The following is a 56,751-nucleotide window of genomic DNA, read 5'->3' as shown; positions in this document are numbered from 1 at the left end:
GGCCGACCGGGCCGACCTGGTGCGGTTGGCGGCCTGGTGGCACGACGCGGTCTACGACCCCCGGGCCGCGGGTGACGCCAACGAGCAGGACAGCGCCGCGCTGGCCGAGAGTGTGCTCACCGGGCTCGGGGTGCCGGTGTCCACGGCGGCCGAGATACGCCGGCTGGTGCTGCTCACCGCCGGACACGCCGTGGGCCCGGACGACCGGGACGGTGCCCTGCTGTGCGACGCGGACCTGGCCGTGTTGGCCGCGCCCCCGGCCGTCTACGACAGGTACGCGGCGGCGATCCGACGGGAGTACGCGCACGTGCCGGAGCCTGCGTTCCGGGCTGGACGGGCCGCCGTGCTGGGCGGACTGCTGGCGCTGCCCGCGCTGTTCCGGCTGGCGCCGCTGGCCGACCGGTGGGAGGAGCCCGCCCGGGGCAACGTGCGCCGCGAACTGGCCACCCTCACCGCTGCGGTGCCACCGGCGGGCGCGGGCTGACCAGGTGTTTCGGGCGGCGCAGACCGGCGGCGCGGAGCAACTGGACCAGCTCCCGGCTCGGCACCACCTGCGCGCCGAGCCACACCGCCGCCGCGAACCGGTCGGCCGGGATGTCGTAGTGGTCCCGGTCGAAGCCGCGTCGGGGCGCGCCGAGTGCCTCGGCGAAGGCGTGCAGCTCGGCGTACGAGACGTCGCTGATCAGGTGCGACCAGAGCCGACCGCGCCACGGCCAGGCCGGCCGGTCCAGGTAGAGCATGGTGCCCAAGCTAGCCCGCGTTGATGATCGCCGGCCGGCGACCTAGCCTCGGCTGCATGGCCCCCACCACACTCCTCGACGACCTGCGCGCCGCGCTCGGTGCCGACGCGGTGCTCACCGACCCGGACCTGCTGCGCACGCACCAGCGGGACGAGGCCGACCTGTGCCCGGCCGGCACCCCGCTGGTGGTGACCCGCCCGCGCAGCACCGAACAGGTGGTCGCGGTGGTCCGGGCGGCGGCCCGACACGGCGTACCGGTGGTTCCGCAGGGCGCGCGGACCGGGCTGGCCGGCGCGGCGAACGCGGTGGACGGCGCGGTGGTGCTCAGCACCGTCGCGATGACCGAGATCCGGGAGATCGACCCGGTGAGCCGGATCGCGGTGGTCCAGCCGGGGGTGGTCAACGCGGCGCTGGCCGGAGCGGTGGCCAAGCAGGGGTTGTGGTATCCGCCGGACCCCGGCTCCTGGGAGTCGTCCACGATCGGCGGCAACGTGGCCACCAACGCCGGCGGCATGTGCTGCGTGAAGTACGGCGTGACCACCGAGTACGTGCTCGGCCTGGAGGTGGTGCTCGCCTCGGGTGAGGTGCTGCGCACCGGCCGGCGTACCGCCAAGGGGGTGGCCGGCTACGACCTGACCCGGCTGTTCGTCGGCTCGGAGGGCACCCTCGGCGTGATCACCGAGGTGACCGTGGCGCTGCGGCCCGCACCGGCCGACTCGCTGACCATGGTGGCGGTCTTTCCGTCCACGGCGGCGGCCGGCGCGGCGGTGGCCGACATCGCGGCGCGTGGGCTCACCCCCAGCCTGCTGGAACTGCTCGACCAGACGCACCTGCGGGCGATCGAGGCGTACCAGCCGATGGGGCTGCGGACCGACGCGCAGGCTCTGCTGCTGGCCGCCACGGACACCGGCACCCGGGCCGCCGACGACCTGGCCGACCTGGCCGAGGTGTGCACGGCCGCCGGCGCCGACGAGGTGTACGCGGCCACCGACGCGGTGGAGGCGGCGGCGCTGTTGCAGGCGCGGCGGCTGGCCCACCCGGCGATGGAGAAGTTCGCGGCCGACACCTATCCGGGCGGCAACGGCGGTCTGGTGATCGACGATGTGGCGGTGCCGCGTGGTTCGCTCGCCGCGCTGCTGGACGGCGTGGCCCGGATCGCGGCGGAGTGCGAGGTGCCGATCGGCGTGGTGGGGCACGCCGGGGACGGCAACATGCACCCGAACATCGTGGTCGACCGGGCCGACCCGGCGAGCGTGCAGCGCGGCCGGCGGGCGTTCGACGAGATCATGCGGCTCGGCCTGGACCTCGGCGGCACCTGCACCGGAGAGCACGGGGTGGGGCTGCTCAAGCGGGACTGGCTGGCCCGGGAGATCGGGCCGGTCGGCGTCCGGGTGCACCAGGCGATCAAGTCGGCGTTGGACCCGGCTGGTCTGCTCAACCCGGGCAAGGTGCTCTGAGCTGGCCCGGGGTCAGCCCTTGATCTCGGCCGGGGTCGCCTGCGTGAGCAGCAGCAGGATCTCCCCGGCGACCGGAGTGCGCTCCTCACCGGGGCAGTCCTGGGAGGTGATCAGCCCGGTGGAGGTCAGGAGGCTGGACGTCAGCGCGTCGATGCAGGTGGTCCGGTACCGCCGGGCCTGATCTGTCTCGTCGGCCAGCGCCGGGGTCGCGAGCAGCACCTGGAGCCGTTCGGTCAGCTCCGGGGCGAGAGTGCCCCGGGAGGTGACCCCGTCGCCGGCGCAGTCGACGCACTGCCACGCCCCGTTGCGCTCGACGCTCAGGGTGCGCAGTGGGCCGTCCTCGCCGAGCCGCTGAATCAGGCTGACCTGGCCGGCGGCGACCGTGGTGGGGATCTCCAGCTGCGCGCCGCCACCGGCCGAGGCGGACGACTGTGCCTGCGGTGTGCCCGGCTCGTCCCGGTCGAAGAACGAACACCCGGTCAGGGCACCGCCGAGCGCAACGGCGAGAAGGGGTACGAGCAGACGAGGGTGCGCGCGGGGTAGCACGCGCGGAAACCTACCCCACCGTAGGTAGCGTTCGAAACCACCATCCGGGCCGGTATCGCCGGTTACCCTTCGGTAACGTCGCAATTCGTCACAGAGCGGACGGACGCAGCCCAACCTGGTCGTCGCCACCCCGATCGGCCGCGTAACCCCGGACGTCCGGAGCGCCCAACCGGGCCGCGTCCGCCGCGGCGTCGTCCGGCATCAACTGCGACTGCCGCTCCGCCTCCACCCGGGCGCGGTAGTGCTCGACCTCCCGGGCCCGCGTCGCCGCGTCCCAGCCGAGCACCGCACCCATCAGCTCGGCGGTGTGCTCCGCCGACTCCAACCCCCGGTGGCTGGTCTCGAAGGAGATCCGGGTCCGCCGGGTCAGCACGTCCTCCAGGTGCAGCGCACCCTCGGCCCGCGTCGCGTAGGCGACCTCCGCGGCCAGGTATTCCGGGGCACCGGCCAGCGGGGAGGCGAGCAGCGGATCGGTGTCGATGAGCGCCAACAGGTCCAGGGTGAGGGTGCCGTACCGCTCCAGCAGGTGCTCCACCACGCCCACCGGCACGCCGTGCCGGCGGGCCAGGTCGGCCCGGTCCCGCCACATCGCCGGGAAGCCATCCGCACCCAGCAGAGGCAGATCGGCGGTACGCGACGAGCGCCCGCCGCCGAGCCGGCGGACGGCGCGGTCGACCACGTCGGACGCCATCACCCGGTAGGTCGTGTACTTGCCACCGGCCACCAACAGCAGCCCGAGCATCGGCTCGAAGACCGCGTGCTCGCGGGAGAGTTTCGAGGTCGAGTCGGCCTCGCCGGCCAGCAGTGGTCGCAGCCCGGCGTACACCCCCTCGATGTCGGCGGTGGTCAACGGGCGGTCCAGCACGGTGTTGACCTGCTGCAACAGGTAGTCGATGTCACGGGCCGAGGCGGCCGGGTGGGACCGGTCCAGTCGCCAGTCGGTGTCCGTCGTGCCGATGATCCAGTGCCCGCCCCACGGGATGACGAAGAGCACCGACTTCGCCGTCCGCAGGATGAGCCCCGTCTCGCCGGTGATCGCCGAACGGGGCACCACCAGGTGCACCCCCTTGGAGGCGCGCACCCGGACGCCGGGCCGCAGGCCCACGTCGTTGAGCATCCGGGACATGTCGTCGCTCCACACACCGGTGGCGGCGATGACGGTACGGGCCTGCACCTCGAACTCCGCGTCCGGTGAGCCCGCCGGCGCCTCCAGGTCCCGGACGCGTACGCCGGTCACCTCACGCGCCTGCCGGATCAGCCCCACTGCTCGGGCGCTGCTCACCACCGTGGCGCCGAGGCTGGCCGCGGTGCGGGCCAGCGTGACGACCAGCCGGGCGTCGTCGACCTGACCGTCGTAGTAGCGGATCGCCCCGGCCACCGCGTCGGCCCGCAGGCTCGGAAAGATCCGCCGGGCGCCCTCCCGGGTCAGGTGCCGGTGCAGGGGCATGCCCCGGCCAGCGCCGAAGACGCCAGCGAAGGCGTCGTAGGCGGCCACGCCGGCGCCGTAGTAGGAGCGGCGGAAGATCCGCGCCGGCAGGTCCCGCAGGCCCCGCCCAGCGGGCAGCGGCACCAGGAACGGCACCGGGCGCACCAGGTGCGGGGCGAGTCGGGTGGCCAGCAGCCCGCGCTCGGTGAGCGCCTCGTGGACCAGGTGGAACTCCAACTGCTCCAGGTAGCGCAGGCCACCGTGGATGAGCTTGCTGGACCGGCTGGACGTGCCCGCGGCGAGATCGCGCGCCTCGACCAGAGCCACCTTCAGGCCCCGGGACGCCGCGTCCAGGGCGGCACCCGCACCGGTCACCCCGCCTCCGATGACCAACACGTCGAAGCGCTCGGCGCGCAGTCGACGCAGGTCGGACGCACGGCGGATCGGCGAGAGCTGACCGGCGACGGATCGGGAGATATTGGGGTCACGCACCAGTCCACCGTAACCGCAGCGGCGGCATGTCGACATTCGCCGCCGCTGGTCCTGCACCCACCGCACGCGGCACGCCCGCTGCCCCCACCCACTCACCCGCCGCCGCGGCGAGCCCGACCCAATCGAAGATCTTGGACACTTTCCGTCCGGCGCGGACGGAAACCGTCCAAGATCTCACGCTCGGCCATGCGCCACTCTCGGGCGACGCACCGCGCGACCGTCGGGTCCGAAACCCTCCGTCGTGGTCGTAAGGTTCTCGGATGCACGCTGAGCCTGCGTACCCCGGAACCAGCGACCACAGTTCTCCGTGGCCGGTGGTCGCGGCCGTGTTCGTCGGCTGTTGGACGGTCGCGGTCACCGTCGCGGCGCAGGCCGGTGGCTGGCTCACCGATCAGGTGCTGCTCAGCTTCGGACGCGACCGGGTCGGCTGGCTCTGGCCGGTGCTCGGCTTGGCCACCGTCGTGCTGGTGGGCACACCCGCCCTGCTGTTGGCCGTGCTGCCCCGGTCGACGACGGTCCGGGCCACCGGGCGGGTCTGGCTGGCCGCCACACTCGCCCTCGGCGTGCTGACCCTGCTGCGAGTCGTACCGCCGGTGCACCACGAGGCGCACCTCGCCGCGCTGGCCGGCGGCGCGTTGCTCGGCGCGCTCGCCGTGCGCCTGTCGGCGCGCCGCCGGGCGTACCCCGGGCTGGTTGCCTCGGTCGGCGGCCCGGCAGCCGCCGGAAACGGCGACGCCATCCGGCCCGAGACCACCGGACACGCCGACCCCACCCGGCCCGGGACCACCGGACACGACTACGCCACCCGGCCCGAGACCACCGGGAACGCGGAGCCGGCCCGGCGCGGGCCCGGTGCGGTGCCGCTACTCGCGGTCGCCGCCGGGTTGGCGCTGCTGCTGCCGTGGGCCTGGCTGGGCGCGCTCGGCGGGCTCCTGGAGACCGCGCTCGCGCTCCTGGCCGCCGCCGCGCTCGGTGTGCTGGCCGCGACGCTGCTGGACGACACCTTCTGGTCCCGGTTCGCGACCGGCCGACCGCCCCGGCCGGCTCGGCTGGTGCTGGTCGGAGGTCTGGTCGCCGGGGTGGCGCTGCTGCTGCTCGCGGCCGGCACCGGCCAGTCCGGCGCACAGTTGCCCGCGCTGCTGATCCTGCCGCCGGTGGGTTTCGCGCTGGCCGCGCTGTGGGCGGCGGCCTGGCGGCCCGCCGTCGACCCGGCCGACGCCACCCGGGCCGGCCGATCGGCGACCGGCTGGCTGGTGGGCCTGGCCGCACTCGGGCCGCTGGCCTTCACCGACCCGGAAGAGATCACCCTGCTGCTGGTCGGCACCCGGGACGTCCCGTTCTGGGTGGCGGCCGCCGCCGGCGCCGGGCTCGCCGTCGCGGTCCTGCTCGCCATCGGGTACGCGGTGCTGCTCGCCCGGCCCACGGCACGTACCCCGAGCCGGCGGGTCGCCGCGGTGGCAGCCGTGGTGCTGCTCGTGGCGTTCGGCGTGGTCGACCTCGGCCCCGGCCAGCCGGGCCTGTACGGCGAGCGGCTGTTCGTGGTGCTGCGCGCGCAGGCCGACCTGAGCGATCTTCCGGCGGGCCAGCCCGGTCGGGCCGGGCGGGACGCCCGCGCGGCGGAGGTCTACCGGCGGTTGGTGACGACCGCCGAGCAGAGTCAGGGTGACCTGCTGCGGGGGTTGCACCGGCTGCGTCTCGACCCGGTGTCGTACTACCTGGTCAACGCGGTCGAGGTGGACGGCGGCCCGGCGGTACGGGCCTGGCTCGCCCGCCGGCCGGAGGTGGCCCGGGTGCTGGTCAGCCAGCGCCTGCGCCCGCTGCCGGCCCCGGCCGGGCAGAGCCGGGGCACCGCGCCCAGGCCCACCGGCCCGGAGTGGAACATCCGCCAGATCGGCGCCGACCGGGTGTGGTCCCAGCTCGGGGTCACCGGCACGGGCATCGTGGTCGGCAGCTCCGACTCGGGCGTGGACGGCACCCATCCGGCGCTGCGAGCCGGGTTCCGGGGTGGGGACGACTCCTGGTACGACCCGTGGGACGGCAGCCGCAGCCCGACCGACACGGGCGGGCACGGCACCCACACGGTGGGCAGCGCGGTCGGGCGCGACGGCATCGGGGTGGCACCGGACGCGCAGTGGGTGGGCTGCGTCAACCTGGACCGCAACCTGGGCAGCCCCGCGCACTACCTGGACTGCCTCCAGTTCATGCTGGCGCCCTTCCCGGCCGGCGGCGACCCGTTCACCGACGGCCGCCCGGAGCGCGCCCCGCAGGTGCTCACCAACTCGTGGGGCTGCCCGCCCATCGAGGGGTGCGACAACCGCGTGCTGCGGCCGGCCACCGCCGCGCTGGACGCCGCCGGGATCTTCGTGGTCGCCGCGGCCGGCAACACCGGCCCCTGGTGTGCGTCGATCGACGACCCGCCCGCACCGTATGCGGACGTGTTGACCGTGGGGGCGGTGGACGCGCAGCGGCGGGTCGCCGAGTTCTCCTCGCGCGGGCCGGTGGCGGGCGGCACGGGTAAGCCGGACGTGTTGGCACCGGGGGTGGGTGTGGTGTCGGCGATGCCAGGGGGCACGTACGCGGCGCTGGACGGCACCTCGATGGCGACCCCGCAGGTGGCGGGGGTGGTCGCGCTGATGTGGTCGGCGAACCCGGCGCTGGTCGGCGACGTGGACCGCACCCGGCAGATCCTGCGGGACACCGCCACCGCGGCGACACCCACGTACCGCTCCGACGACCCGTCCGACGCCTGCGGTGCTCCGGCGAACGTCACAGGCGCCGGCCAGGTCGACGCCTTTGCCGCCGTCCGCGGCGCCCAACAATAGGCAGGTTTCCTTCCTGATCCGACGGGCGGGAGCGCGGGCCGGCACGCGGTCATCTATGGTCGGCGACCATGGACGCCGAGATCACCGTCACCGAGCTGACCGCCGACCTGGCCCCCACCGTGGTGCGGCTCTGCGAGCAGGCCCTCGACCTGCCCGAGGACGCCGCCGAGGCCGCGTGCATCGTGGACGTGCTCTGGCCCCGAGCCAGCGCGGACCGGTCCGTGGTCGGGCTGGGCGCGTACCGGGGCGTGGAGCTGGTCGGGGTGCTGTTCTGCTCGGTGTCGTCGACCGAGCCGGACAGCGGGCACGTGGACCTGGTCGCGGTCCTGCCGGAGCACCGCCGCCGGGGCGTCGGCCGGGCACTGCTGGGGCAGGCCGAACGGGTGCTGGCCGAGCGCGGGGTGACCGAGGTGCTGCTGGCCGGGAACCCGCCGTACTACGCGTGGCCGGGCATCGACGTCCGCTACACCCCGGCGGTCTGCGCGGCCCTCGCGCTCGGCTACCAGCAGGACCGGACCGCCTGGAACATGACCGCCGACCTGTCGTACGACGGGTCGCCGGCGCTGCGGTCCACCGAGACCGCCGAGCGGCGGCTGGCCGATCAGGGCGTCACCGTACGCCGGGCGGAGCCGACGGACCTGCCGGCACTCACCGCGTTCGCCCGGTCCACCTTCGGCGGCACCTGGGACGGCGAGCTGGCCGGTTCGGTGGGACGGGACGGCGCCGGTTGTCACCTCGCGGAGCGGGGCGGCGAGGTGCTCGGCTTCGCCGCGTACGGGTCGTCCCGGCCGAGCTGGTTCGGGCCGATGGGCACCGCGCCGGCCGCCGAGGGGCTGGGCATCGGTGGTGTGCTGCTGCGACGCTGCCTGGCCGACCAGCGGGCGGCGGGGCTGACCAGGGCGGAGATCGGCTGGGTGGGGCCGGTGCCGTTCTACTCGGGCAGCGCGGGTGCGCGAATCGAGCGGGTCTTCTTCCTGTACCGACGGACGCTGTCCGGATAACCAGGGCAAACAGGACATAGATCCATTCGCCCGCATCGGCCTTCGACGCCCCCTACCGTCTTGGTAGAGGAGGCAGCCATGACCACGGATGACGACCAGACCGAGGACGGCCCGCCGATCACCTGGAAACCGGTCGGCGAACTCCCCGGCCAACTGCCGTTCGACCGGCTCGACTACGGCGACGCCGAACAACTGGCCGAGATGACCACCGACGGCGAATCGTCGGTGGTCGAGCAGCCGCAGGAGATGGTGGACGCGCCGATCCAACTGCTCCCGCCGTACGACCGGGCGCACAAACGGCGCAACCAGCGCCGACTGCCGACCTGACGACGAACGGGGCGGACCGCGTCAGCGGCCCGCCCCGTTCGGTGTGTCGGAACTGGACTCAGAAGTCCATGTCCCCGCCACCCGGGCCAGCCGGGGCAGCCGGGGTCTTCTCCGGCTTGTCCGCGACGACGGCCTCGGTGGTGAGGAAGAGCGCCGCGATCGAGGCGGCGTTCTGCAGCGCCGAGCGCGTCACCTTGGCCGGGTCGATGATGCCCGCGGCCAGCAGGTCGACGTACTCGCCGTTGGCGGCGTTGAGGCCGTGACCCGCTTCGAGGTTACGGACCTTCTCCACCACGACGCCGCCCTCGAGGCCGGCGTTGACGGCGATCTGCCGCAGCGGGGCGTCCAGCGCGACCTTGACGATGTTCGCACCGGTCGCCTCGTCGCCGACCAGGTCGAGCTTGTCGAAGGCGGTCTTGCCGGCCTGGACCAGCGCGACGCCACCACCCGGGACGATGCCCTCCTCGACGGCGGCCTTCGCGTTGCGAACGGCGTCCTCGATGCGGTGCTTGCGCTCCTTGAGCTCGACCTCGGTGGCCGCGCCGACCTTGATGACCGCAACGCCGCCGGCCAGCTTGGCCAGCCGCTCCTGCAGCTTCTCCCGGTCGTAGTCGGAGTCGCTCTTGTCGATCTCGGCCCGGATCTGGTTGACCCGGCCCTGGATCTGCTCGGCGTCACCGGCACCGTCGACGATGGTGGTCTCGTCCTTGGTCACCACGACCTTGCGGGCGCGGCCCAGCATGTCGAGGCTGGCGGCGTCGAGCTTGAGGCCGACCTCCTCGCTGATGACCTGGCCACCGGCGAGGATCGCGATGTCGGTCAGCATGGCCTTGCGGCGGTCACCGAAGCCCGGCGCCTTGACGGCGACCGACTTGAAGGTGCCACGGACCTTGTTGACCACCAGGGTGGCGAGGGCCTCGCCCTCCAGGTCCTCGGCGATGATCAGCAGCGGCTTGCCCGACTGCATGACCTTCTCCAGGATCGGGAGCAGGTCCTTCACCGACGAGATCTTGCTGTTGGCGATCAGGATGTACGGGTCGTCGAAGACGGCCTCCATACGCTCCGGGTCGGTCATGAAGTAGGCCGAGATGTAGCCCTTGTCGAAGCGCATACCCTCGGTGAGCTCCAGCTCCAGCCCGAAGGTGTTGCTCTCCTCGACGGTGATGACGCCTTCCTTGCCGACCTTGTCCATCGCCTCGGCGATGATCTCGCCGACGGTGCTGTCGCCAGCGGAGATGGAGGCGGTGGAGGCGATCTGCTCCTTGGTCTCGACGTCCTTGGCGAGCTTGGACAGCTCCTCCGAGACGCTCGCGACCGCGGCCTCGATGCCCCGCTTCAGGGCCATCGGGTTGGCGCCGGCGGCCACGTTGCGCAGGCCCTCGCGAACCAGGGCCTGGGCCAGGACGGTCGCCGTCGTCGTGCCGTCACCGGCAACGTCGTCGGTCTTCTTGGCGACCTCCTTGACCAGCTCAGCGCCGATCTTCTCGTACGGGTCCTCGAGCTCGATCTCCTTGGCGATGCTCACACCATCGTTGGTGATGGTGGGGGCACCCCACTTCTTCTCGAGCACGACGTTGCGGCCCTTGGGGCCGAGGGTCACCTTTACGGCGTCGGCGAGCTGGTTCATGCCCCGCTCGAGGCCGCGGCGCGCCTCTTCGTCGAACGCGATCATCTTGGCCATACGGCGTTGTCCTCCTGGACACTCACGGGCCACCCGAGATGTGTGCCCCGGATGGGCCGCCTGGTGTACGCACCTTGGGACGTCGCCACCTGGCGACGACGACGTCCTTCGGCCGGGCCGGATAGCCCGCGACGACCGGCCATGTGCCGCCCCGGCGTCTCCACGCCGGTGCAACCTGGCCCCACCGTCCCGACCATTGGCACTCACGGTATGCGAGTGCCAATGACTTGTTTAGCACTCTCCCCTGCCGAGTGCAAGCACGATGGGGCCGCTCAGCCGAGTTCCGTCGCCAGTCCGGCAGTGTTCACCGGCTCCTCATGGGCGCGCTGCTCGGCGTACGTCACCAGCAGACCGACCTGGCTGGGCGAGGTAGGCCGGCAGGACCAGCACGGCGGTGACCCCGATCACCACCACCGCCCCGATCGCGGTGCCCGGCGACGAGAGGGGATCCGTGCCGAACGCGGCCGTGCCCGCCTCCTCCAGGCCACCGGAGATCACGTTGACGACGATGACCGCCGGGGCCACCAGGGCAACCCGACCGAGCAGGAGGTCGGGCCGGTCGTGGAACATCCGAGACGAGCGGCCGATCGGGTTGCGGCGTTCGAAGAGGTGGACCGGGCCGGCCAAACGGGCCCGATCTTCCCGGTTGCGCGCCCCTGCCGCCAGCCCCGACGCGCGGGGCCGATCGAGGAGGAAAACTCAGGCGACGACGCGGACGTGCTCGGCCTGCGGGCCCTTCTGACCCTGGGCGATCTCGAACTCCACCCGCTGGCCGTCGTCCAGCGCCTTGTAGCCGTCCATCTCGATCGCGGAGAAGTGGACGAACACGTCCTGACCGCCGTCGACGGCGATGAAGCCGTAGCCCTTTTCGGCGTTGAACCACTTCACGGTGCCCTGTGCCACGGTGCACTTCCCTCACTCTGCGCGGTGTTGCCTGACCTGGCGCTCGGCACGGCCGGACGCCCACCGGCCACCACCTCGGCAATCGATGGCGACCATTGAATAAGGTGACCGAAATCGCACGCTACACGAGGAGTGACGGCCGCGCACGGCCACAAATCTGACACCTTCCGGGGCGGTCAGACCGGCTTGGTTTTTCGATCCACCGGATCCACGTCGATGACTGCCCGGCGCAGCTCGACCGTGCCGGGCACCGACCCTGTGGTAGGCATGCGGGCATGACCACCGATACGGGCGCCACCGCCCTACGGCGGGCGGAGATCCGCCGGGTCCGGCCGCAGGACGCCGCCCGGATGCGGGCACTGCGTCTGGAGATGCTCGCCGACGCACCGTTGGCCTTCCTGGAGACCCTGGCGGACGCGGCGGCCCGACCGCACGCCGAGTTCGCCGCCCGGGTCGCGTACACCTCGGCCGGCCCCGGCAACGCGCAGTTCGTCGCCGACCCGGGTGGCCGGCTGGTCGGGCACGCCGGTGGCACGGTCGCCCCGAACGAACCCGGGCTCACCGTGGTCTACGCCGTGTACGTCACGCCGGCCTGGCGGGGCAGCGGCCTGCTCGGCGAGCTGATCGACGGGGTGGCCGCCTGGTCACGGGCCTGCGGCCGGCCGAAGCTGCTGCTGGAGGTGGTGGTCGGCAACGACCGCGCCTACCGCGCCTACCAACGGCTGGGCTTCAACGACACCGGCGAACGCGTCCCCCACCCCACCATCCCAGCCCTGACCGAGCTACAAATGCGCCGAACTGCATAACCCGAGAACCATCCTCCCAAGGCAAAACCACTCTGATGCCCCTAAAAAAGCCGGCACCGAAGCCACCACCGTGCCCACGAAGGGTTTCCGGGGCAGCCCGCCCCGCGCAGGGATCAAGCCTGACCGCCCGGAGCGGGGCGGGCTGCCCCGGAAACCCGAACCGCAACCAAAGACTCAGACGTGACGCCGAGACTGCACGATCCGGAACCGGTTGGCCACGTACGCCCCGTCGGTCAACGCCGAGTTCGCCGCCGCGTTGGCGCCACTGCCGTGGAAGTCGGAGAACGCCGCCGACTGGTTCACGAAGACCCCGCCGGTGAGGTTGCAGGACAGGTGCACACCGACCTCGACCGCCACCGCCTCGGTGGCGTCCAGCACCGCCTCGTCGGTGGAGTAGACCCCCGCCGTCAGCGCGCCCTTCTCGCCGACCGTCCGGCGCAGCAACTCCAGGCTGTGCGCGGTGGAGTCGGTCGCGATGGCGAACGAGATCGGCCCGAACCACTCCCGGCCGTACGTGTCCGCGTCGTCCGCGGCCAGCTTCACGATCGTCGGGGTACGCACCACCGCGTCGGCGTACGCCGGGTGGGTCACGGCCCGTGACTCCAGCACCGGCTCGCCCACCTTGGTGACCTCGGCCAGCCGATCCAGCACCCCGTCGTTGACGATGGCGCCGGTCAGCTCGACGCCCCGCGCCGGGTCGGCGGTCAGCTTGCCGACGGCGGCGGCGATCCCGCCGGCCACCTCGTCGAAGCTCTTGTGCCCCTGGTCGGTCTCGATGCCACCGGCCGGAATGAGGATGTTCTGCGAGGTGGTGCACATCTGACCGCTGTAGAGGGTCAGCGTGAAACCGAGGTTGCGACACATGCCGGCGAAGTCGTCGGTGGAGTCGATGACGACGGTGTTCAGGCCGGCCTTCTCGGTGTAGACCGACGCCTGCCGGGCGTGCGTCTCCAGCCAGTCGCCGTACTCGGTGGAGCCGGTGAAGTCGACGATCTTCACGGCGCGGTGCAGGGCCAGGTCGCTGGCGAGCTTCTCACCGGGCGCCTCGGCCGCCAACATGATCAGGTTCGGATCGAAGCCGGCCTCGGCGAGCACCTCCCGGGCGTACTTCACGGTGATGGCCAGCGGCAGCACCGCGCGCGGGTGCGGCTTGACGAGCACCGGGTTGCCGGTGACCAGCGAGGCGAACAGCCCGGGGTACGAGTTCCAGGTCGGGAAGGTGTTGCAGCCGATCACCAGCGCCACCCCACGCGGCACCACGTGGAACGTCTTGGTCATCCGCAGCGGGTCACCCTTGCCGGCGGCCTTCTCCCAGCCAGCCGTGCCCGGGTGCCGGGTCATCTCGGCGTACGCGTACGCCAGCGCCTCCAGCGCCCGGTCCAGCGCGTGCGCACCGCCGGCCTGGAAGGCCATCACGAACGCCTGCCCGCTGGTGAACTGCACCGCGTTGGCCAGCTCGAAGATGTGCTTGTGCAGCCGGTCGAGGATCTCCAGGCAGACTCCCACCCGGGCCTGCGGGCCGGCATCACGCCACGCCGGCAGCGCGGCGGAGGCGGCGTCGACCAGCTCGCCGGGGCCGGCATGCGGGTAACGCACCGCCAGCTCTACCCCGAACGGGCTCGTCTCGGTGGCGACCCGATCGCCGGTGCCCGGCTGGTCGAGCGGAAAGTCACCACCGAGGTACGCCTCGAAGGCGGCCTTGCCGTCGGCGGCGGCGGTCTCGCCGTACACCCGGGGGCTGGGAGATTCGGGATAGGCGGACCAGTAGCCCCGCTCCGTGATCGCGGTCAGCGCACGGGTGAGGGTGTCGGCGTGCCTGTCGTACAGGGGATGCGGGGTCTCCGTCATGCCCGCCATCATGCCTGAGTACGGCCCGCGAGCAGTAGCGCGAATGCCGGTCAGAGCGTGAGCTGCCAGTCGGTCCAGGCGTCCACCGGACGGAAGCCGAGCTGCTCGTTGATCGCCACCATGTAGCTGTTGCTGGCCGCGTTCCAGGTGTCGATCACGCGGACGGCAGGCTCGTGGGTGAGCAGGTGGTGCAGGTTCTCGGCCTTGGCGATGAGGCCGAGCCGGTGCCCACGGTGATCCGGGTCGACGATGGTGATCTGCTGGAACGCGTGCCAGTTGGCGGAGGCGCCCACGTCCAGCATGGTCCAGGCGACCAGCCGACCGGTCGCCTCGTGCCGCATCCCGAGGTGGTAGCACCGCCGGCCCTGGGCGTCCAGCGCCCGTTCGTTGCCACGGATGCGCTCGGCGTCCACCCGCTCCGGTTCCCACTGCACGTCACCCATGGGCGCGTCCGTGAGCAGCCGGCCATCCAGGTAGGCGATGTCCGCGACGTACTCCTGCGGGGTTGCCCCCTGCCAGCAGACCGACCGGTAGCCCTCGGCCCGCGGTCGAGCCTCGGCCAGCGCCGCACGCAGCGCGACCCGGTCGATCTCCTCGACCTCGAGCCGGCGCCGCACCTCGGCGAGGGCGGGCTCGGCACCGGTGGCGGCGGCGAACGCGTCGCCCGCCCCGCTGCGGGCTGGCCCGTCGGGCAGCGCGGAGACGGCCATCGCGACCACCCGCTTGCGGCCGTGCTCCCGCAGCAGGCGCACGCCGTACTCGTGCAGCGCCCGGCCGACGCCCCGCCGCCGCAGCTCGGGATGCACCGTCAGCTCGGCGCCGGCGTTGTCGGGGTTGTCGAGGTACGGCAGGTCCAGCTGGAGAAAACCGGCCGCCACCCCGTCGAGCCGGGCCAGCGCCCAGAGCGACCTGGTGCCGGGCCTCGGCGTGTGGAAGTACGCGTCGAAGCGTCGCCGGCAGAAGGGCGGCAGATCCGGCAGATCGGCGTCTTTGGCCGCCGCGCCGATCCGGTACGCCTCGTCGACGGCTGCTCGGTCGGTGCCGTCGAACGACGCGATCGTGATGCTCATGCGGTGAGCGTGCGCCTCGGGAAAGCGATCGGGCCAGCGAATTATTCGCTGGCCCGATCGGACGTGGTCGGGAGGGACACTCGCACAACGCCTCCGGCGTTGGGTCGCAAGAACTTCAAAAGTCTTCGGCGAAATGCCCTCCCGCACGGAGCATCTTGCGCCGTCCGGTTCCTGCCGTCAAGTCCGCAGGGGCGGGTTTTCCATACTCACAGCGAAAGCCCAGTTACACGAATGATCAACCCGGTCCCCCGTTCGGGCGATCCCCCACCCCCCGCCAAGCCAGCACGACCTGCCGTGCCCCGGCACGGCACGGCACGGCACGGCACTTGATCCACTCGGGTCCCGAAAAACGGGGTGTCCGGGCCCGCCGGATACCGCGCTTTCAGGAACCCGAGTGGATCAACCTGACCGACAGCGGCCGGCGAGCCACGGCCGAGCGGCGAGGCGGCCAAACAGCGAGGCGGCGAAGCGGATCAGCCGAGGAGGCCGGCGTCGCGGGCGGCGCGCAGCGAGGGCTTGATGTGGTGGGTCGGCCCGACCTGGCCGGCGACGGCGTCGATGGTCTTCAGACCTTCGCCGGTGTTGAACACGACGGTCTCCACGGTCGGGTCGAGCCGACCGGACTCGACAAGCTTGCGAAGCACCGCCACGGTCACCCCGCCAGCGGTTTCGGCGAAGACCCCTGTGGTGCGGGCCAGATCGCGGATGCCGGCGCGGATCTCGTCGTCGTCGGCGTACTCCATCCAGCCGCCGGTGCGGCGGACCGCCTCCAGGGCGTAGAGGCCGGCGGCCGGGTCGCCGATGTTGAGCGACTTGGCGATGCCGGTGGGCTTGACCGGGATGATCGTGTCGGTGTCGGCGTGCAGCGCGGTGGCGATCGGGTTGCAGCCGGCGGACTGGGCGCCGAACACCTTCCAACCGCCGGCCGGCGCCTCGACCAGGCCGATCTCGACCAGCTCGGAGAACGCCTTGTCAATCTTGGTGAGCAGCTCGCCGCTGGCCATCGGGATGACCACCTGCGCCGGGATACGCCAGCCGAGCTGCTCGGCCACCTCGTAGCCGAGGGTCTTGGAGCCCTCCGCGTAGTACGGCCGGACGTTCACGTTGACGAACGCGGTGTCCTCGAATTCGTCGGTCTCCACCAGCTCGCCGCAGAGCCGGTTGACGTCGTCGTACGAGCCGTCGATGGCGACCAGCTCGCCGCCGTAGACAGCGGTGGTGATGACCTTGCCCTGTTCCAGGTCGCTGGGGATGAAGACCACCGAGGGCACCCCGGCGCGGGCGGCGTGCGCGGCCACCGAGTTGGCCAGGTTGCCGGTCGACGCGCAGGCGAACCGGGTGAAGCCGAGCGCCTTCGCGGCGGTGAGCGCCACCGAGACGACCCGGTCCTTGAACGAGTGGGTCGGGTTGGCGCTGTCGTCCTTGACCCACAGCGGCGCGGAGATGCCCAGCTCGGCGGCGAGGTGCGGGGCCGCGACCAGCGGGGTCAGCCCCGGGTCGAGGGTGACCCGACCGGCCGGGTCCTGACCGGCCGGGAGCAGCGCGGCGTACCGCCAGATGTTCTTCGGACCGGCCTCGATCTGCTGGCGGGTGACGGTGGCCAGCGCGGCAGTGTCGTAGTCGACCTCCAGTGGGCCGAAACACTCATAGCAGGCGTGCTGGGCGGCGAGCGGATAGCGGGCCGAACAGGCACGACAGACCAGGGCGCGGGCGGGGCTGGCGGAGGTGTCGATGCCGGAGGCGGCGAGCGTCGACGTCATGTCGAGAAGTCCTCTCATCTTTCCCCACATCGCACCGTGCGGCGGGGACGGAATTGGCACCTGCCCCGCGGGTCGCTCAGCGGTGAGCGCGCGGGGTGGTTGCCGGGGCGTCGTCGGGCCGTATCCCTCAGCCCCTCTGGATGAGGTATGCAGTTGTGCTGCCGAGTCTAGGCAACTCTGCCCGCCGCTTCCACCGCGGATCCCACGCTGTGAGCCGACCGACTCAGCCAGTTACCGGCAGGTGGGGTCAGTGGGCGCTCACCGCCACCGGGTCGATCACCGCGATCCGGTCCGTGGTCGCGGTCGACTGCGGCGGAGCCGAAGGCCGGGTCCGTGGCCTGGTGGCGAGGTTCGCGGCGACCAGCGCACCGATCGTGATGGCGGCACCGACCAGCTCGATGGGCTCCGGGCGGTAGCCGCGGGCGATCTGCACCGCGAACGTCACGACCGGGACCAGGTTCATGAACAGCGCGGCGTTGGCGGCACCGAGCCGCTGCACACCGGTGTTCCAGGCCAGGACGGCGATCACCGCGCCGATGACCACGGCGTACGCCAACTGTGGGGTGACCGCCGCGAGGTCGGCGGCGGACGGCGCGTGCTGCCAGCCGACGGCGTCGGCGGCGATGCTCGCGGCCAGCATGGCCGCCGTGCCGGCGAGCGCGGTCAGGGTGGTGAAGCGCAGCGGTGACCAGGCACCGAACCGGCTGGCGCCGTGCGTGTAGATGCCCCAGCCGAGCACCGCGCCGACCATCATCAGCCCACCGAGACCGAACTGGCCGAGCCCGGCCAGGCTCCCGCGGGTGATCACCAGGCCGACTCCGAGGAGCGCCACCAGGGAGAGGACCAGCAAGAGCGGCTTCGGCCGTACGCCGTCACGGGCCCAACGGACCAGTTGGGTGATCAGCGGGGTGGTGGCCACAAAGAGAGCGATCTGCTGCGGGGCGGCGTGTTCGAGCGCCAGGTTGGTGAGCACGTTGAAGCCGGCGAAGCCGACCACGCCGAGCACCACGATCTCGCCTGTGCGGTGCCGCAGCGCACCGGTGCCTTCGCGGAGCAGTAGGACGGCGACCAGGATGGCGGCGGCGAGCAGGTAGCGGGCGGTGGTCAGGTTGAGCGGGTCGACCCGGGTCAGCGCACTGGCCAGGACCGGAAACATCACGCCCCAACCGAGCACGGCGAGCAGCGGATAGGCGGCGGCGCGGGATCGCATCGTCAGCTCCAATGTTCGAGTATCGTCGAACCAATGACACCGACCATAGGGCGTTGTTCGATTCTTGTCGAACAAGGGTTACACTGGTCACATGGAGCCGCACGAACCCGACCTGACCGACATTCCGGTCACCGCTGTGCTGGCCGCACTCGCCGACGACGTGCGGCTACAGATCGTTCGGGCGCTCGTCGAGAATGGCGAGGCCGCCTGTGGCAGCTTCGACTTCGGCGTCTCCAAGGCGACCCGCAGCCACCACCTCAAGGTGCTGCGCGAGGCTGGCCTGACCCGCACCCGAGCCGCCGGCACCAGCCGCCTGGTCCGGCTACGCCGCGACGAGGTGGACCGCCTCTACCCCGGCCTCCTGGACGCGGTGCTCAGCACGCGCTCTTCGGCCTGACACTCCCGCCCCCCCTGTCGTCGCTCCAACCCCGGACCGGGCGCGTCGCCGGACCTGCCTCGTCGAGGCCCGGCGACGCGCGGTAGCAAGTGCGGTCAGATGACCATCGAGCTGGGCTCGGTCATCGGTGCCGCCGGCGCGGGCCGAATGTCGCGGCGACGGGCGAGCAGCGTGTCGAGCGCCCAGGAACCCGGACCGAGGGCCGCCACCAGCAGGAACGACCAGCAGAAGAGCGCCGACAGTTCACCGCCGTTGTGCAGTGGCAGCAGATCGTCCGGCTGGTGCACCACGAAGTAGGCGTATGCCATCGAGCCGGAGGCGAGCAGAGCGGCGGGTCGGGTGAGGAGCCCGGCCAGCACCAGTGCGCCGCAGGCCAGTTGGATCAGCGCGGCCCACCAGCCCGGCCAGGTGCCGAGGGGTATCGCCGCACCGGTCACCGGGTTGCCGCCGAACAACCCGAAGACCGAGGTCAGGCCATGCAACGTGAACAGCAGGCCGATCACGATGCGGAACAGGGACAGGGTCGGTCCGCCGAGCCGAGAAACGTCCATGGGAACCTCCATCGAAGGAATCTGATCTCTTCAATGTGAGGCATGAAACTATCGAAGCTCATAAATTCCTTGCTGGTGGGAAATTCCCCGGTCGGAATGTACCGGTGTCCACGGTCCCACGTCGAGCGTCGGTAGCGCCGCAGGCCGGCCGCCAGGGCCCCTGAGCTGCAGATAGCACGAATTCGAAGGCACGCCAACCAGCGTGGGCACGCTCCCATACTGTGGGTACGACCTGCCCGACGGGTGACCTTGGGGCCAGTTCGACTCGATCGCGGATGCCCAGCGTCGATCGCGGATGCCCAGCGTCGATCATGAGGTTATTGTCACGACACGCCGAGAAGGACGGCAATAACCTCATGATCGACGGGCCGGGGGGCGGGGGGCGGGGGCGGGCGATGGCGGCGCGCCCAGGTGGGCGAGGATCAGGCAATGGTCTCCCGCGACACGGCAGCACGGCGGCGCATCAGCGCGACGGTCGCGATGGCTCTCGCACTCGGCGGCTGTGCTTTCGACGACCACCACGGCCAGGGCGGGGACCCGCCGAGCCGGCCGCGGACCGCGCCGAGCCCGTCGGCGAGCACCGATCCGCCGCCCGACTGCCCGGCCTCCGGTGTCCGGATCCGGTCGACCGGCGGGGACGCCGCGATGGGGCTCCGCGCCCTCGGGCTGGAGCTGGTCAACTGCGGTGACCAGCCGTACCAGCTCAACGGGTACCCGGTGCTGCACGTGTTCGACGACCAGCGCGAGCCGATCATGTTGCGGGTGGTCAACGGCGGCAAGGAGATCACGTCGGGCTTCGACCAACCGCCCCGGACGGTCACCCTCGCGCACGGCGAGCGGGCCACGGCCGTGGTGCTCTGGCGCAACCTGGTCACCGATTCGACGGTGGTGGCCACCAACGGCGAGTACCTGACGGTGGCACCCGCGGCCGGGCAGCCGGGCGAAGAGGTCGACCCGGACGGGCCGATCGACCTGGGCAACACCGGCCGGATCGGCGTCAGCGCCTGGAAGAAGGCCGACACGTCCGCGCCGGTGCCGACCCGTCCGGCCCCGCCGCCGGCGCCGAGCGCGGTGCCGTCCTCGGTGAGCCCACCCGACAGCCGGCTGTGAACCCCGCCGCTACGACGTGATGTCCTTGCGGGTGAAGCGCCAGAACGCCAGCCCCCAGAACAGCGTCGCGTAACCGATCGCCGAGATGCAGCCGCGCACCACGTCGTCGGTCTGCACCGGGGTCGAGAGCAGCCCCAACCAGGCGGTGCTGAAATGGGTGGGCAGGAAGTCGCGCAGCGCGCCCAGGGCGGTGATCTGGTCCAGGATGCTGGACAGGATCCAGAGCAGCACCGCACCGCCGACCGCGCCGAGCGCGGCGTCCGTGGTCACCGACAGCAGAAATGCCAACCCGGCCACCACCAGCAGTACGACAGCCAGGTAGCCGAGCACGGCCAGCAGCCGGAGCAGCCCCTCGGTGGGTTCCAGCTCGGCGGCGACCGTGCTGCGCAGCGGCGACCAGCCGTAGCGCAGGGTGCCGGCCAGCAGCGCGGTGCCCGCCAACAGGACCAGAGCCAGTCCGGAGTACGCGAGTGCGACCACCAGCTTCACCGTCAACAGCCGTGCCCGGGGCACCGGGATCGCCAGCAGGTAGCGCAGGCTGCCCCAGCTCGCCTCGCTGGCCACCGTGTCGCCACAGAACAGCGCGACGACAACCACCAGCAGGAACGACGCCGACACGAAGATCGAGAAGAGGGTGAAGTTGAGCCCGCCGGAGGTGGCCAGGTCGACCAGACTGGCGAACTCGTTGTTGCCGTTGTCGTCGTCGCCACCGGAGTTGAACTGGAACGCGATCAGGATGATCAGCGGCAGCAGCACCATGAACCCGAGCGCCAACTGGGTGCGCCGCCGGGACGCCTGCCGACGGAACTCCGCCGCGAACGGCATGGTGGCCGACGGCCGGTAGCCGCGGGCCGCACCCGCGTCAGAAACAACCATCACCGGTCACCGCTTCCCCGAGAGTTGTCGCCCACCAGGGCGAGGAACGCGTCCTCCAGGCGGCGCCGGGGCACCACCCGGTCCACCCCGATGCCGGCGCGCACCAGCTCGGCCACCACCTCGCTGCGGGCCGTGCCGTTGGTGTCGACCACCAGCTGACCATCGCTCTCCGGCAGCACCCGTACGCCGTGCAGGCGGTCCAGCACCACCCGCGCCGCCGCCGGGTCGCTGACGTCGAAGAGCACACTCGGCGACTCGCCCACGATCTCCTCCACCGGCCCGGACGCCACGATCCGGCCCTTGTTCACCACCACGGCGTGCGTGCAGGTCTGTTCCACCTCGGCCAGCAGGTGGCTGGAGACCAGCACCGCCCGACCGTCGGTGGCGTAGCGCTGGAGCACCCGGCGCATCTCGGCGATCTGCGGCGGGTCGAGCCCGTCGGTCGGCTCGTCCAACACCAGCAGCTCGGGCAGGCCCAGCATGGCCTGGGCGATGGCGAGGCGCTGGCGCATACCGTGGCTGTAGTTCTTGATCCTCCGCTGCACGGAGTCACCCAACCCGGCGATCTCCAGGGCCGCGTCGAACTGGGCGTCCTCCCACGGCCGGCCGGTGGCTCGCCAGTACGCCTTCAGGTTGTCCAGACCCGACAGGTGCGGCAGGAAGCCGGGCCCCTCGACAAGCGCGCCGATCCGGGACAGCACCGGTGAGCCGGGCACCAGCCGACGACCGAAGACGTAGATCTCCCCGGCGGTCGGCTGGGTCAACCCCATCAGCACCCGCAGGGTGGTGGTTTTACCGGCGCCGTTGGGCCCGAGCAGACCCACGACCTGACCGGGGTGCACCTCGAAGTCCACGTTCGACACCGCCACGAAGCCGTCCGCGTACTCCTTGCGCAGTGCGCGCACGGCCAGCGGCGTGTCCGCGTACTCCGGATGCACCGACCGGTCCTGGCGGCGATGCCGGCGGCGGAGCACGGCGACGACCACGACGAGCCCGATCACGATGGCGGCGAGCAGGCCGGCGAGCACCCAGCGCCAGATCGTCGCCGCGGTGGGGATCGGCTCGCCGCTGACCGTGGGCAGGCTGACCGCGCCGTCCGCGGCCACCGTGTAGACGGTCGGTTCGGCGGGCGTGGTGTACGCCTGGTCGGAGGTGGCCACCACCAGGCGCAGCCGGTGCCCGGCCTCCACCCGGCGGACGATCCCGGGCAGCGTCACGGTGACCGGGCGGGCGTCCTGCACCTGTTGCGGCAGGCCGGTGAGCCGGATCGGGGCGACCAGCCCGTTCGGCAGGGTCGCCGTGCCGTCCTTGTCGACGTCGTAGAGCTTGACGAAGAGCACCGCCGAACCGGTCGGCGAGGCGGCCCGCAGGGTGATGGTGGGCGCACCTGCCACGTCCACCGCCTCGGCCAGCGGCGTCGACTCGAACCGGGCGTGTTGGCCGGGCACGTCGCCGGCCACGCCGTCCAGCAGCGAGGTGAGCCCGCCGGCGAACGGGATCGAGGAGATCGCGGCCGGGTTGCCGTTCGGTGGGTTCGCGATCGGCTGGGCGGGACCGGCGACCGTGACCTCCCGGCGGGCGTTGCCGGTCAGGCCCGGATAGTCGGCGCGGCGGAAGCCGGTGGCGACCAGTCCCCGGTCGAGCGCGTCGAAGCCGGCGATCCGCGACCAGGTGAAGTCGTCGCCGGGCACTTTGCCCTCGCCTTTGACGTAGTGGTCGAGCCACTGGACGGTCAGGAACTTCACCCGGTCCTCGTCCGAGCGGGGTCCACTGCCACCGTCGTGCCCGCCGGTGAACCAGGCGACCCGGACCGGGGTGCCGGTGGCGGCGATGCCCTTCGCGTTCGCGTCCGCCTCGCCGAGAGGAAAGAGCGTGTCCGCCTCGCCCTGCACCAGCAGGGTGGGCGCCTTGATCCGGTCCAGCACCCCGGCCGGGCTGGAGCGGCGCAGCAGGTCCACGGCCGCCTGGTCGGCCCGCCCGGTGGTGGCGATCCGCAGGTAGGCGGCGCACACGTCGGCGGCGAAGCGCCCGCAGGACGGGTCGGCCGCACCGGCCGGGGCACCACCGGGGCCGCTGCCCGGGCCGGCACCCGGTGCCGGGCTGGGTGGGCCGGCCGACGCGGGCGCGCCCTGCGGTTGGGCTGCGGTCTGGCCGGACAGGCCGGCCGGGCCGGAGCCCACGTTGCCGCCACCGCCGAAGAAGAGACCGGCCCAGCCCTTCTTGAACACGCCCTCGGTCGGCGCCCCACCGGTGCTCTCCGGCAGGAAGGCACGGGACAGGTCGTTCCAGGTGATCATGGGAACGATCGCGTCGACCCGACGGTCCTGGGCGGCCAGCAGCAGCGCGAGACCACCGCCGTACGAGCCGCCGACCACGCCGACCTTCGGGTCACCGGCGGCGTCGGTGCGGACCTCCGGTCGCGCGGCCAGCCAGTCCAGCAGCCGTTGCGCGTCGCGTACCTCGTAGTCCGGGCTGTCCAGGTGGATCTCGCCGCCGCTGCGGCCGAAGCCCCGCGCGGTCCAGGTGAGCACCGCGTAGCCGCGCCCGGCGAACTCCTCCGCGTCGGAGCGCACCGACTCCTTGGTGCCGCCGAACCCGTGTGCCAACAGCACCGCCGGGACCTGCCGACCGGACGACGCGTCGTCGGGCAGGTAGAAGGTCGTGTCCAGGTCCACCGGCTGGTCGTCGGACGGTCCGGAGCGGACGGTGAGCATCGCGCTCTCGGTGCGGACGCCCGGCCCCTGCGGCCACACCGCCCAGGTCACGGCGGCGGCCAGCAGCACGATGACCGCCGTTGCGGCGATCGCGCGACGGCGGGTGGGCAGGGCACGCCGGAACCACGCGGCCGGCGACGGCGATGTCATGCGGCACACGGTACGGCTCACAGCCTGAGCGTTGGCTGAGATCCGCCGTACGTCCGTCCGGTTGCCCCGATCGGTGCCCGGCCGGCTGCGAGCGCGCCTTGTCCGACGCGGCCCAGTGAGTTGAGTTCGGATCCCGTGAATTCCGATCTTTCACAGATTCCCCCTCAATCCCCACATGTCACACCCACTGACGAAACAGAGCGTGTCGGGAACGCGCGCAAATGGTGACGTTGCTCGAACTGACGCGAACCTGACTCGTCGACCGAGGTCAGAGCAGCGAGGGGTCGGTTAGTTTTCCGGTCCGGTGCACGGGACTTGTCGGGCCACCCGACACCGCGCCGATCCGCGCCCCCATGCCGGAGGAGACACACATGACAGTCCCCGCGCCGCGGGCCCGACGACGTCCGTCCACCCTGGGCCGACTGCTGCCGCTGCTCCTCATCGGGGCACTCCTGGCCCCGGTGGGTCTGCTCGGCACGTCCGCCTGGCGGCAGACCACCGCCGACCGGGACCTGGCCGTTCGGGAACGGCTCGGCGTGCGGTACCTCACCGCTCTGGGCTCGGTCACCGACGCCCTGGTCGAGGCCCAGTCCGCCGCGGTCAACAACCGACAGGTGTCCGGCGACGCGCTGAACCGGGCGGTCGAGGAGGCCGCAGCGGTGGACGCCCGCATCGGCACCGAGCTGCTCAGCCAGGAACGCTGGGCCGGGGTGCGAGCCAAGCTGGAGGCACTGCGCGGGCGCAGCCCCGCCGACCCAGAGTCCGCCTACACCGCGTACGGGGAGGTGTCGGACCTGCTGCTGGCGCTGCACCGCAAGGTCCGGGAGAGCTCCGGGCTGGTCCGCGATCCCGTCGCCGACTCCTACTTCCTGCAGGACAGCGCCGGCCAGGAGCTGCCCGAGGCGGTGGTGGCCGCCGGCCGGCTCGCCGATCTGGGCACGCTTGTCGCCCGCCGGCCAGCCGCCGAACAACCACGCGGCCTGCTGGAGCTGACCGGTCTGCGGGTGGCCGCCCTGGCACCCGCCGGTAACGCCGTCGACAACCTGCGTTCCGCCGTGGACGGCTCGGAGAGCACCGATCTCGGCGCCAACGTGCTGACCCCGCTGGACACCTACCAACGCTCGGTGGAGGCGCTGGCCGCGTACTCGGCCCCGGCCCGGGGCACGAGCGTGGTGGACCCCGGCCAGCTGAGCGCCGCCGGGCTCAACACGCACCGCGCGGCCCGCCAACTTCAGCCGGTCATCCTCGCCGAGCTGGACGCCCTGCTCGTCGAGCGCATCGATGAACTCGACCGGGACCGCTGGCAGACCGCCGCGGCGACAGCGCTCGCCGTGCTGTTGCTGGGCTGGCTCGCCGCGCTGCTGTTCGCCGCCCGCGGTCGGGCCCGACGCCGGGCCACCATGGCCGCGACCCACGCGGAGACCGCCGACACCCCGCCACCGGCGGATGCCTGGCAACCAGTGCCGGGCGACCTGCGCGGGCTGCAACCCGCCGGTACGGCCCGTGACCCGGAGCCCGCACAGTGGGGGGCCTTCGATGCTGCTCGGTAGGCTCCGGATCCGCGGCAAGCTCGCGCTGCTCGTGGTGATCCCGCTGCTCAGCATGGTCGGCCTGGCCGTGCCCGTGGTGCTCGACCGGGTGGCCGCGGCACAGCGGGCCAGCGACACCGCCGAGCGGGTACGGCTCGCCAGCCGGGTCGGCAGCCTGGTCCAGGACCTCCAGCAGGAACGCATCCTCTCGGTCGGTTTCCTGCTCGGCCGGGTCGAGCGCAGCGAGGTGGTCCGCAAGTCCGCCGACGTGGACGACCGGGTGGCCGACCTGCGGGCCGGCGGGAGCGACGCGCTGACCGACCAGGTCGACAACGCCCTGGACGGGGTGTCCAGCCTCATCGACCTGCGCACGTCCGTGCTGGCCCGGGTCGCCAACCCGGGCCAGGTGATGGAGGCCTTCGGCCCGGTGAACGTGGGGCTGATCGAGTCGCTGCGGCTGGCCTTCGGTGTGAACACCGAGACGTTGCCGGGTCGTCAGGTGCTCGCCCTCGACGGGCTGCTGCGCGTCGACGAGGGCCTGGGCGCCTGCGCCACCCTGAGCCTGCTGGTCAAGGCGATCGGCAGCTCGGACACCATCACCGGGTACGTGGCGTGCATCGCCGCGCTCATGGTCGACAACTCGCGCTTCCGTAGCCTGATCACGCCCGAGCAGCTCAAGGTGGCCCAGCTCAACGACGCGGCAGTGGCCGCGCGTACCAGCTCGGACTTCCTGGTCACCAGCGCCCGGGACCCGGCCGCAGCGGTCCGCGACGTGCCGCTGGAGGCGCTCTTCCCGGCCGTCCGCACGATGATCCGGCTCGGTCAGTTCGTGGAGAAGAAGCTGGTCGCCGACGTGCTCACCGAGGTGACCGCCGACCAGCGGCGCGCGCTGACGGCCGCGTACCTGGTCGGTGCCGCGGCGGCACTGATCCTGGCGTTGGTGGTGCTGCTCAGCGCGGCGGTCGCGCGGACGGTGGCCCGACCGCTGACCCGCCTCACCCACTCGGCCGACCGGGTCGCCCGGGTCGCCGAGGCCGAGCTGGTCCGGGTCACCGACGACGAGGGGGAGAGCCCACAGCCCATCCGGCTGGAGCCGGTGGACATCCGGGCCAACGACGAGATCGGCGACCTGGCGCGGGCCTTCGACCGGGTGCAGAGCACCGCCGCGCGGCTGGTCGAGCGGCAGGTCGCCGGCCGACGCAACGTGGCGCAGATGTTCGGCCACGTCGGGCGGCGCACCCAGAACCTGGTGGGCCGGCAGATCGCACTCATCGACCGGCTGGAGCAGCAGGAGGCCGACCCGGGTCGGCTGGAGCACCTGTACCGGCTCGACCACATCTCCAGCCGGTTGCGGCGCAACGCCGGCAGCCTCGTGGTGCTCTCCGGCTCGGCCGGTGCCGACGCCCACACCGCACCGGTGCCGCTGGCCGACGTGGTCCGGTTGGCGCTCGGCGAGATCGAGGACTACACCCGCGTGGAGGTGCGGGTGCCGGCGGGCATCTCGGCCGCGCCGGCCGTGGTCGGTGACCTCATCCTGGCGCTGGCCGAGCTGATGGAGAACGCCACAGCCTTCTCCCCGCCGCACACCCGGGTGCTGGTCACCGCCGAAACGTCCGGCATCGGCGCGCGGATCACCGTCGTGGACCACGGCATCGGCATGGGTGAGCAACGGCTGGCCGAGGAGAACGCCCGGTTCACCCGCCGGGAACGGCTCGACCTGGCGCCGACCGAGGTGCTCGGTCTCTTCGTGGTGGGCCGGTTGGCCCGCCGCCACGGCTGGCAGGTGGGCCTGGCCGCCACCGCCGGCGGTGGGGTGACGGCATACCTGGAGATCCCGTCGGCGGCACTGGTGCTGCGCCGCGCCGACCGGGCCGGGAGCACCGTCGCCCGGGCCGCGGTGCCGGAACGGGACAGGCGTACGGCGGCAGCGTCCGATCGCGGCGCGCGGTCCAGCACGGCGGCCGCCGCCGAGCCAGCCCGCTTCGACTCGGACCTGCTCAGCCGGGCCACTCGCAGCCTGGACGCCAGCCCGTCCTGGAACGCGTTCGGCTCCGGCCAGCCACCGCAGCCCGACCCCGCGCCCCCGGAGCCGGCGCGGTCGGGCTCGCCGAGCACGCCGCGGATCCGGCAGCGGGTGCCCGGGGCCAGCCTGCACGCCGCCGCCGCACCGACCCGGCCGGTGGACGCCACCGGCGCGGACCCCGCCGCCGCCCGCGCGCTTGTCGAGGCGTTCCAGGCCGGTGTACGCCGGGCCGAAATGCACACCGTCGACCTGCCGAGCACACCCGGTGGCGTCGGCCCGACGGCGGCCGGTGGCGTCGGCCCGTCCGACACCACAGCGGATCGACCCCGACTGAGCCGACGGGTGCCGGGGGCGAACCTCACTGTCGTCCCGGCCTGTCAACCGCTCAGTACGCACCTCGGTGACCCGGCCGAGGTCCGCAAACTCATCACCGACTTCGAGGAGGGCGTCGCCCGCGCTCTCCGCGAAGTCAGCCCAGACCGCCGGAACGAAGAAGGATCATCACGGTGACCAGCCCCTTCCTGCACGAAAACATCGACCAGAGCCAGTCCGGTGCCAACGGGGACCTCAGCCCGGAGGCCCGTACGTTCAACTGGTTGCTGGACTCCTTCACCTCCGGCACCGCTGGTGTCCTGGAGGCGATCGCGGTCTCCTCGGACGGCCTGTTGATGGCCATGTCGGCGATCAAGGACCGGTCCAACGCGGAACGGTTGGCCGCGGTGGTCTCCGGGATGACGAGTCTCGCCGGTGGGGCGGCCAGTTGGTACGCGCTCGGCGGCCTCAACCGGGTGATCGTCGACATGGCCGACGGCTACCTGCTGATCAGCGCGATCAGCAGTGGTTCCGTGCTCGGGGTGGTCGCCGACCGGTCGGCCAACCTGGGCACCGTCGCGTACGAGATGACGCTCTTCGCCGGTCGGGCCGGTGGTGCCCTGACCCCGCGGCTGATCGTCGAGTTGAAGAACGCCGCTCAGCAGTGACCCCCGACCTCGCCGGCGAGGACCCGGACCCGGAACCGACGGTCCGGATCCGTCCGTACCTGCACACGGCCAGCCCGACCGAGGCCGACGTGGTGGAGACACCGGCGCAGCCGGAGCCGGAGTCGGGTGGCGGTCGCCCGGCCGGCCCCCGCCCGTTCGTGCTCACCTCCGGCCGGGTCGCGGGTGCCGACCCGGCGATCGGCTTGGAGACGCAGGTGACCGCCCGTACGGACAGCGGCTGGTCGACCGGGCCAGCCGGTGCCCTGCTGGCACCGGAGTTCCAGGCGATCATCGCGCTCTGCGCGGAACCGATCTCGGTCGCCGAGATCTCGGCCCGCGCCCGGTTGCACCTCGGCGTGACGCGGGTCCTGGTCGGCGACCTGCGGGCGGCCGGACACCTGGACGTGCACGTCACCGACACCAACGACGCCGTCGACCCCGACCTCATCCTGCGAGTGATTGATGGACTCCGTGCGATCTCCTGAATGGCCGGTCGCCCCGCTCGGCGGGGTTGCCGGAAACAGCGCCGCCGGCCGTTACGCGGTGCCGGGCACCGGGCCGGTCATCGGGCGTGCCGGTCCACCGCCGCCGCCGTACCAGCCGCCGTCCGGCGCGGGAGCGTCGGCGCCGCCGGTCGGCAAGCCGGCGGCGCCGCCGATCCCGGTCAAGATCCTGGTGGCCGGTGGGTTCGGGGTGGGCAAGACCACCACCGTGGGTGCGATCTCCGAGATCGCTCCCCTGACCACCGAGGCCGAGATGACGAGCGCCGGGATCGGCGTGGACGATCCGGGTGTCCGCTCCACCAAGACCACCACGACTGTGGCGATGGACTTCGGCTGCGTGACCATCGACCGCAGCCTGAAGCTCTATCTGTTCGGCACGCCCGGGCAGGCCCGGTTCGGCTTCATGTGGGACGACCTGGCCCGGGGGGCGCTCGGCGCGCTTGTGGTGGTGGACAGCGCCCGGCTGGACGACTGCTTCCCGGCGATCGACTTCTTCGAGCGGGCCGGGCTGCCGTTCGTGGTCGGGGTCAACGCCTTCGACGGGCGGTTGGCCCTGGAACTCGGCGAGATCCGCTGGGCGCTGGCCATCGGCGACCATGTGCCCCTGGTGCAGTTCGACGCCCGGGACCGACTGTCGGTGCGGGACGCCCTGTTGGTCGTCCTGGACCGTGCGCTGGAACGTGCCACCCGGGAGAGACAGGCCTGAGCCGACCGGCTCGGGCCGTGACGGGAAGAGGTGATCTGGTGAGGGGCGACCTGGACGAGACGCTGGCCCGATTGGCCCGGCGCGAGGAGGCGCTGCGCCGGCGGGCCAACGACCGTGACGACACCGCGCCACCCTCGGGCCTTCCCGGTCCCGGCGGCGGCGATGCCCCGAGCGCCGGGCCGGGCCGTGGCGACGCCCCGAACGCCGAGCCGGGCCGTGGCGACGCCCCGAACGCCGGGCCGGCACGGCACGACGCCCGGCACGCGGGGGCGGACTCCCCGGGCGACGTGGCCGGGTGGGGGCCGGTCGAGGAGGTGGCCGAGGCGGTCCGTCAGGTCGTCGGCACCTATCCCGGGCTGGTCGTGACCGTGCAGGTGCAGCACGAGGGTCGGACGTACCCCCTGCGGGTCTCCTGGGACGGCCCGGACGTCACGGTCGGGCCGGTGCCGCCGACGGCGCCGGTGGAACCCCCGCCGGCGTGGCCCCTGTCCGGCCGGACGGTGCCCGGGTGGGCGCCCGGCCCGGACGGGTTGACCCCGGACCCGGCGGCCCGGTTGGCCGAGCTGATCCGGCGGGACCCGTCGTTGTTGGACGAGTTGGATCCGCGGCGCTGACCGGCGGGGCTGGCCGGCGGCGGCTACGGTCGGGCGGTGGCGCAACCCGACCTGACCCTGACGGCGAGCCTCCGGCCGGCCGCGCTGGACGCCCGACGGGGCATCGTGCGGCTGCATCCGGAGGCGCTGACCGCGCTGGGGCTGCGGCCCGGCGACCCGGTCCGGCTTGCCGGCCGCCGGGAGACGGCGGGGATCGTGGCGACCGCCGCGCCGGGCGCGAGCAGCGCCCTGCTGTACGCCGACGACCTCACGCTCGGCAACCTGGGCGTGCGCGACGGCGCTCAGGTGCGGGTCAGCCCGGTGCCGCTGGTGCCGGCGGGTCGGGTCGTCCTGGCCGGGCCGGTCGGGGTGGTCGCGGCGGTGAGCCCGGAGATGCTGCGGCTGGCACTGCTGGGCAAGGTGCTCACCGCCGGCGACGACGTGTCGCTGCTGCCGCAGGACGTGCTGCCGGACGCCTCGGTGCGCAGCCTCATCGAGGCGGCTCGGGGCAGCCTCGCCAACACTGTCGGTTTCGCCTGGACCAGCACCCTGCTCACCGTGCGCACGGTCGAGCCGGCCGCCGGCGCGCTGGTCACCATGGACACGGTGGTCGGCTGGGAGCACGGGCCGGCCACCCACGGCGGGCCCGTCGCGGTCGACGCCGAACGGGCGCGGCCGCCCCGGACGGCCGACGCGGCACCGAGGGCGGACCAGCCGGACGACGCACCGGACGTGGACGAGCTGCCCGGGTTGCGGGCCCAGGCCGAGGAGCTGACCGAGCTGCTCGACCTCGGCTTCCACCACCGGGAGGTGTTGGGTCGGCTGGGCACCACCATCTCGCTGGGGGTGCTGCTCGTCGGCCCGGCCGGCTCCGGGAAGTCGGCGCTGGTCCGGGCCGTGGCCACCCGCGTCGGTGCCCGCGTACATCCGCTGTGGGCACCCGAGCTGGCCGCGTCGACGAACCAGGCCGCCGCCGACCGGCTGCGCGGTGCGGCCACGGCGGCCCGAGCCGGCGGGCCGGCGGTGTTGCTGGTCAGCGACGTCGAGGCGCTCGCACCGGCGGACGAGCCCGGCCCGGTGGCGACGGTGTTCCGCCAGGTGCTCGCGGAGTGCGTCCGGGCCGGTGTCGCGGTGGTCTGCGCCACCGGCCGGCCGGAGGCGGTCGACCCCGCGCTGCGCGCACCCGACCTGCTGTCGCTGCGGATCAGCATTCCCCTTCCCGACCAGGCGTTACGCCGCGAACAGCTCACCGTGCTGACCCGGCAGGTGCCGTTGGCCGACGACGTCCGCCTGGACGAGGTGGCCGCGCGTACCCCCGGGTTCGTCGCGGCGGACCTGGCCGCGTTGGTCCGGGAGGCCGGGGTACGCGCGGCACTGCGGCAGAAGTCCGCCGAGACGCCGACGGTGTCGATGGCGGACTTCACGGCCGCCCGGGAGGTGGTCCGGCCGACCACGATGGCGGCGTCGACGCTGGATCTGGCCTCGGTGACGTTGGACGACGTGGGTGGCCTGGACGAGGTCAAGCAGACGTTGACCGAGTCGGTGTTGTGGCCGTTGACCTACCCGGACACCTTCGCCCGGCTCGGGGTGCAGCCGCCGCGCGGCGTGCTGCTCTACGGGCCACCGGGCTGTGGCAAGACCTACCTGGTCACCGCGCTGGCCGGATCGGGGCGAGCCAACGTGCTGTCGGTGAAGGGCGCGGAGTTGCTCTCCAAGTGGGTCGGCGAGAGCGAGCGCGCGGTCCGCGAGCTGTTCCGCCGGGCCCGGGAGGCGGCCCCCACCCTGATCTTCCTGGACGAGGTGGACGCCCTGGCGCCGGTACGCGGCCAGGCCACCGACGGAGGCACCACGGACCGGGTGGTCGCCGCACTGCTCACCGAGTTGGACGGGGTGGAGACGTTGCGCAACGTGGTGGTGGTCGGTGCGACCAACCGCCCCGACCTGGTCGACCCGGCGCTGCTGCGGCCGGGCCGGTTGGAGCGGCTGGTCTACGTGCCACCGCCGGACGGTCCCGCCCGTGCGGAGATCCTGCGAGCCGCGTCCCGGCAGGTGCCGCTGGCACCGGACGTCGACCTCGGCGCCCTCGGCGACGAGCTGGCCGGCTTCTCCGCGGCGGACTGCGCGGCACTGGTCCGGGAGGCGGCGCTGGCCGCGATGCGGGAGTCCCTCGCCGCCGCCACGGTCACCGCTGGGCACGTGGCGACGGCACGGGCACGGGTGCGCCCCTCGTTGGACCCGGCTCAGGTCGCCGCGCTGGCCGCGTACGCCGCCCGGCGGGGTTGACCACCCCGCCCAACCTTTTGGCAGCTCCGGAGTGTTCTTAGGGCGTCACACTCCTCTGTGGAGAAGTCCACATGGACGTCAGGCGGTGTTCCTTGCGAAAGCTGCTGTCTCTTTTCTTCGTCCCCGTGCTCGCGGCGGCGACCCTGGTCACGGCCGGTGCGCCGGCGACCGCCCATCCAGCTAAGCCGTTCCCGGCCCGGATCGCCCTGCCGGACGGTTTCACCCCGGAAGGGTTGACGATCGGTCGCGGCACCACGGTGTACGTCGGTTCCGTCCTGGACGGTGCGGTGTGGCGGGGTGACCTACGGACCGGGCGCGGCTCGGTGCTGATCCCGGGCACCCCGGGCACCGCCAAGGCAGGGCTCAAGATCGACCCGCGGGGCCGGCTCTGGACCGCCGACTTCACCGGCGGCGGGGCCAGCGTGTACGACCCGGGCAGCGGGGCCCGGCTGGCCCACTACCAGTTCACCACCGACCCCAACAGCCTGGTCAACGACATGGTGGTCACCAAGCGGGCGGTCTACTTCACCGACTCCACCCGGCCGGTGCTGTACGTGGTGCCGCTGGGCCCGGGCGGCCAACTGCCGGCCCCCACCGCCTTCCGGGTGCTGTCGCTCACCGGTCCGGGCGCGACGCCTGACGCGTTCAACAACGGGATCGTGGCGCTTCCGGACGGTGACCTGCTCGTCGCGCAGATGTTGACCGGCCAACTCGTCCGCGTCGACCCGCGCACCGGAGGCAGCCGCGTCTTCGGTCTCGGCGGCTACTCGGTGGACCGGGCCGACGGGCTGGTGCTGCGCGGTCGCACCCTCTACGTGATCCGGAACCTGAGCAACGTCATCGCGGTGGTCCGGCTGAACGCCGGCTACACCGCCGGGGTGGTGCAGCGGGAGATCACCGGTCCGCAGCTACGGTCACCGGCCACCGGTGACCTGCTCGGCTCGGCGCTGTACGTGGTGAACGGCCGGTTCGACGTGGAGCCGACGCCGACCACCGACTTCGACATCGTCCGGGTGCCGGCCTGATCCAGGCGGTCGGCGGTGGCCCGCGCGGTCGCCGCCGACCGGCCCGCCGGTACGCCGCAGAGCGCCGGCCTTAGTCCAGGCAGATCTCGGCGCGTACCTTGCCGTCGTCCTCGTGCAGTTTGGCCCCGCAGGTGCGCAGCACGGCGACCGCGCCGACGTTGTCCGGGGTCGTCTCGGCGACCACCACCCGCATGCCCGCCCGAGCGGCGGCGTTCAGCAACTCCCGCAGGGCAGCCGCGCCGATCCCCTGCCCGCGTGCCGAGCGCCCGAGCCACATTCCCGTCTCCACCGTGCCGGGCTCGTCACAGCGTGTCATCCGGACCATGCCCAGCACCTCGCCGCCGACGACGATCGCGTACATCTGCGATCGGGTCGGGCCGTCCAGCCCGCCGAAGCTCGCCCGGTGGAACTCCCGAAACGCCTCTCGGCGGGCGAGGGACCAGCCGGCGGGGGCCTCGACCGGAGGCATCACGTCACTGGGTTCCGCCTCGGCAGCCGCTACGGAGAGCAACGGCTCCAGGTTCTGCTCGTCCACCGGCTCCAGCCGGACCGCACCCGCCACGTGCCGCAGTCTGCCGCCCTCATCGGCCGAAGTCCACCCTATTCGCCATCCACTGGCGGTCCGGCCAGCGGTACCGGCCGGTCGGGCGGGCGCGGTGTTCCACATCACGCTCTGTTGTCACCCGACCGGGTGTCAGGGTGTGGAAACCGCCGGTCCGAACTCGCAGAACACCACCGACGCGTCGTCGGTGGGCTTGTGCCGACGCAACCGGTCGGGATGCTCGCGCTCGGCGGCCCGGACCCGGTCGAGCAACGCGCCCGGCCCCTGGGCCTCCAACAGGTCCAACAGGCCGGCCCAGTCGGTGAGCGCGAACTGCTCCACCGCGCTGGACGCGCCGTCGCTGAGCAGTGCCGCCCGGCGGATCGCCGCCGGACCTCGCCGGGGCTTCGTCCCGGTCACCGCGTGGAAGGCCGCGTCCGGGTAGGCAGCCGCCACCCAGTAGCCGTGGGTGCGGTTCATCCGTTCCCGCTGGACGCTCACGGCGTGCCGGAACCGGGTGACCGGGTCCGCCGAGCCACCCGGCACGGCGGCCACCGTCTCCCGCAGCTCGGCCATCGCGGTGTCCAGCCGGTTGTCGGTGACCACGCTGACCTGACCACCCGCGTCCAGGACCAGGGGGCTGTCGCAGAGCACCAGGTAGTCCACCTGGTCACCGCAGTCGCGCAGGAGGCAGACCGTGCTGGACGGGGTGCCCGGATGGTCCAGGTCGCACTGCCCACCGTGGTCGGCACGGACCGCGAGGATGGCGGCGGCCAGGTTGCTGGTCAGCCGCGCCGCCGGGCGGACCGCCTCGGCGACGCCGATCCGGGCGGCCAGGTGCCGGACGTACCACTCCGGCCCGTGCACACAGCCGGTGTCGAAGCCCTGCGGCACCGTCGCGCCGTCCAGGACGCCGACCAACGGGCCGACCTGGAAGACGAGGTCCTCGTTGACCGGCCGGCCCGGTGCCGGCGCCGACGCGGAGCGCACCCGCATCACCGGCGCCGGCCCCGGTACACCTGTCGGGTCAGCGCTGTCGGAGGTCGTCGACGGCCGCATGCGTCTCTCCCTGCACCTGACCGGCGGCCGAACGGCCCTGGTCGCGTACGGCGGACACGCCCTGCTGGGCGCTGGACCGCACCGACTGTGCCGCCTGCTGTGCGGGCTCACGCAGGTTGTCCTGCATCTGGTGGCCCACCTGGCTCGCCTGCCCCCGCAACTGATCGGAGTGCTCGCTCACCATGTCGCGGGCTCGTCCGGCGAGTTGCCGCTCGCGGCCGCTCGGCGGAATCAGCGAGGCGGCCAGCAGACCGACACCGAAGGCGACCAGGCCGGCAGCCATCGGGTTGCCCTGCGCCTGCTCGCGGGACTGCTGCCCGAGTGAACGGGTCTCGTCGCGGACCGAGCCAGCCGCGTGCGACATTCGCTGGCCGGTCTCCTGCCCCAGATGACTTGAGCTGCCCATCATCTTCTCCTTCGCTCGGGTGAACGCGTCCCGGGCCTGCCCGACACGGTCACCGGCGATCCGACGCGGGTTGACCCTGTCGGTCAGCGCGTCGACGTCACTGCTCAACTCGTTGCGGGTGGTCTCGATCTCCCGCCGGATCCGATCCGGATCACTGGACATGATCTGTTCCCTCCCGACTCGTTCACCGACCCCGCAGAGCGCCCGGCATCTCCCGGGCGGTCTGCTGTGTCCTGGGCAGCACCGCACGTGCCCGCTTCAGCTGGGTCCTGGCGTTGATGAAGAGACCGCCGGCCACGGCGGCCCAGAGGACAGCGACGATCAGCGCCGCCCATCCCTGGTCCATCGTGTTGGACAGCCCCCACCACAGGGCGAACGACACGAAGAGCACCGCCAGGAACCCGGCCACCCCGGCACCGCCGAACATGCCGCCGGCCTTGCCGGCCTGGCTGACCTCCTCGCGGAGTTCGGCCTTGGCCAGCTCCACCTCCTTGCGCACCAGGGTGGACATGTCCCGGGTCACGTCGCCCAGCAGCTCGCCGACCGAGGCCTGGGTCCGTTCCTTCTCCGGGGCGCTCACGGGGCCACCCCACCGGGCAGGTCCCGCGCTGGTTCGCTCGCGGGCGAGACGTTCTGCGCCCGTGCCGTCCCCACGTACGGCTGATCAGGCTCCGCAGGCGTGCCCTGGGGCTGGGACGGCCCGCCGGGTGTGCTCCCGCCTCCACCGTTGCCGGATGGCGGCGCGGTCAGACCACGGGTGAGCCGCCCGACCAGCAGCCCGGCCACCGCCGCGCCCGCGAGGAACGTCCCCGGGTGGCGCCGCGCGTACGTGCGTACCTCGTCGAGCACCTCACCCGGCTCGCGCTCGTCGAGCCATCCGGCGGCCTGCTGGGCGGCGTCGGCCGCCTTGCGTACCACCTGACCGGCCAGCCCGGAATCGCCGTCCCGCTCGGCCATCGAACCGAGGTTCTGGCCCAGGTCGCGAAGTCCTTCGGCGGCCCGCCGCTGCTGCGTCTGCGCCTGGTCACGAAGCTGTCCACCGGCCTCGCCGGTCAACTGCCGGGCCTGTCGCCGCGCCTCTGCGGCCACCTGCCCGCCCTGCTCGGCGGCGGCATGGGCGACCTGACCACCGGCCTGGGTGGCCTGCTGCCCAACCCGGGAGGCCTCCTGCCTGGCCTGCTGCGCTCTACCGCTCGGCGATCCGCCCTGGTTCGTTGCCGTCATCCCCCGCTCCCTTCCTGAGTCCGGGGTCGCCTGGCGGCCCCAGAACGCCTCCCGCCTACCCGCCTGACCAGCCGACATGCGGAGGCGGGCCGGCAACTGACTGCGCGATCTTGCATTTTGTGCCCGGGCAAATGCCCGCAAAAGCCGTGGAACGGCGACAGAAAGTGCAAGATTGCGGGGTGGGTCAGCGGCGGCGGTTGCGGGCGCGCGACGAGCGCAACCGGCGGAGCCGGCCGACCAGTAGCGGGTCGGCGGCCAGCGCGGCCGGGTTGTCGAGTAACCCGTTGAGCAGCTGGTAATAGCGGGTCGAGGAGATCCCGAAGGTGTCTCGGACGGCCTGCTCCTTGGCGCCCGCGTGTCGCCACCACTGCTGTTCGAAGGCGAGGATGGCCCGTTCCCGCTCGGTCAGCCCGGGTGTTGGCACGCTTGGCGCGACGTCGGCCCCGTCGTCCAGCTCGGTGTCATCGGTGTTCTCGATGGGCGGCACCGGCCGCGGCGTCGGAACCGCCGGCGCGACGGCACCCGGGACGTCACCCCGACGAGCGTCGGTGGACGGCTCGGGGGCGGCCGGGGTGGCGTCGGCGGACATGGCACTCAGCCTAGCCAGGGACGACCTGGGTCGCACCAGCCGGCGCGGCCGGTAGCCCCAGCGTCGCGGCAGGTGGCCCGTACCCACGAACACACGGAGGCCCCCGACATCTCCCGAGCCGGGGACCTCCGTGCCGAACGCGGAAACTACGAGATGTCGCGGCGACGCATCACCCAGAGCGACGCCCCGAGGATCACCACCACGGCGACCGAGAGCAGGATCGAGGACTGCTGCCAGGTGATGTCCATCGTGGCCGGCTTGCACTCCCCGCTGAAGGTCGCGTTGCAGGAGTTCCAGTCCTCCAGCTTTACCGTCTTCGTCATCCAGGCCAGCATGTACGTCGGCAGCAGCCATGCCTCGGCGAACCGCACGCCCGCCATGGAGAGCAGGATGCCCAGGCCGAACTGGCCGACCACCATCACCGCCACCACGCCACCGAGGGCCATCGCGGTGTGCCGGCCCAGCGAGGCCAGGGCGAAGCCGATGGTGGTGACCACCAGCACCAACACCAGCCCCCGCACGCCGGTCAGGACTGACGACTGCCAGGCACCGGAGGTCATCTTCTCGGTGGTCCCCCGGAAGTTGGCGATCGCCCAGAACCCGGCGAACCACAGCACCGCGGCGGGCAGCGTCACCGCCAGCATGCCGGTGAGCAGCGCGGCCAGCTTGGTGAGCAGGACGGTGAGCCGCTTCGGCCGCCAGAGCAGCAGGTTCATCATGCCGCCGGTGCTCCACTCGGCGCCGACGAAGGACGCGCCGACCACGAACCCGACCAGGGCGAAGATCGCCGCGAACGGAATCAGCGTCTCGTCGAACGTCTCCCGGAAGTTGAACGTCGAGGGCAGGAACCATTCCGCCGAGATCTGATCGCGGGACGGCGGTGTGATCACCGAGCAGTCTTCCGGGTAACGGCCGTCGTTCGTCGTGCCGGCCGTCTTGGCCTGCTCGCACGCGACTCGCTCCTGCTCGCTCCAGCGCACCTGCTGCTGGTACTGCTGGTCGGCCTCCCGCTCGGCCTGCGCGTACTGCGCCGCGCCGATCTTCTGGTTGGTGAAGAACACCCCGACCACCACCGCGGCCAGCACCAGCAGGCCGAGCAGAGTCATGTACCTGCTGAACCGCCGCTTGGTGAGCCGGCGCAACTCCGTACGAAAGAGGCTCACGCGCCCCACCCTCCTCCGGCGGGGCCGGGCTGAGCCGCCCCGCCGACGTGCATGGACTCGTCGACCTGCCGGTGCTGACCGGGGACCGGTGCGGTGGCGGTCAGTTCGAGGAAGACGCTCTCCAGATCGACGGCGATCGGCGCCAACTCGCTGACGTAGAGGTGCTGCTCGGCGAGCAGCCGCGTCACCGAGGCCGGCTTGTCGACGCCGGCCAGCATCAGATGGTCGGGGTGCTCGGTGACCTGGATCCCCGCCCGGGTGAGCGCCTCGGTGGCCGCCGGCAGGTCGCTGGCCGCCTCCAGCCGGATCCGGACGGCACTCGACGAGTGCTGTGCGAGCACCTCGTCGACCGGGCCGAAGGCGACCCGCCGACCCAGCGAGATGATGGTGACCGAGTCGCAGATCAGCTGGATCTCGCCGAGGATGTGGCTGGACAGCACCACTGTCATCCCGGATTCGGCGAGGGTGCGCATCAGCCCGCGCATCTCCCGGATGCCGCCCGGGTCGAGGCCGTTGGCCGGTTCGTCGAGGATGAGCAGCTTCGGGTTCTTCAGCAGGGCGGACGCGACCGCGAGCCGCTGCTTCATGCCCAACGAGTACGTCTTGACCCGCTCGCCGGCCCGGTCGCGCAGCCCGACGAGCTCCAACACCTCGTCGACCCGGACGGCCGGCACCTCGCCCGCCCCGGCCAGCAGGGACAGCGTGTCCCGGGCCGAGAAGTGCGGGAAGAACTGCGGGCTCTCCACGATCGCGCCGACCTGGCCGGCGACCGTGGGCAGCGCGTCGGGCACGTCGTGCCCGAGCAGTGACATCCGGCCGCCGTCGGGTCGGATCAGGCCGAGCAGGGTACGCAGCGTGGTGGTCTTGCCGGACCCGTTGGGGCCCAGGAAGCCGTGCACCTGCCCTGCCTCGACCCGCATGTCGAAGCCGTCGAGCGCGTTGCGGGTGCCGCGTCGACGACTCTTGTACGTCTTGCGTAGACCTTCGATCTCCAGGACAGCTGGCAAGCTGCACCTCCCCCGATGGGTGGGCGTGACAGCCGACACCATACGCGGTATGCAGGCACGCGCAATACGCGGTATGCATCGACGCGCCGAAGGGGCTCATTCATCGACGGAGCGTGACCGCTCAGGCGCAGATCACCTGTACGCCCGCGACGCGGAACGCGTCCACCACCTCCGGGGCGGCACCCGAGTCGGTCACCAGCGTCTCGACCCGCTCGATCGGACAGATCCGGGCGAAGGCGTGACCCCCCAGCTTGGACGAATCCGCGATGATCACCACGCGTTTCGCCCGGGCCACCATCAGGTTGTTCATCGCGGCCTCCCCCTCGTGGTGGGCGGCCGCGCCGAGGTGCGGATCGATCGCGTCCACGCCGAGCAGCGCGACGTCCAGGGTGACCTCGCGCAGCAGCGCCCCGCCCAGCGGGCCGACCAGCTCGAACGACTTCGGGCGCACCACCCCGCCGGCCACCACGACCTTCATCCGCGACCGGACCAGCAGCTCGTTGGCGATGTTCAGCGCGTTGGTCACCACGGTGAGCTGGGCGCCCTCGGCACTGGTGTTCAGGTCCGGGCGCACGGCGAGCGCCCTGGCCACCTCGGTGCTGGTGGTGCCGCCGTTCAGGCCGACCACGGTGCCCGGCGTGACGAGCGCCGCCGCGGCCGCCCCGATCCGCTGCTTCTCGGCCGAGTGCTTGGCCGTCTTGTAGCGCAGTGGCAGGTCGTACGACACGCCGTTGGCGACCGCGCCACCCCGGGTCCTGGTGATCATCTGCTGTTGGGCGAGCTGGTCGAAGTCACGCCGGATGGTGGCCTGGGAGACGTCCAGCCGCTCGGCTGCCGCCTCGACGCTGACCCGGCCGTTGTCGGTCAGCATCTCGAGCAGGGCGTTCCATCTGGCGTACCGGTCCACCGCGGGGGCCCTCCAGTGACACGGACGGTGATTGATTGCGTGCACACTAGTGCGCGAAACTAGGCTGGCGCAAAAGACTGACCTGCGCGATCGGGTGGTCGGTTGCCACGGCCACCGGCGTTCGCGCAGAATGACGCGCGAAATACGTGCCTAACGAGCCGTATTGCGCACCGGTCGCCTCTGCGAGGAGTTTTCCCATGGCGTACGTGCACGCGGAGATCGCGAGCCAGCCCGACTGCTGGCGGGAGGCCGCCGAACTGGCCGGCGTCGTCCACGGTGACCTGCCACGCCCCGGCGAGCGGGTCGCCGTCGTCGGTTGCGGCACGTCGTGGTTCATGGCGATGGCGTACGCGGGCCGCCGCGAGCAGGCCGGCCAGGGCGAGACCGACGCGTTCCAGGCATCCGAGTTCCCCGCTGGCCGCCGCTACGACCGGTTGATCGCGATCACCCGCTCCGGCACCACCACGGAGGTGCTGGAGCTGCTCGCCGCGCTGCGCGGGACGACCCCCACCACCGTCATCGTCGGTGACCCGGCGTCGCCGGCCGTCGACCTGGCCAGCGCCGTGGTGACCATGCCCTTCGCCGACGAGCGGTCGGTGGTGCAGACCCGCTTCGCGACCAGCGCACTGGCCCTGCTCCGGGCGCACCTCGGCGACCCGGTGACCGCGCTCGCCGCGGACGCCGAAGTCGCGGTGCGATCCCCGCTGCCGATCGACCCGGCCACCATCGGGCAGGTCACCTTCCTCGGTCGGGGGTGGACTGTCGGGCTGGCCCAGGAGGCAGCGCTGAAGTGCCGTGAGGCGGCCACCTTCTGGGCCGAGGCGTACCCGGCGATGGACTACCGGCACGGCCCCATCTCGGTCGCCGCACCGGGCCGGCTGGTGTGGGCGTTCGGCGAGCTACCCGACGGGCTCCCCGAGGACGTGGCCGCCACCGGCGCGGCCTTCGTGCACAGTCGCACGCACGGTTGGCGCACGGTGCTGGGCAGTTGGTCCGCCGGTCGTACACCTGTCGACCCGATGGCCGACCTCATCCTGGCGCAACGCTTCGCGGTCGCGCTGGCGACCAGCCGGGGCCTCGACCCGGACGCGCCCCGACACCTCTCCCGGTCGGTGGTGCTGGCGTGACCGGCGGCGACGCCGGGCCCGCCGACCAGGTCGTCGTCGCGCTGGATGTGGGCGGCACCGGCATGAAGTGCGCCCTGGTCAGACCGGACGGCGTCGCGGTAAGCACCGAGCGGCACCCCACCCACGCCGCGCGCGGCCCGGCCGCCGTGGTCGACACGATCCTGGACGTGGCCGACGGGCTGGCCGCCAAGGCCCGCGCCGACGGGCTCACCCCGATCGCCGTCGGCATCGCCGTACCCGGGGTGGTGGACGAGGCGCGCGGCGTGGCGGTCTGGTCGGCGAACGTGGGCTTTCGGGACGTACCCCTGCGGGACCTGGCGGTGGCGCGGCTCGGCCTGCCCACGGCGCTCGGCCACGACGTGCGCGTCGGTGGTCTCGCCGAGGCCCGCCTCGGTGCTGGACGCGGCACCGGGCAGGTGCTGTTCGTGGCGATCGGCACCGGCATCGCCGCCGCGCACGTGGTCGACGGCTCGGCCGCGACGGGCGCGCACGGCGCCGCCGGGGAGATCGGCCACATCCTGGTCCGGCCCGACGGCCCCCGCTGCGGTTGCGGTCGACCCGGCTGCCTGGAGGCGGTCTCCTCCGCCGCGGCGATCGGCCGCCGCTACGCGGAGCTGGCTGGTGCGGCGGCCACGGCCGCCGAGGTGGCCGAGCGTGCCGCAGCCGGGGAACCGCTCGCCGGCCAGGTCTGGCAGGAGGCGGTCGAGGCGCTCGCCGACGGCCTCGCCACCGGGCAGGCGTTGTTCGACGTGGCGACGATCGTGCTCGGCGGCGGCCTGGCGCAGGCCGGGGACCGGCTGCTCATCCCGCTACGCGCGGCGCTGCACGAGCGGATGACCTTCCACCGGGAGCCGCGGCTGGTCGCGGCGGCCCTCGGTGACGAGGCTGGCTGTCTCGGCGCCGCCCTACTCGCCCTGGACGCGGTAAGCGTCCGAGACCACGACGCGGTGCGCGTCGGAGACCATCTGGAGGAGCGATGACCGTGCGGGTGGACGGCCGAGTGGTGACCCCGACCGGTGTCATCCGACAGGGCTGCGTCGAGTGGGACGGGGATCGGATCACCGCGGTGGCCGAATACCCGTCGGTCCGGGACGGACACTGGATCCTGCCCGGCTTCGTCGACATGCACACGCACGGCGGTGGTGGGCACACCTTCACCACCGGGGACGCCGCCGAGGCCCGGGCGGCGGCCGACTTCCACCTCGCGCACGGCACGACCACCCTGTTGGCCAGCCTGGTCAGCGCGCCCTTCCCGCTGATGCGCGCGGCCACCGAGGCGTACGCACCGCTTGTCGACGAGGGCGTGCTGGCGGGAGTCCACTTCGAAGGGCCCTACCTCTCCGCTGCGCGTTGCGGCGCGCAGAACCCCGAGTACCTGCGCGACCCCTCGACCGACGAGCTGGCCGAGCTGATCGAGCTGGGCCGGGGAGCGGTCCGGATGGTCACCCTCGCTCCGGAACGCGACGGCGCGTTGGAGGCGATCAAGCTGCTCACGGCGCAGCGGGTGGTGGCGGCGGTCGGGCACACCGACGCGACGTACGAGCAGACCCGCGCCGCCATCGCCGCCGGCGCAAGTGTCGGCACCCACCTGTTCAACGGCATGCGTCCCGTGCACCACCGCGAGCCGGGCCCGGTGGTGGCCCTGCTCGACGCGCCCACCGTCGTCTGCGAGCTGGTCGCCGACGGGGTGCACCTGCACGACGGCATGCTGACCTTCGCCACCGCGACCGCAGGCCCGGACCGTGCGGCGTTGATCACCGACGCGATGGCCGCCGCCGGGATGGCCGACGGCGACTACGAGCTGGGTGGCCAGGCCGTCACCGTGACCGACGGGGTGGCCCGACTCGCCTGCGACGGAGCGATCGCCGGCAGCACACTGACCATGGACGCCGCGCTACGGCACGCCGTGAATGCCGGAATCCCAATCGCCGACGCGGCGCGGATGGTGGCCACCACCCCAGCGCGCGCCATCGGCCTGGGCAACCGGGTGGGCTCCCTGCAGGTCGGCCTGCGCGCCGACCTGGTGGTGCTGGACGCCGACCTGAACGTGGTCCGGGTGTTGCGCGCCGGCTCCTGGGTGGAGTGAGCGCGAGCCCTCCTCCGGCGCTTGCCGCCGTCGGGTGCGTGACCGCGCTCGACGGCAGTCCGCGTCGCTGGCGGAGTGCCAGCGGGGGTCAGCTGAAGGTGGGCACGTCGACGCCGAGCACGGCCTGCTCGTCGGGGCGGTGCACCAGCACGTCGGCCAGGTACGACTGGACCGCGTGGCGCATGCCGACATCTCGGCCGGCCCGCTCGGAGAGCAGCCACTTGTGCTCGATGATCTGCGCGAACAGCTCCTGCGGCTCCAGCTTCTGCCGCAGGTGCGCGGGAACGGCGCGGACCACCGGCTCGAAGACCTCGGTGAGCCAGCGGTGCGCGGCCTGCTGTTCGTCGATCAGGTCGCTCTCCGCCCGGTACGCGTCCAGGTCGTTGAGTAGCTTGCGGGCCTGGTTCTCCTCGGCGTCCAGGCCGGTCAGCCGCAGCAGCCGCCGGGTGTGGTAGCCGGCGTCGACGACCTTCGGCCGGACCAGGTAACGCCCGTCGTCGATGGATGACATGGCCACCTCGGCCACGTCGAAGCCCAACTCGTTGAGGCGGCGGATCCGGCCCTCGATGTCGTGCCGGGCCTCCCGCTCGACCGCCTGCTCGTAGGTGATCTCGTGCCAGAGCCGCTCGTAGCGCTGCACGACCTCCTCGCAGACCACCTCCGGGTCGATGGACTCGTGCAGCAGGCCGGCGGCCTGCAGGTCCAACGCCTCGCCGAAGATGTTCACCCGGGCGATCTCCAGGTCCTCGCCGCGCTGCCCGTTGGAGAGCGAGTTGTGCAAGGCACCCGTCTCCGCGTCCACCAGGTAGGCGGCGAACGCGCCCGCGTCCCGGCGGAACAGCGTGTTCGACAGCGAGCAGTCGCCCCAGAAGAAGCCGGTGAGATGCATCCGGACGATCAGCGCGGCCAGCGCGTCGAGCAGTCGGCTCATCGTCTCCGGCCGCAGGGTGTGCGAGAACAGCGCCCGGTACGGCAGGGAGAACTGCAGGTGCCGCGTGATCAGCACCGATTCGAGGGGCTCCCCGTCGTCGGTCTGCCGGTCGGCGACGACCGCCACCGCCTCGACCGACGGGAAGTCGATCCGCTCCAGGGCCCGGAGCAGGTCGTACTCCCGCTCGGCGATCCGCTCGCGGGTCTCCTTGAACGCGTACACGTAGTCGCCCAACCGGACGAACCGCACGATGTGTCGGGAGATGCCCTGCGGCAGCGCCACCAGGTGTTGGGCAGGCCACTCCTCCAGCGGTGTCGACCAGGGCAGGTCGAGCAGCGCCGGGTCCACGAGGGCAGACGTGATCCGCACGGGCACAAGCATGACGCCTCGCCCCCCGCATCGCCTCACATCGTGGTTGGGCCCACAGCGCGCACACCCCGACCTCGCGCCAGGCCGGTAGCGTGGTCGCGTGCTCAAACCCACGGCGGTACGACGTGACCTGCGGCTACGGCCTGTCCGCCCGGCCGGCTGGTGGTTCGACGCCCTACTGCTGGTCGGGTTGGTCGGTTTGACGGTGGCGCTCGCCGCCGACCAGCTCTTCGGGCTGGACCGAGCGGTCGCCGACTGGGCCGAGGGGCACCGGCCGACTGTCGCCTACTGGGTGGCCCGGGTGTTCAACCTGCTCGGCCAGGGCAGCCCGCTGACCCTGATCGCCGCCGGGCTGGGCGTGCTGCTGGCCGTCCGGTTGCGGTCGGTGCGGCCGATCCTGCCGCCGGTGGTCGGGTTCGTGCTGACCCTCCTGACCATCGGCCCGCTCAAGGTCTGGACGGCCCGGGCGGCACCGAGCGCCAGCGTCAAGGAGCCGTTCCTGACGCCCGAGCAGACCCTGCCGCTGTTCCACGACGACCTGCCGGTCCGATTCGCGCAGTCCTACCCGTCGGGGCACGTCGCCAACGCCATCGTCTGGTACGGCGTCATCGCGCTGCTGCTGGCCCCGCTGGCCCGCAGCTTCGGCCGGCAACTGCCGGCCCGGCTCAGCACCGTGATCCGGGTCGCGCCGCCGCTTGTCGTCCTCACCACCACCACCTACCTGGGCTGGCACTGGCTGACCGACTCGGTGGCCGGGCTGCTGCTGGGCCTGCTCCTGGACCGGCTGCTGCACCGGGTGCCGTGGGACGACCTACCGCTCCCCGGCCGGTTACGCGGCTGGGACCGGCCGTTCACCTCGTACCCCTAGGGTTTTGGACGTGGATCAACTGGCGCGGCGGCTCGGCGTACCCGATGCGGTTGTCATCGGTCTGGGCTCGATGCTCGGTGCGGGCATCTTCGTGGTGTTCGGCCCGGCCGCGGCGGAGGCCGGCGGTGCCGGCCTGCTGCCCGCGCTGGTGCTGGCCGGCTTCATCGCCTTCTGCAACGCGACAAGCTCGGCGCGGCTGGCGGCCCGTTATCCGGAGTCCGGCGGCACCTACGTCTACGGCCGGGAGCGCCTCGGGCCGTTCGCTGGTTTCCTGGCCGGCTGGGGCTTCGTGGTCGGCAAGACGGCGAGTTGCGCGGCGATGGCGTTGACGATCGGGGCGTACCTGTGGCCGGGGCAGGCCCGGCTGGTCGCGGTCAGCGCGGTGCTCGCGGTGACGGCGGTGAACCTGCGCGGCATCGGCAAGACGGCCACCGTGACCAAAGCTCTGGTCGCGTTGGTGCTCGCGGTGTTGGCCCTGGTCGCGGTCGTCGGCCTGGTGGGCGGGCCGGTGCACCTGGATCGGCTCGGCGAGCCCGGCGGCTCGGCCCGGGGCGTGCTCGCCGCCGCCGGGCTGCTGTTCTTCGCGTTCGCCGGGTACGCCCGGATCGCCACGCTCGGTGAGGAGGTCCGCGACCCGCGGCGGACCATCCCCCGCGCGGTGCCGCTGGCGCTCGGGGTGGTGCTCGCGATCTACCTGGTGCTGGCCGTGATCGCGCTCGGCGTGCTCGGCGCCGACCGGCTGGCCGACTCCGCCGCGCCCCTGGTCGACGTGGTGACCGCCGCCGGGCTGCCCGGCCTGGCCTGGGTGGTTCGCGCCGGGGCCACCATCGCCGTCGTCGGGGTGCTGCTGTCCCTGGTCGCCGGGGTCGGCCGGACCACCCTGGCGATGGCTCGCCGCCGCGACCTGCCCGGCGCGCTGGCCGCCGTGCACCACGTACGCCAGGTGCCGCACCGCGCCGAACTGGCCGTGGCCGCCGTGGTGATCGTGGTGGTGCTGCTCGGCGACGTGCGCGACGCCATCGGCTTCTCCAGTTGCACGGTGCTGGTCTACTACGCGATCACCAACGCGGCGGCGCTGACGCTGGGCCGGGAGCCGGGCCGGCGGCTGCCGGTGCGGGTGCTCGCCGGCCTGGGGCTGCTCGGCTGTCTGCTGCTCGCGATCAACCTGCCGACCGGCAGCGTCCTCGCCGGCTTCGGTGTGCTGGCCGTCGGTGCCGCCTGGTACGCGCTGCGCCGCACCCGCCGGTGACCCGGAGAGGCCACCGGCGCAAGAGGGGTCAGCGGCTCAGCCGCCGGTATCGGCGCACCGCGAGCGGCGCGAACGTCGCGATCAACAGCACCGGCCACACCACCGCCAACAGCATGGCGTGCTCCGCCGGCCAGGAGTCGCCAGCCAGGCCGGGATTGCCGAACAGTTCGCGGATCGCCGCGACGGTGGCCGACAACGGGTTCCACTGCGAGATCGTCCCGATGACCGACGGCATCAGCTCGGGCGACACGAAGACGTTGGAGATCGCGGTGAACGGAAACGCCGCCGGGAAGACGATCACACCGACCGTGTCCGGGTTGCGGACCAGCAGCGCCAGGTAGATCCCGACCCAGGTGATCGCGACCCGGAGCAGCAGGAGGAGCCCGACGGCGAGCAACGCCCTGCCGACACCCTGTCGCCACTGCCACCCGACGAGCAGGCCACAGACCAGCAGGGTGGACATCTCCAGCAGGGCGCGCAGCAGGTCGGCGGCGCTGCGGCCGGTCATCAGGGCGGAGCGGGCCATCGGCATCGACCGGAACCGGTCCACGACACCCCGGCTGAGGTCCAGTGCCACGCCGCTCGCGGTGGCGCCGAGCCCGTACAACATGGTCATCACGAAGACTCCGGGCAGCAGGAACTCCCGGTAGTTGCCCCCACCGGGCACCTGCATGCCGCTGCCGAACACGTACCCGAAGACCAGCACGAACATGATCGGCAGCGAGAAGTAGAGGATCAGCTCCTCGGGAGCGCGGACCACGTGGATCATGTTCCGCCTGGTCATCGTCCAGCCGTCGACCACCGCCGCCGTCATGCCCCGTCCGCCTTTCCGCCGACGCCGACGGGCTCGCGGGCCTCGTCCGGCCGGTGCCCGGTCAGATACAGAAACGCCTCGTCCAGCGTGGCCCGCCGCAGGCCGATGTCCTCGACCGCGATCCCGGCGTCGTCCAACGCCCGCACCACGTCCACCAACCCGGCGACCCGGTCGACCACCGGGACGCTGAGCCGCCGAACCGCACGATCGTGCTCCGGCTCCGCGCCACAGATCGGCGCGACGATGCGGGCAGCCCGGGTCAGGTCGTCGGCGTCGCGTACCACCACCTCGATCCGGTCCCCGCCAGTCATCGCCTTCAACTCGTCCGGCGAGCCCTCGGCCACCACCCGACCGGCGTCGATCACCGAGATCCGGTGGGCCAACTGGTCGGCCTCCTCCAGGTACTGGGTGGTGAGCAGCACCGTGGTCCCCTCCGCGACCAGGTCGCGGACCAGGTCCCACACCTGGTTGCGGCTGCGCGGGTCCAGGCCGGTGGTCGGCTCGTCGAGGAAGAGCACCCGGGGTGTACGGATCAGGCTGGCCGCGAGGTCCAGCCGGCGGCGCATCCCACCCGAATACTCACCTGCCGATCGGCTTGCCGCCTCGGCGAGCCCGAACCGTTCCAGCAGTTCGTCGGCGCGCTGGCGGGCCGCCCGCCGGCCCAGCCGGAACAGCCGGCCGAACAACTCCAGGTTCTGCCGGCCACTCAGGGTCTCGTCGACCGCGGCGTACTGGCCGGTCAACGCGATCCGGGCCCGCACCTCGTCCGGCTGACGCCGCACGTCGAACCCGGCCACGGTGGCCCTGCCGGTGTCGAAGCGCAGCAGCGTGGTGAGAATCCGTACGGCAGTCGTCTTCCCGGCGCCGTTCGGTCCCAGCAGCCCGTACACCGTGCCGGTCGGTACGGTCAGGTCGAACGCGTCCAGCGCGCGGGTCGGGCCGTACCGCTTACCCAGCCCCTCGGCCACCACCTCGTATGTCGTCATGCCGCCAGGGTGCGGTCGGGCGCTGACGGGTCACGCACCGTCCACTGACGGCGGCGCACCGGGCCCGCTCGCGGCCCCGGCCTTCTCCTCCTCGGTGATCTGCTGAAGAAGGAGGATGATCTCCGAGCGCGTCGCCTCGCCGACGTACCAGCCGGTGAGCCCGCCGGCCAACGCCGCTTCGCAGAGCCGCCTCGTCTCGGCGAGATCACCGCTTAGCCGTGCCACCTGGGCGAGGCCGAGTCGGGCGGCGGACACGAACTCGGGCGCCCCACTGCCCTGCGCGAGGAGCAGCGCACCGGCGAAGTCGTCCCGGGCCGCCGTGAGGTCACCGGCACGCAGGCTGATCTCGCCCCGCGTACGTAGCATGTCGGCCTGGTCGACGGCCGAGCCGAGTTCCTCGGCCAACCCCATGGCCTGGTTCATGTGCTCGCCCGCGGCCTCCGGGTCACCCCGCCAGGCGGCCAGTTCGCCGAGCGCACCAAGTGTGATCATGGAACCCCACCGGTCGCCGGTGCTCCGGAAGCCGTCGAGCGCCGTGGAGAACGCGACCCCGGCCCGGTCCGACTGGCCACCCCACATCTGCGCCGAGCCGTGCCCCATCGCGCCGAGCGCGTTGATCCAGGTGTCCGGGCCGACCAGCCGCCGCAGCTCCCGCATCAGCTCTTCGACGTCCTCGGCCCCGCCGGGTGGGGGCCCGGTCGAGATGCCCGACAGATACAGCAGGAACGGTTGCCGAGGGGGCCGGTCGAGGCTGCGGATCACCGAACCCTGCGTGCCGAGCGACGGCAGGTGACCGCCACCGGCGAGCGAGGCGTTGTAGACGCAGAGGGCGAACTCCTCGCCCAACCCGGGCGGCGCCTCGGCACCGAGCACGTCGAGGACGTCGGCGGCCAGCCGAGCCCCTTCCCCACGCATGCCGCGTAACCACCAGTAGAACGACAGGGCGGCGACCAACCCGGCGGCCTCGGGCGCGTCACCCGCCGCGGTGGCACGACGCAGCGCCGCGTGCAGGTTGTCCCGCTCGGCGTCGAGCCGTCGCAACCAGTGCAGTTGCTCCGCTCGGCGCAGGTGGTTGCTGGCGGTCCAGGCGAGTTCCAGAAAGTACGCGGTGTGCGCGCGGCGCAGCCGCTCGGCCTCGCCGGCTTCGGCGAGGCGTTCGGCGCAGAAGGCCCGCACGGTCTCCAGCATCCGGTAACGGCCTCCGGTCAACTCCACGAAGGACTTGTCGACCAGACCGGTCAGCGCGTCGACGAACTCGGCCGAGGGCATCTCGGAGACGCGCCCGGCGGCCTCCAGCGTGGCACCGCCGGCGAAGACGGTCAGCCGTCGGGCCAGTGTCCGCTCGGTCTCGTCGAGCAGGTCCCAACTCCACTCGACCACCGCCCGGAGCGTCCGGTGCCGGGGTGACGCGGCCCGGCTGCTCATCGACAGCAGCCGGAACCGGTCGTCGAGGTGGGCGGCCACCTCGGCGACCGACAGCGCCCGCAGTCGCGCGGCGGCCAGCTCGATCGCCAGCGGCAGACCGTCGAGGGTGCGGCAGATCCGCAGCACCAGCTCGGCGTTGGTCGGTGTGACGCTGAAGTCGGGCGCGACGTCGGCGGCCCGCTGGGCGAACAGGCTGACCGCCGCGTAGTCGTCGGCGTCCAGTGCGGACGCGTCGGGCGGTGGCAGGGTGAGCCCGGACATCGGGCACAACGCCTCGCCGGCCAGCCCGAGCGGTTCGCGACTGGTGGCCAGGACTCGCAGCGCCGGGCACGCGCCGAGCAGCCGCGCGGCCAGCCGGGCCGCGTCGGCGACGACGTGCTCGCAGTTGTCGAGCACGAGCAGCAACCGCCGCTCGGCGAGCGCCTCGACCAGCCGGTCGGTCGGTTGCCGACCCGGCTCGGCCGGGGCCCGCAGGCCCGCGTCGCGCAGACCCCCTCCCCGCAGGCCCGCGTCGCGCAGGCCGAGGGCGCTCAGCACCGCCTGCGGTACGTCCGAACCGTGGGCCAGCCCGGCCAGCTCGACGAAGCGGACCTCGCCGTCCGAACGGCCCGCCGCCTCGATCGCCAACCGGGTCTTCCCCGCTCCCCCGGGGCCGGTGAGGGTGACAAGCCTGCGCTCGCCGAGCAGCTCCCCGACGCGCTTGAGCTCCTCCTCCCGCCCGACGAACGTGGTGAGTTGGCTCGGCAGCGCCGCTTCGGCCGCCGCGCGTTCGGCCGGGCGGTCCGCACCACGCAGCACCGCCAGGTGGATCGCGGCCAGCTCCGGCGACGGGCCGACGCCGAGTTCCTCGGCCAGCGTGCGGCGGGCCGCCTCGAATTCGGCAAGCGCCTCGGCCGGCCGGCCCAGTGCGGACAGCGCACGCATGAGCTGGCCCCGCGACCGCTCCCGCAACGGGTGCGCGACGACCAACTCCCGCAACTCCGGGACCAGCGCGGCGGACGCGCCCACCGCCAGGTCCGCCTCGATCCGATCGTCGACGGCGGCCAGCCGCAGCTCGTCCAGCCGGGCGGCCTGCGCGGGTGCGCCGGCCACGTCGACGACGTCGGCCAGGGCGGGACCCCGCCACAACTCCAACGCCGCCCGCAACTCGGCCGCCGCGCGGGCCCAGTCACCGCCGGCGAGCGCCCGGCGCCCCGCCTCGGCGAGCCGTTCGAACCGGTACGCGTCGATGTCGGCGGGATCCACGGCGAGCCGATAGCCGGTCGGATGGAACTCGACCGGGGCGTGCTCGGCGGGCACGGCCTGACGCAGGCGCGACACCTGGGACTGGAGTGCGTTGGCGGCACCCCGGGGCGGGTGCTCGCCGTACAGGTTGTCGATCAGCCGCTCGGCGGGGACCACCCGGCCCGCGTCGAGCAGGAGCAGCGCCAGTAGTGCGCGCAGCCGCGGACCGCCGACGGGAATCTCGCGCCCGTCGGCCAGCACCACCTGGGTCGACCCCAGGATGCGAAAACGCATGGCACCGATTGTCGCGCAACGCCGGCCAGTTCCCGCTTACCGATCCGCCGATCCTGCTGATCAGGAGGATCAGCCGCTGAGCGCGCGGCGGAGATCCTTCATCAGCAGCAACAGGTGCATGGGGTCGGTGGGGCTCGCCTCGAACTTCGCCAGTCGCTGGTAGAAATCCCGGGCGGCTTCGGTTTCGCAGTGGATGAGCACCGCCCGCACGCCGATGACCTCGCCGGCGGCCGCGATCCGCCGCAGGGCATCGACCACCAGCGCCCGACCCAGCCCGACGCCCTGGGCGCCGCGGTCGACCCCGAGCCGGGTCAGGATCACCACCGGTTGGTGGTAACGGCCGGCACCCTGCCGCAGCCGGGGCGACGCGTCGGCGGGGGCGACGCTCCCGGCAGCCAGGGCGTAGTAGCCAGCCACCCGCTGGTCGGGGTGCTCGTTGTCCCGCACCACGTACACCCGCGACAGGCCCGCACGATGGGCCTGCAGGGCATGCTCGACCAGCCACACCGACTGGGCGCGGGAGCCACAGTCGAACCCCGTCACCGCGATCTCGGCCGACAGCGGCTCGACCGCCATGAAGCGGGAACTCACCGGGGCCCACCATCAGTCGGCGGGTCGAGCACCGTCGGACCGGTCAGCAGCTCCCGCAACCCGGCGACGTCCTGCGCCGGCCCCTGCAACGCCTCGTCGAAGACTCGCCAGGCGTCCTCGTCCAGCAGGAACGCCCGTCGGTCGGCGAGCACATCCGCCGCTGCCTCGGTCGCCGCCCTCAACACGAACGTCGAGACGCTGTCCCCAGCGGCTTGACTCGCCGCCTCCAACAACGCCTTCTGCTGCTCATCCACCCGTAGGTGTAGCCGTTCCGCCTTCGCACTCACACCCCGAGTGTACGCACAACGTACGCCACCGCAAGGTAGATCGCTTGGTGGTGACTGGTGGGCGCCGAAGGCGGCGTCAGCTCACCTCGCCGGCCCCGTCCTGCCGGCGAGTCAGCTCGAATTCGTCCGCTGGGCGGTCGGTAGACGTCGAGGGAGCACCTCCGCCGGGAGAAACGGGATGTGCCACGCCGACCTCCGAGTCTGTCGGGCCCAGCCCGGCGGGGGTTGCCGCGGCGGGGATGTGCACCCCGCCGTGGACCGCACCGGCCGGCCGAGGGATCGGGCCCGGGCGGGCCGGCGGGGCGCACTGGTGCGTCAGCCAGTCCAGGCCGCGCCGACGGGCGACCACCGTCAACCGGTCGCCCGCGAAGATCACCTGCCGGGGGTCGAGGTCCTTCCACCAGATCGTCCTGGTGCCGCCCGCCGGGGTCCGGGCGATGAGCCGGACCTGCCCGTCCCGGTTGACCACGTCCAACGGTCGGCCGTCCAACTCGGAGCCGGCGGCGACCGGCACCTCGGCGACCGGCAGCGCGTGCCGGTCGACCGGGATCGTGGTGATCACCGCTCGTTCGGTGAGCGCCCCGATGAAGGCCGGCGCGGCCAGGTAGGAGACCGACCGGGACACCCCGAGGGCGAAGGTCTCCTCGACCCGTTCGGCGAAGTCACCATCGAAGAGTCGGAGCACCACCCGCAGGTCGTCGCGGAGATCCCGAGCGGCGAGCGCCGCCTCCAGGTTGGCCACGTCGTCGGTGGACGCCACCACCAGCGCCTGACAGTCGGCCACCGACGCGGCGACAAGCGTCTCCGGCAGTGCGGCGTCACCGACGATCAGCGGCACCTCCAGTTGACGGGCCAGGGCACCGCCGCGCGGCTCCGGATCCTTGTCGATCGCCACCACCTCGACGTCGTACTCGCGGAGCTGCGCCATCACACGGGTGCCGACGTTGCCCAGGCCGATCAGCACGACGTGCCCGGCCCGCGCGGGCTGCAACCGGCCGGTGTGCAGGGCCAGTCGGGCGTTGACGATGCCGTCCACCACGGCGGCGGTGATCAGCGGGATCAGCGCCAACCCGGCCAGGTTGAGCACCACCTGCATGATCTGCGCGCCGGCCGACTTGGTGGTGTCCGGGTCGGCGCCGCTGAGCGTGGTGACCAGGGTCAGGTACAGGGCTTCCAGTGGGGAGGCTTCCTCGGTGCGGGAGATCAGCGCCCCCAGCACCGCGATCACCGCGAGCACCAGCATCACCGCGACACCGATCTTGCGGGTGGCGAAGCCGCGCAGCGCTCCGAGCAGCACCGTGACCGGGCGGCGTCGCCGGCGGGCCCGGACCAGCCGACGGGCGGCGACCTCGGTGCCCGGCGGCTGACCGGTCGCCTCGGCGAGCACCAGGTCGGCACCAGCCTGGTCGGCCGGCAGCAGCTCCACCCCCTGCGCCTCGGTGAGGTGGGCCAGGGCGCAGACCACGTCCTGCGGGCGGACGTCGGCCCGCCGCGCCACCCGGAGCGTCTTGTCCCGATGTTGGAAGGAGCTGGGGTCGACCTCGCCGAGGGCGGCGGCCACGAAGGCCGGCGCGGCCATCTCGGCGTCGGAGAGCACCTCGACCGGCGCCTTGATCAGTTTGCGTACGCCGTCGGCGAGGGTGCCGTTGAACATCCGCAGCACCTGACGGACCTGCTGGTCCACGGCCTGCGCGCAGAGCGCGGCGTGCAGGTTGCCGACGTCGTCCTGGTGCAGCAGGGCCAACCCGGTCGCCCCGGCCACGCCGGCGGCCTCGAAGGTGGCCACGTCCAGCCGATCCGAGCGGATCACCCGAACACCGCGCAACCCCGCCACGTCCGGGCCGTTGCTGCGGTAGCGCTCCGGCACCACGACCGTCACCCGGGCCCCGCCCGCCGGCAGCTCGGATTCGAGCATCGCCCGGGCCACGTAGTAGGCGAGCGCGTCCTTCCCGCAGATCACGTAGTGCGGGCGCGGATCACCGACGGACCGCAGCCGCCAGTTCCACTCGACCGCCCGTCGCGCCCGGTCCCGCCACGGCTCCGCCATGCCCGGATCGTAATCAGCACGGCCACGGTGGGCGACCCCGTCCGGATCATCCCGCGACCAGGCATGCCGGTCCCCGCGACGGGTAGTGCAGCCGCATGCAGACGTTCCTCCCGTACCCGGACTTCCTGGCCAGCGCCCGCACGCTGGACCAGAAGCGGCTGGGCAAGCAGCGGGTGGAGGCCATCCAGGTGCTGCGTGGGCTCACCCGACCCGGGTACGGGTGGCGCAACCACCCGGCGGTGCAGATGTGGGCCGGGTACGAGGAGGCGTTGACCCGCTACGGGCTGGACATGTGCGCGGTGTGGACCGAGCCGGGGCGGGCCGACACCTGCGCCACCACGATGACCGTCGACCTGGCCGCGGCCTGCGGGGCCGGCGTCGTACGGACCCAGGACGAGCTGGCCCGGGTGGGCGAGCTGCCACCGTGGCTGGGCCGCGACGACCTGCACCTGAGCCACCGCTCGTCGCTGGTCCGCAAGGACCCCGCGCACTACCGGCCCCTCTTCGGCGACGACGTCCCAGCGGATCTGGAGTACGTCTGGCCCGCCTCCGACCGCGCGCGCCGCTGCCTTCCGTAGGGGAGACTGGGCCGGAGAGAGGTAGGTGTCCATGGCGCTGTCGCAGGTGGTGGGCCGGCTCATCGGCGTACGGCAGCATCTGGTGGACCCGGGCGGCGGCGGCGCGGACCGCGTGCCGCGACCGACCTCGGCGCTTGTGGTGGGTGGCGGCATCGCCGGCATGTCGGCGGCGGTGGTGCTCGCCGAGCGGGGCATCGCGGTCACCGTGCTGGAGGCCGCGCCGACGCTCGGCGGTCGACTGGGCGCCTGGCCGGAGGCGCTTGCCGACGGCACCCAGCAGACCGAGCATGGTTTCCACGCGTTCTTCCGGCAGTACTACAACTGGCGGTCCATCCTCCGCCGCATCGACCCCGACCTGGGTTTCCTCAAGCCCATTCCGGGTTACCCGATCCTCAGTGCCCAGTGGCCGACCGAGGAGTTCGGCAGGCTGCCACCCGCACCACCGGCGAACCTGCTCGCGCTGCTGTTGCGCAGCCCCAGCCTGCGCCTGGCCGACCTGCGGGTGATGGACCGCGACGCCGCGCTGCCGCTGCTCACCTACGACCCGGTCCGCACCTACGCCGAGTTGGACGACACCACCGCCGACGAGCTGTTGGCGTCGCTGGGGTTGCCGGACCGGGCGCGGGCGATGCTGTTCGAGGTCTTCTCGCACTCGTTCTTCAACCACGAGGCGGAGATGTCGGCCGCCGAGATGGTCGCCCAGTTCCACTTCTACCTGCTCGGCAACCCGGAGGGGCTGGCGTTCGACTGCCCGGACGAGGACTACGCCACGGCGATCTGGGAGCCACTGAGCCGGCACGTGGAGAAGCACGGCGGCCGGGTGCTCACCGGCTGCGCCGCGACCGGGGTGCACCGGGACGCCGACGGCTGGCTGGTGACGACCACCGACGGCGGCAGCCACCCGGCGGCCCACGTGGTGCTGGCCGTCGACCCGCCGGCACTCGCCGCGCTCGTCGCGGCCTCCCCCGACCTGGTCGAGCGGGCACCGGAGCTGGCGGCCCGGATGCCCGCCTTCGGCCGGCCCGGCCCGCCGTACGCGGTGGCCCGGTACTGGTGTGCCGGGGACGTGGCCGCCGAGCGGGCGGTGTTCAGCGGCGTGTCCCGCCAGCCCACGCTGGACTCGGTGACGCTCTACCACCGGCTGGAGAACGAGTCTCGGCGGTGGGCGCGGCAGGCCGGCGGGTCGGTCATCGAGCTGCACGCGTACGCCTGCGAGCCGGGGGTGCCGGCCGAGGAGTTGGCCGAGCGGATGCGCCGCGAGCTTGTCGCGCTCTGGCCGGAGGCCGGCGACCTGCGGGTTCGCGAGCTGCGGGCCCGGGTGGAGGCGCAGGCGCCGGCGTTCACGCCGGGCAGCCACGCCTGGCGACCGGGGGTACGCACCGACGCGTCCGGCCTCTACCTGGCCGGCGACGGTATCGCCACGGACTTCCCGAGCGCGCTGATGGAACGC

General features: G+C 72.7%; 52 protein-coding genes and 1 riboswitch (2 of these 53 only partly in view). Of the genes, 23 read left to right on the top strand and 29 right to left on the bottom strand.

Annotated elements, in window-relative coordinates; genetic code table 11:
* On the top strand, positions 1 to 484 hold the 3' portion of the coding sequence (locus AB0B14_RS23125) for a metal-dependent phosphohydrolase (RefSeq protein ID WP_357068181.1). The gene continues 179 nt to the left of window position 1, outside the view; only the last 484 of its 663 coding nucleotides appear in the window; the start codon falls outside the window, past its left edge; the stop codon is at positions 482 to 484.
* Here the strand turns inward: AB0B14_RS23125 and AB0B14_RS23120 are convergent.
* Positions 450 to 740: a DUF4031 domain-containing protein gene (locus tag AB0B14_RS23120; RefSeq protein ID WP_357068179.1), complete on the bottom strand. Its 291-nt coding sequence runs from the start codon at positions 738 to 740 to the stop codon at positions 450 to 452. The genes AB0B14_RS23125 and AB0B14_RS23120 overlap by 35 nt on opposite strands.
* A 56-nt stretch (positions 741 to 796) precedes the next feature.
* Here AB0B14_RS23120 and AB0B14_RS23115 point away from each other — a divergent pair, with 56 nt between their 5' ends.
* Positions 797 to 2,197, top strand: a complete 1,401-nt coding sequence (locus tag AB0B14_RS23115) for an FAD-linked oxidase C-terminal domain-containing protein (RefSeq protein WP_357068177.1) — start codon at positions 797 to 799, stop codon at positions 2,195 to 2,197.
* A gap of 12 nt (positions 2,198 to 2,209) precedes the next feature.
* Here AB0B14_RS23115 and AB0B14_RS23110 read toward each other — a convergent pair whose 3' ends face one another.
* Together AB0B14_RS23110 and AB0B14_RS23105 are read right to left on the bottom strand one after the other, a co-directional pair.
* A complete protein-coding gene (locus AB0B14_RS23110; protein WP_357068175.1) occupies positions 2,210 to 2,743 on the bottom strand; it encodes a hypothetical protein in 534 nt (177 codons plus the stop codon).
* Between the two features lie 88 nt (positions 2,744 to 2,831).
* Entirely contained in the window at positions 2,832 to 4,646 is a 1,815-nt protein-coding gene (locus tag AB0B14_RS23105) for a glycerol-3-phosphate dehydrogenase/oxidase (protein WP_357068440.1), read from the bottom strand.
* 275 nt (positions 4,647 to 4,921) lie between these two features.
* On the opposite strand from AB0B14_RS23105, the gene AB0B14_RS23100 reads away from it, so the two are divergent.
* The 3 genes from AB0B14_RS23100 (at position 4,922) to AB0B14_RS23090 (ending at position 8,811) form a co-directional block, all read left to right on the top strand.
* On the top strand, positions 4,922 to 7,483 hold the full coding sequence (locus AB0B14_RS23100) for a S8 family serine peptidase (RefSeq protein ID WP_357524095.1): 2,562 nt from the start codon (positions 4,922 to 4,924) through the stop codon (positions 7,481 to 7,483).
* 68 nt (positions 7,484 to 7,551) lie between these two features.
* Positions 7,552 to 8,484: a GNAT family N-acetyltransferase gene (locus AB0B14_RS23095; protein ID WP_357524093.1), complete on the top strand. Its 933-nt coding sequence runs from the start codon at positions 7,552 to 7,554 to the stop codon at positions 8,482 to 8,484.
* 78 nt (positions 8,485 to 8,562) lie between these two features.
* Positions 8,563 to 8,811 (top strand): hypothetical protein, encoded by a 249-nt coding sequence (locus tag AB0B14_RS23090; protein ID WP_357068169.1) that lies wholly within the window; start codon positions 8,563 to 8,565, stop codon positions 8,809 to 8,811.
* Positions 8,812 to 8,869: 58 nt separating this feature from the next.
* On the opposite strand, the gene groL is transcribed toward AB0B14_RS23090, so the two are convergent.
* From groL to AB0B14_RS23075, 3 genes are all read right to left on the bottom strand, one after another.
* Positions 8,870 to 10,492, bottom strand: coding sequence for a chaperonin GroEL (groL, locus tag AB0B14_RS23085; protein ID WP_030490078.1), 1,623 nt, complete (start codon positions 10,490 to 10,492; stop codon positions 8,870 to 8,872).
* A 315-nt stretch (positions 10,493 to 10,807) separates the two neighbouring features.
* On the bottom strand, positions 10,808 to 11,119 hold the full coding sequence (locus tag AB0B14_RS23080) for a hypothetical protein (RefSeq protein ID WP_357524092.1): 312 nt from the start codon (positions 11,117 to 11,119) through the stop codon (positions 10,808 to 10,810).
* Between the two features lie 72 nt (positions 11,120 to 11,191).
* Positions 11,192 to 11,395 carry a cold-shock protein gene (locus tag AB0B14_RS23075; protein ID WP_053654337.1) on the bottom strand — a complete coding sequence of 68 codons (204 nt, stop codon included), beginning with the start codon at positions 11,393 to 11,395 and terminating at the stop codon, positions 11,192 to 11,194.
* 275 nt (positions 11,396 to 11,670) lie between these two features.
* On the opposite strand from AB0B14_RS23075, the gene AB0B14_RS23070 reads away from it, so the two are divergent.
* On the top strand, positions 11,671 to 12,201 hold the full coding sequence (locus tag AB0B14_RS23070) for a GNAT family N-acetyltransferase (protein ID WP_357524090.1): 531 nt from the start codon (positions 11,671 to 11,673) through the stop codon (positions 12,199 to 12,201).
* Between the two features lie 174 nt (positions 12,202 to 12,375).
* Here the strand turns inward: AB0B14_RS23070 and paaN are convergent, their stop codons facing one another.
* The 4 genes from paaN to AB0B14_RS23050 form a co-directional block, all read right to left on the bottom strand.
* Complete coding sequence (gene paaN / locus AB0B14_RS23065; protein ID WP_357068163.1) at positions 12,376 to 14,049, bottom strand: phenylacetic acid degradation protein PaaN; 1,674 nt, start codon at positions 14,047 to 14,049, stop codon at positions 12,376 to 12,378.
* Between the two features lie 50 nt (positions 14,050 to 14,099).
* Entirely contained in the window at positions 14,100 to 15,119 is a 1,020-nt protein-coding gene (locus tag AB0B14_RS23060) for a GNAT family N-acetyltransferase (RefSeq protein WP_357524088.1), read from the bottom strand.
* A 473-nt stretch (positions 15,120 to 15,592) separates the two neighbouring features.
* Entirely contained in the window at positions 15,593 to 16,879 is a 1,287-nt protein-coding gene (thrC, locus tag AB0B14_RS23055; RefSeq protein ID WP_357068438.1) for a threonine synthase, read from the bottom strand.
* A gap of 11 nt (positions 16,880 to 16,890) precedes the next feature.
* Positions 16,891 to 17,026, bottom strand: a riboswitch (SAM riboswitch).
* A gap of 100 nt (positions 17,027 to 17,126) precedes the next feature.
* On the bottom strand, positions 17,127 to 18,089 hold the full coding sequence (locus AB0B14_RS23050) for a DMT family transporter (RefSeq protein ID WP_357068159.1): 963 nt from the start codon (positions 18,087 to 18,089) through the stop codon (positions 17,127 to 17,129).
* 91 nt (positions 18,090 to 18,180) lie between these two features.
* Here AB0B14_RS23050 and AB0B14_RS23045 point away from each other — a divergent pair, with 91 nt between their 5' ends.
* Complete coding sequence (locus AB0B14_RS23045) at positions 18,181 to 18,486, top strand: metalloregulator ArsR/SmtB family transcription factor (RefSeq protein WP_357068157.1); 306 nt, start codon at positions 18,181 to 18,183, stop codon at positions 18,484 to 18,486.
* A 95-nt stretch (positions 18,487 to 18,581) separates the two neighbouring features.
* Here the strand turns inward: AB0B14_RS23045 and AB0B14_RS23040 are convergent, their stop codons facing one another.
* On the bottom strand, positions 18,582 to 19,037 hold the full coding sequence (locus AB0B14_RS23040) for a DoxX family protein (RefSeq protein ID WP_357068155.1): 456 nt from the start codon (positions 19,035 to 19,037) through the stop codon (positions 18,582 to 18,584).
* A 429-nt stretch (positions 19,038 to 19,466) separates the two neighbouring features.
* Between AB0B14_RS23040 and AB0B14_RS23035 the strand changes: the two genes are divergently transcribed.
* Positions 19,467 to 20,147, top strand: coding sequence for a DUF4232 domain-containing protein (locus AB0B14_RS23035; protein ID WP_357524086.1), 681 nt, complete (start codon positions 19,467 to 19,469; stop codon positions 20,145 to 20,147).
* A 9-nt stretch (positions 20,148 to 20,156) separates the two neighbouring features.
* Here the strand turns inward: AB0B14_RS23035 and AB0B14_RS23030 are convergent, their stop codons facing one another.
* Positions 20,157 to 21,023: an ABC transporter permease subunit gene (locus tag AB0B14_RS23030; protein ID WP_357068151.1), complete on the bottom strand. Its 867-nt coding sequence runs from the start codon at positions 21,021 to 21,023 to the stop codon at positions 20,157 to 20,159.
* Positions 21,023 to 23,887 (bottom strand): alpha/beta fold hydrolase, encoded by a 2,865-nt coding sequence (locus AB0B14_RS23025; RefSeq protein ID WP_357524084.1) that lies wholly within the window; start codon positions 23,885 to 23,887, stop codon positions 21,023 to 21,025. Before AB0B14_RS23025 ends, AB0B14_RS23030 begins: the two co-directional genes overlap by 1 nt.
* A 371-nt stretch (positions 23,888 to 24,258) precedes the next feature.
* On the opposite strand from AB0B14_RS23025, the gene AB0B14_RS23020 reads away from it, so the two are divergent.
* From AB0B14_RS23020 to AB0B14_RS22985, 8 genes are all read left to right on the top strand, one after another.
* A complete protein-coding gene (locus AB0B14_RS23020; RefSeq protein WP_357068147.1) occupies positions 24,259 to 25,437 on the top strand; it encodes a hypothetical protein in 1,179 nt (392 codons plus the stop codon).
* Positions 25,424 to 27,949 carry an ATP-binding protein gene (locus AB0B14_RS23015; protein ID WP_357524082.1) on the top strand — a complete coding sequence of 842 codons (2,526 nt, stop codon included), beginning with the start codon at positions 25,424 to 25,426 and terminating at the stop codon, positions 27,947 to 27,949. Before AB0B14_RS23020 ends, AB0B14_RS23015 begins: the two co-directional genes overlap by 14 nt.
* The gene (locus AB0B14_RS23010) at positions 27,946 to 28,419 is read left to right on the top strand and encodes a roadblock/LC7 domain-containing protein (RefSeq protein WP_357068143.1); all 474 of its coding nucleotides are present in this window, start codon (positions 27,946 to 27,948) and stop codon (positions 28,417 to 28,419) included. The genes AB0B14_RS23015 and AB0B14_RS23010 overlap by 4 nt, the downstream gene beginning before the upstream one ends.
* A complete protein-coding gene (locus AB0B14_RS23005) occupies positions 28,416 to 28,904 on the top strand; it encodes a DUF742 domain-containing protein (RefSeq protein WP_357068141.1) in 489 nt (162 codons plus the stop codon). Before AB0B14_RS23010 ends, AB0B14_RS23005 begins: the two co-directional genes overlap by 4 nt.
* A complete protein-coding gene (locus AB0B14_RS23000) occupies positions 28,882 to 29,628 on the top strand; it encodes an ATP/GTP-binding protein (RefSeq protein WP_357068139.1) in 747 nt (248 codons plus the stop codon). Before AB0B14_RS23005 ends, AB0B14_RS23000 begins: the two co-directional genes overlap by 23 nt.
* A gap of 38 nt (positions 29,629 to 29,666) precedes the next feature.
* Positions 29,667 to 30,242, top strand: coding sequence for a hypothetical protein (locus AB0B14_RS22995; protein WP_357524080.1), 576 nt, complete (start codon positions 29,667 to 29,669; stop codon positions 30,240 to 30,242).
* A gap of 36 nt (positions 30,243 to 30,278) precedes the next feature.
* Entirely contained in the window at positions 30,279 to 32,504 is a 2,226-nt protein-coding gene (locus AB0B14_RS22990; RefSeq protein ID WP_357524078.1) for an AAA family ATPase, read from the top strand.
* A gap of 92 nt (positions 32,505 to 32,596) precedes the next feature.
* A complete protein-coding gene (locus AB0B14_RS22985; RefSeq protein WP_357524076.1) occupies positions 32,597 to 33,529 on the top strand; it encodes a superoxide dismutase in 933 nt (310 codons plus the stop codon).
* Positions 33,530 to 33,599: 70 nt separating this feature from the next.
* Here the strand turns inward: AB0B14_RS22985 and AB0B14_RS22980 are convergent, their stop codons facing one another.
* The 9 genes from AB0B14_RS22980 to AB0B14_RS22940 all read right to left on the bottom strand — a co-directional run bounded on the left by AB0B14_RS22980 (position 33,600) and on the right by AB0B14_RS22940 (position 40,425).
* The gene (locus AB0B14_RS22980) at positions 33,600 to 34,091 is read right to left on the bottom strand and encodes a GNAT family N-acetyltransferase (RefSeq protein WP_357068131.1); all 492 of its coding nucleotides are present in this window, start codon (positions 34,089 to 34,091) and stop codon (positions 33,600 to 33,602) included.
* A gap of 132 nt (positions 34,092 to 34,223) precedes the next feature.
* Entirely contained in the window at positions 34,224 to 35,129 is a 906-nt protein-coding gene (locus AB0B14_RS22975; protein WP_357524074.1) for a hypothetical protein, read from the bottom strand.
* Positions 35,098 to 35,697, bottom strand: coding sequence for a DUF3618 domain-containing protein (locus tag AB0B14_RS22970; protein WP_357524072.1), 600 nt, complete (start codon positions 35,695 to 35,697; stop codon positions 35,098 to 35,100). Before AB0B14_RS22970 ends, AB0B14_RS22975 begins: the two co-directional genes overlap by 32 nt.
* A 22-nt stretch (positions 35,698 to 35,719) precedes the next feature.
* Positions 35,720 to 36,115: a phage holin family protein gene (locus AB0B14_RS22965; RefSeq protein WP_357524070.1), complete on the bottom strand. Its 396-nt coding sequence runs from the start codon at positions 36,113 to 36,115 to the stop codon at positions 35,720 to 35,722.
* Positions 36,112 to 36,759 (bottom strand): hypothetical protein, encoded by a 648-nt coding sequence (locus tag AB0B14_RS22960; RefSeq protein WP_357524068.1) that lies wholly within the window; start codon positions 36,757 to 36,759, stop codon positions 36,112 to 36,114. The genes AB0B14_RS22965 and AB0B14_RS22960 overlap by 4 nt, the downstream gene beginning before the upstream one ends.
* Before the next feature lie 184 nt (positions 36,760 to 36,943).
* Entirely contained in the window at positions 36,944 to 37,348 is a 405-nt protein-coding gene (locus tag AB0B14_RS22955; RefSeq protein WP_357068122.1) for a DUF3263 domain-containing protein, read from the bottom strand.
* Between the two features lie 146 nt (positions 37,349 to 37,494).
* Entirely contained in the window at positions 37,495 to 38,511 is a 1,017-nt protein-coding gene (locus AB0B14_RS22950; RefSeq protein ID WP_357068120.1) for an ABC transporter permease subunit, read from the bottom strand.
* Entirely contained in the window at positions 38,508 to 39,518 is a 1,011-nt protein-coding gene (locus AB0B14_RS22945) for an ATP-binding cassette domain-containing protein (RefSeq protein WP_357068118.1), read from the bottom strand. Before AB0B14_RS22945 ends, AB0B14_RS22950 begins: the two co-directional genes overlap by 4 nt.
* A gap of 121 nt (positions 39,519 to 39,639) precedes the next feature.
* On the bottom strand, positions 39,640 to 40,425 hold the full coding sequence (locus AB0B14_RS22940; RefSeq protein WP_357068116.1) for a DeoR/GlpR family DNA-binding transcription regulator: 786 nt from the start codon (positions 40,423 to 40,425) through the stop codon (positions 39,640 to 39,642).
* A 197-nt stretch (positions 40,426 to 40,622) separates the two neighbouring features.
* Here AB0B14_RS22940 and AB0B14_RS22935 point away from each other — a divergent pair, with 197 nt between their 5' ends.
* The 3 genes from AB0B14_RS22935 to nagA are packed head-to-tail and all read left to right on the top strand — an operon-like array spanning position 40,623 to position 43,638.
* Positions 40,623 to 41,552, top strand: coding sequence for a sugar isomerase (locus tag AB0B14_RS22935; RefSeq protein WP_357524066.1), 930 nt, complete (start codon positions 40,623 to 40,625; stop codon positions 41,550 to 41,552).
* Positions 41,549 to 42,532 carry an ROK family protein gene (locus tag AB0B14_RS22930; RefSeq protein WP_357524064.1) on the top strand — a complete coding sequence of 328 codons (984 nt, stop codon included), beginning with the start codon at positions 41,549 to 41,551 and terminating at the stop codon, positions 42,530 to 42,532. The genes AB0B14_RS22935 and AB0B14_RS22930 overlap by 4 nt, the downstream gene beginning before the upstream one ends.
* A complete protein-coding gene (nagA, locus tag AB0B14_RS22925) occupies positions 42,529 to 43,638 on the top strand; it encodes an N-acetylglucosamine-6-phosphate deacetylase (protein ID WP_357524062.1) in 1,110 nt (369 codons plus the stop codon). Before AB0B14_RS22930 ends, nagA begins: the two co-directional genes overlap by 4 nt.
* A gap of 88 nt (positions 43,639 to 43,726) precedes the next feature.
* On the opposite strand, the gene AB0B14_RS22920 is transcribed toward nagA, so the two are convergent.
* Positions 43,727 to 44,950 (bottom strand): DUF4032 domain-containing protein, encoded by a 1,224-nt coding sequence (locus tag AB0B14_RS22920; RefSeq protein WP_357524060.1) that lies wholly within the window; start codon positions 44,948 to 44,950, stop codon positions 43,727 to 43,729.
* Between the two features lie 118 nt (positions 44,951 to 45,068).
* Here AB0B14_RS22920 and AB0B14_RS22915 point away from each other — a divergent pair, with 118 nt between their 5' ends.
* Both AB0B14_RS22915 and AB0B14_RS22910 read left to right on the top strand, forming a co-directional pair.
* Complete coding sequence (locus AB0B14_RS22915; RefSeq protein WP_357068436.1) at positions 45,069 to 45,806, top strand: phosphatase PAP2 family protein; 738 nt, start codon at positions 45,069 to 45,071, stop codon at positions 45,804 to 45,806.
* Positions 45,807 to 45,816: 10 nt separating this feature from the next.
* The gene (locus AB0B14_RS22910) at positions 45,817 to 47,055 is read left to right on the top strand and encodes an APC family permease (protein ID WP_357524058.1); all 1,239 of its coding nucleotides are present in this window, start codon (positions 45,817 to 45,819) and stop codon (positions 47,053 to 47,055) included.
* Positions 47,056 to 47,083: 28 nt separating this feature from the next.
* Here the strand turns inward: AB0B14_RS22910 and AB0B14_RS22905 are convergent, their stop codons facing one another.
* The 6 genes from AB0B14_RS22905 to AB0B14_RS22880 form a co-directional block, all read right to left on the bottom strand.
* Positions 47,084 to 47,869: an ABC transporter permease gene (locus AB0B14_RS22905; RefSeq protein ID WP_357524056.1), complete on the bottom strand. Its 786-nt coding sequence runs from the start codon at positions 47,867 to 47,869 to the stop codon at positions 47,084 to 47,086.
* Positions 47,866 to 48,855, bottom strand: a complete 990-nt coding sequence (locus AB0B14_RS22900) for an ATP-binding cassette domain-containing protein (RefSeq protein WP_357524054.1) — start codon at positions 48,853 to 48,855, stop codon at positions 47,866 to 47,868. Before AB0B14_RS22900 ends, AB0B14_RS22905 begins: the two co-directional genes overlap by 4 nt.
* A gap of 30 nt (positions 48,856 to 48,885) precedes the next feature.
* On the bottom strand, positions 48,886 to 51,798 hold the full coding sequence (locus tag AB0B14_RS22895) for a BTAD domain-containing putative transcriptional regulator (RefSeq protein WP_357524052.1): 2,913 nt from the start codon (positions 51,796 to 51,798) through the stop codon (positions 48,886 to 48,888).
* A gap of 69 nt (positions 51,799 to 51,867) precedes the next feature.
* Positions 51,868 to 52,389, bottom strand: coding sequence for a GNAT family N-acetyltransferase (locus AB0B14_RS22890; protein WP_357524050.1), 522 nt, complete (start codon positions 52,387 to 52,389; stop codon positions 51,868 to 51,870).
* Complete coding sequence (locus AB0B14_RS22885; protein WP_357524048.1) at positions 52,386 to 52,676, bottom strand: DUF1778 domain-containing protein; 291 nt, start codon at positions 52,674 to 52,676, stop codon at positions 52,386 to 52,388. The genes AB0B14_RS22890 and AB0B14_RS22885 overlap by 4 nt, the downstream gene beginning before the upstream one ends.
* A 76-nt stretch (positions 52,677 to 52,752) precedes the next feature.
* Positions 52,753 to 54,723, bottom strand: coding sequence for an NAD-binding protein (locus tag AB0B14_RS22880; RefSeq protein WP_357524046.1), 1,971 nt, complete (start codon positions 54,721 to 54,723; stop codon positions 52,753 to 52,755).
* 95 nt (positions 54,724 to 54,818) lie between these two features.
* Here AB0B14_RS22880 and AB0B14_RS22875 point away from each other — a divergent pair, with 95 nt between their 5' ends.
* Both AB0B14_RS22875 and AB0B14_RS22870 read left to right on the top strand, forming a co-directional pair.
* Positions 54,819 to 55,301 (top strand): MSMEG_6728 family protein, encoded by a 483-nt coding sequence (locus AB0B14_RS22875; RefSeq protein WP_357068091.1) that lies wholly within the window; start codon positions 54,819 to 54,821, stop codon positions 55,299 to 55,301.
* A 31-nt stretch (positions 55,302 to 55,332) separates the two neighbouring features.
* A protein-coding gene (locus AB0B14_RS22870) for an FAD-dependent oxidoreductase (protein ID WP_357524044.1) crosses the window boundary here: on the top strand, positions 55,333 to 56,751 show its 5' portion. 135 nt of this gene lie beyond the right edge of the window; 1,419 of the gene's 1,554 nt are visible here — the first part of the coding sequence; its start codon is at positions 55,333 to 55,335; the stop codon falls past the right edge of the window.

Source organism: Micromonospora sp. NPDC049171 (genome assembly GCF_040648275.1).
Lineage (GTDB): Bacteria > Actinomycetota > Actinomycetes > Mycobacteriales > Micromonosporaceae > Micromonospora.
Note: the sequence above shows the minus strand (reverse complement) of the source record. Positions and strands in the feature narration are given on the sequence as shown.

What these genes read in the sequence shown, in the direction of transcription:
- AB0B14_RS22955 (WP_357068122.1), bottom strand. Translation starts at nt 37,348, where the DNA reads ATGTCCGCCGACGCCACCCCGGCCGCCCCCGAGCCGTCCACCGACGCT.
- AB0B14_RS23020 (WP_357068147.1), top strand. Translation starts at nt 24,259, where the DNA reads ATGACAGTCCCCGCGCCGCGGGCCCGACGACGTCCGTCCACCCTGGGC.
- AB0B14_RS23060 (WP_357524088.1), bottom strand. Translation starts at nt 15,119, where the DNA reads ATGAGCATCACGATCGCGTCGTTCGACGGCACCGACCGAGCAGCCGTC.
- AB0B14_RS23045 (WP_357068157.1), top strand. Translation starts at nt 18,181, where the DNA reads ATGGAGCCGCACGAACCCGACCTGACCGACATTCCGGTCACCGCTGTG.
- AB0B14_RS23035 (WP_357524086.1), top strand. Translation starts at nt 19,467, where the DNA reads ATGGTCTCCCGCGACACGGCAGCACGGCGGCGCATCAGCGCGACGGTC.
- AB0B14_RS22875 (WP_357068091.1), top strand. Translation starts at nt 54,819, where the DNA reads ATGCAGACGTTCCTCCCGTACCCGGACTTCCTGGCCAGCGCCCGCACG.
- AB0B14_RS23115 (WP_357068177.1), top strand. Translation starts at nt 797, where the DNA reads ATGGCCCCCACCACACTCCTCGACGACCTGCGCGCCGCGCTCGGTGCC.
- AB0B14_RS23070 (WP_357524090.1), top strand. Translation starts at nt 11,671, where the DNA reads ATGACCACCGATACGGGCGCCACCGCCCTACGGCGGGCGGAGATCCGC.
- AB0B14_RS23040 (WP_357068155.1), bottom strand. Translation starts at nt 19,037, where the DNA reads ATGGACGTTTCTCGGCTCGGCGGACCGACCCTGTCCCTGTTCCGCATC.
- nagA (WP_357524062.1), top strand. Translation starts at nt 42,529, where the DNA reads ATGACCGTGCGGGTGGACGGCCGAGTGGTGACCCCGACCGGTGTCATC.
- paaN (WP_357068163.1), bottom strand. Translation starts at nt 14,049, where the DNA reads ATGACGGAGACCCCGCATCCCCTGTACGACAGGCACGCCGACACCCTC.
- AB0B14_RS23100 (WP_357524095.1), top strand. Translation starts at nt 4,922, where the DNA reads ATGCACGCTGAGCCTGCGTACCCCGGAACCAGCGACCACAGTTCTCCG.
- AB0B14_RS23015 (WP_357524082.1), top strand. Translation starts at nt 25,424, where the DNA reads ATGCTGCTCGGTAGGCTCCGGATCCGCGGCAAGCTCGCGCTGCTCGTG.
- AB0B14_RS22880 (WP_357524046.1), bottom strand. Translation starts at nt 54,723, where the DNA reads ATGGCGGAGCCGTGGCGGGACCGGGCGCGACGGGCGGTCGAGTGGAAC.
- AB0B14_RS22975 (WP_357524074.1), bottom strand. Translation starts at nt 35,129, where the DNA reads ATGCGGCCGTCGACGACCTCCGACAGCGCTGACCCGACAGGTGTACCG.
- AB0B14_RS23050 (WP_357068159.1), bottom strand. Translation starts at nt 18,089, where the DNA reads ATGCGATCCCGCGCCGCCGCCTATCCGCTGCTCGCCGTGCTCGGTTGG.
- AB0B14_RS22920 (WP_357524060.1), bottom strand. Translation starts at nt 44,950, where the DNA reads ATGCTTGTGCCCGTGCGGATCACGTCTGCCCTCGTGGACCCGGCGCTG.
- groL (WP_030490078.1), bottom strand. Translation starts at nt 10,492, where the DNA reads ATGGCCAAGATGATCGCGTTCGACGAAGAGGCGCGCCGCGGCCTCGAG.
- AB0B14_RS22905 (WP_357524056.1), bottom strand. Translation starts at nt 47,869, where the DNA reads ATGACGGCGGCGGTGGTCGACGGCTGGACGATGACCAGGCGGAACATG.
- AB0B14_RS23030 (WP_357068151.1), bottom strand. Translation starts at nt 21,023, where the DNA reads ATGGTTGTTTCTGACGCGGGTGCGGCCCGCGGCTACCGGCCGTCGGCC.
- AB0B14_RS23025 (WP_357524084.1), bottom strand. Translation starts at nt 23,887, where the DNA reads ATGACATCGCCGTCGCCGGCCGCGTGGTTCCGGCGTGCCCTGCCCACC.
- thrC (WP_357068438.1), bottom strand. Translation starts at nt 16,879, where the DNA reads ATGACGTCGACGCTCGCCGCCTCCGGCATCGACACCTCCGCCAGCCCC.
- AB0B14_RS23000 (WP_357068139.1), top strand. Translation starts at nt 28,882, where the DNA reads ATGGACTCCGTGCGATCTCCTGAATGGCCGGTCGCCCCGCTCGGCGGG.
- AB0B14_RS22895 (WP_357524052.1), bottom strand. Translation starts at nt 51,798, where the DNA reads ATGCGTTTTCGCATCCTGGGGTCGACCCAGGTGGTGCTGGCCGACGGG.
- AB0B14_RS22935 (WP_357524066.1), top strand. Translation starts at nt 40,623, where the DNA reads ATGGCGTACGTGCACGCGGAGATCGCGAGCCAGCCCGACTGCTGGCGG.
- AB0B14_RS22960 (WP_357524068.1), bottom strand. Translation starts at nt 36,759, where the DNA reads ATGACGGCAACGAACCAGGGCGGATCGCCGAGCGGTAGAGCGCAGCAG.
- AB0B14_RS23120 (WP_357068179.1), bottom strand. Translation starts at nt 740, where the DNA reads ATGCTCTACCTGGACCGGCCGGCCTGGCCGTGGCGCGGTCGGCTCTGG.
- AB0B14_RS23090 (WP_357068169.1), top strand. Translation starts at nt 8,563, where the DNA reads ATGACCACGGATGACGACCAGACCGAGGACGGCCCGCCGATCACCTGG.
- AB0B14_RS22900 (WP_357524054.1), bottom strand. Translation starts at nt 48,855, where the DNA reads ATGACGACATACGAGGTGGTGGCCGAGGGGCTGGGTAAGCGGTACGGC.
- AB0B14_RS23095 (WP_357524093.1), top strand. Translation starts at nt 7,552, where the DNA reads ATGGACGCCGAGATCACCGTCACCGAGCTGACCGCCGACCTGGCCCCC.
- AB0B14_RS22970 (WP_357524072.1), bottom strand. Translation starts at nt 35,697, where the DNA reads ATGTCCAGTGATCCGGATCGGATCCGGCGGGAGATCGAGACCACCCGC.